Source organism: Isoalcanivorax pacificus W11-5, assembly GCF_000299335.2.
Taxonomy (GTDB): domain Bacteria; phylum Pseudomonadota; class Gammaproteobacteria; order Pseudomonadales; family Alcanivoracaceae; genus Isoalcanivorax; species Isoalcanivorax pacificus.
The window spans coordinates 3,547,295-3,603,158 of record NZ_CP004387.1 but is presented as its reverse complement, the minus strand read 5'-3'; the positions used below and the strand labels follow the sequence as shown (position 1 = coordinate 3,603,158).

The 55,864-nt window shown below is 64.3% G+C and carries 55 protein-coding genes (2 of these 55 cut by a window edge); 26 read left to right on the top strand and 29 right to left on the bottom strand.

Going from position 1 to position 55,864, the window contains the following annotated elements; all coding sequences use genetic code 11:
- A protein-coding gene (locus tag S7S_RS16165) for a tellurite resistance TerB family protein (protein ID WP_008733302.1) crosses the window boundary here: on the bottom strand, positions 1-571 show its 5' portion. 137 nt of this gene lie to the left of the window's left edge; the window shows 571 of its 708 coding nt (coding positions 1-571); its start codon is at positions 569-571; its stop codon lies beyond the left edge, outside the window.
- A 156-nt stretch (positions 572-727) separates the two neighbouring features.
- Here S7S_RS16165 and S7S_RS16160 point away from each other — a divergent pair, with 156 nt between their 5' ends.
- The 5 genes from S7S_RS16160 to S7S_RS16140 all read left to right on the top strand — a co-directional run bounded on the left by S7S_RS16160 (position 728) and on the right by S7S_RS16140 (position 3,749).
- The gene (locus tag S7S_RS16160; RefSeq protein ID WP_008733303.1) at positions 728-1,153 is read left to right on the top strand and encodes an MAPEG family protein; all 426 of its coding nucleotides are present in this window, start codon (positions 728-730) and stop codon (positions 1,151-1,153) included.
- A 15-nt stretch (positions 1,154-1,168) separates the two neighbouring features.
- The gene (locus tag S7S_RS16155) at positions 1,169-2,074 is read left to right on the top strand and encodes a LysR family transcriptional regulator (protein ID WP_008733304.1); all 906 of its coding nucleotides are present in this window, start codon (positions 1,169-1,171) and stop codon (positions 2,072-2,074) included.
- A gap of 68 nt (positions 2,075-2,142) precedes the next feature.
- Positions 2,143-3,012 carry an alpha/beta hydrolase family protein gene (locus S7S_RS16150; RefSeq protein ID WP_008733305.1) on the top strand — a complete coding sequence of 290 codons (870 nt, stop codon included), beginning with the start codon at positions 2,143-2,145 and terminating at the stop codon, positions 3,010-3,012.
- Between the two features lie 78 nt (positions 3,013-3,090).
- Positions 3,091-3,423, top strand: a complete 333-nt coding sequence (locus tag S7S_RS20210; protein WP_008733307.1) for a type II toxin-antitoxin system RelE/ParE family toxin — start codon at positions 3,091-3,093, stop codon at positions 3,421-3,423.
- Positions 3,424-3,464: 41 nt separating this feature from the next.
- Positions 3,465-3,749, top strand: a complete 285-nt coding sequence (locus tag S7S_RS16140; RefSeq protein WP_008733309.1) for a helix-turn-helix domain-containing protein — start codon at positions 3,465-3,467, stop codon at positions 3,747-3,749.
- A gap of 74 nt (positions 3,750-3,823) precedes the next feature.
- On the opposite strand, the gene S7S_RS16135 is transcribed toward S7S_RS16140, so the two are convergent.
- From S7S_RS16135 to map, 4 genes are all read right to left on the bottom strand, one after another.
- Positions 3,824-4,606: a hypothetical protein gene (locus tag S7S_RS16135; RefSeq protein ID WP_008733310.1), complete on the bottom strand. Its 783-nt coding sequence runs from the start codon at positions 4,604-4,606 to the stop codon at positions 3,824-3,826.
- 11 nt (positions 4,607-4,617) lie between these two features.
- Complete coding sequence (locus S7S_RS16130) at positions 4,618-9,141, bottom strand: phosphodiester glycosidase family protein (RefSeq protein WP_238582906.1); 4,524 nt, start codon at positions 9,139-9,141, stop codon at positions 4,618-4,620.
- Positions 9,142-9,407: 266 nt separating this feature from the next.
- Complete coding sequence (locus S7S_RS16125; RefSeq protein WP_008733312.1) at positions 9,408-10,724, bottom strand: bifunctional DedA family/phosphatase PAP2 family protein; 1,317 nt, start codon at positions 10,722-10,724, stop codon at positions 9,408-9,410.
- A 25-nt stretch (positions 10,725-10,749) separates the two neighbouring features.
- Positions 10,750-11,538: a type I methionyl aminopeptidase gene (map, locus tag S7S_RS16120; RefSeq protein WP_008733314.1), complete on the bottom strand. Its 789-nt coding sequence runs from the start codon at positions 11,536-11,538 to the stop codon at positions 10,750-10,752.
- 120 nt (positions 11,539-11,658) lie between these two features.
- Here map and S7S_RS16115 point away from each other — a divergent pair, with 120 nt between their 5' ends.
- The 9 genes from S7S_RS16115 (at position 11,659) to S7S_RS16075 (ending at position 16,672) form a co-directional block, all read left to right on the top strand.
- A complete protein-coding gene (locus tag S7S_RS16115; protein WP_008733316.1) occupies positions 11,659-12,081 on the top strand; it encodes a VOC family protein in 423 nt (140 codons plus the stop codon).
- Complete coding sequence (locus S7S_RS16110) at positions 12,078-13,442, top strand: DHA2 family efflux MFS transporter permease subunit (protein ID WP_008733319.1); 1,365 nt, start codon at positions 12,078-12,080, stop codon at positions 13,440-13,442. Before S7S_RS16115 ends, S7S_RS16110 begins: the two co-directional genes overlap by 4 nt.
- A 67-nt stretch (positions 13,443-13,509) precedes the next feature.
- The gene (locus S7S_RS16105) at positions 13,510-13,980 is read left to right on the top strand and encodes a GyrI-like domain-containing protein (protein ID WP_008733320.1); all 471 of its coding nucleotides are present in this window, start codon (positions 13,510-13,512) and stop codon (positions 13,978-13,980) included.
- A gap of 15 nt (positions 13,981-13,995) precedes the next feature.
- Positions 13,996-14,343 carry a GFA family protein gene (locus S7S_RS16100; protein ID WP_008733321.1) on the top strand — a complete coding sequence of 116 codons (348 nt, stop codon included), beginning with the start codon at positions 13,996-13,998 and terminating at the stop codon, positions 14,341-14,343.
- Positions 14,343-14,930: a transglutaminase-like domain-containing protein gene (locus tag S7S_RS16095; protein WP_008733322.1), complete on the top strand. Its 588-nt coding sequence runs from the start codon at positions 14,343-14,345 to the stop codon at positions 14,928-14,930. The genes S7S_RS16100 and S7S_RS16095 overlap by 1 nt, the downstream gene beginning before the upstream one ends.
- A complete protein-coding gene (locus S7S_RS16090; RefSeq protein WP_008733323.1) occupies positions 14,923-15,339 on the top strand; it encodes a GFA family protein in 417 nt (138 codons plus the stop codon). Before S7S_RS16095 ends, S7S_RS16090 begins: the two co-directional genes overlap by 8 nt.
- A gap of 14 nt (positions 15,340-15,353) precedes the next feature.
- Complete coding sequence (locus S7S_RS16085) at positions 15,354-15,752, top strand: OsmC family protein (RefSeq protein ID WP_008733324.1); 399 nt, start codon at positions 15,354-15,356, stop codon at positions 15,750-15,752.
- Between the two features lie 80 nt (positions 15,753-15,832).
- Positions 15,833-16,135 (top strand): hypothetical protein, encoded by a 303-nt coding sequence (locus S7S_RS16080; RefSeq protein WP_008733326.1) that lies wholly within the window; start codon positions 15,833-15,835, stop codon positions 16,133-16,135.
- A gap of 141 nt (positions 16,136-16,276) precedes the next feature.
- Positions 16,277-16,672 carry a VOC family protein gene (locus S7S_RS16075; RefSeq protein WP_008733328.1) on the top strand — a complete coding sequence of 132 codons (396 nt, stop codon included), beginning with the start codon at positions 16,277-16,279 and terminating at the stop codon, positions 16,670-16,672.
- A gap of 36 nt (positions 16,673-16,708) precedes the next feature.
- On the opposite strand, the gene S7S_RS16070 is transcribed toward S7S_RS16075, so the two are convergent.
- From S7S_RS16070 to S7S_RS16060, 3 genes are all read right to left on the bottom strand, one after another.
- Entirely contained in the window at positions 16,709-17,902 is a 1,194-nt protein-coding gene (locus S7S_RS16070) for an MFS transporter (protein WP_008733329.1), read from the bottom strand.
- Between the two features lie 143 nt (positions 17,903-18,045).
- Positions 18,046-18,885 (bottom strand): LuxR family transcriptional regulator, encoded by an 840-nt coding sequence (locus tag S7S_RS18940; RefSeq protein WP_008733331.1) that lies wholly within the window; start codon positions 18,883-18,885, stop codon positions 18,046-18,048.
- A gap of 306 nt (positions 18,886-19,191) precedes the next feature.
- Positions 19,192-20,351, bottom strand: a protein-coding gene (locus S7S_RS16060; protein WP_420795638.1) for an IS3 family transposase whose coding sequence is annotated in 2 segments (ribosomal slippage) — positions 19,192-20,096 and positions 20,096-20,351 — 1,161 coding nt in all. Because the reading frame shifts where the segments join, the coding sequence is not laid out codon by codon here.
- Between the two features lie 81 nt (positions 20,352-20,432).
- On the opposite strand from S7S_RS16060, the gene S7S_RS16050 reads away from it, so the two are divergent.
- Entirely contained in the window at positions 20,433-20,993 is a 561-nt protein-coding gene (locus tag S7S_RS16050; protein WP_008733337.1) for a hypothetical protein, read from the top strand.
- Between the two features lie 85 nt (positions 20,994-21,078).
- Here the strand turns inward: S7S_RS16050 and acs are convergent, their stop codons facing one another.
- The 12 genes from acs to dksA form a co-directional block, all read right to left on the bottom strand.
- A complete protein-coding gene (acs, locus tag S7S_RS16045; protein WP_008733341.1) occupies positions 21,079-23,016 on the bottom strand; it encodes an acetate--CoA ligase in 1,938 nt (645 codons plus the stop codon).
- A 296-nt stretch (positions 23,017-23,312) separates the two neighbouring features.
- On the bottom strand, positions 23,313-23,693 hold the full coding sequence (gene panD / locus S7S_RS16040) for an aspartate 1-decarboxylase (RefSeq protein WP_008733343.1): 381 nt from the start codon (positions 23,691-23,693) through the stop codon (positions 23,313-23,315).
- Positions 23,694-23,845: 152 nt separating this feature from the next.
- The gene (gene panC / locus S7S_RS16035) at positions 23,846-24,697 is read right to left on the bottom strand and encodes a pantoate--beta-alanine ligase (protein ID WP_008733345.1); all 852 of its coding nucleotides are present in this window, start codon (positions 24,695-24,697) and stop codon (positions 23,846-23,848) included.
- Between the two features lie 19 nt (positions 24,698-24,716).
- Positions 24,717-25,508, bottom strand: coding sequence for a 3-methyl-2-oxobutanoate hydroxymethyltransferase (panB, locus tag S7S_RS16030; RefSeq protein ID WP_008733346.1), 792 nt, complete (start codon positions 25,506-25,508; stop codon positions 24,717-24,719).
- A gap of 34 nt (positions 25,509-25,542) precedes the next feature.
- Complete coding sequence (locus tag S7S_RS16025) at positions 25,543-26,223, bottom strand: deoxynucleoside kinase (protein ID WP_008733347.1); 681 nt, start codon at positions 26,221-26,223, stop codon at positions 25,543-25,545.
- On the bottom strand, positions 26,217-26,738 hold the full coding sequence (folK, locus tag S7S_RS16020; RefSeq protein ID WP_008733348.1) for a 2-amino-4-hydroxy-6-hydroxymethyldihydropteridine diphosphokinase: 522 nt from the start codon (positions 26,736-26,738) through the stop codon (positions 26,217-26,219). The genes S7S_RS16025 and folK overlap by 7 nt, the downstream gene beginning before the upstream one ends.
- A complete protein-coding gene (gene pcnB, locus S7S_RS16015) occupies positions 26,735-28,159 on the bottom strand; it encodes a polynucleotide adenylyltransferase PcnB (RefSeq protein WP_008733349.1) in 1,425 nt (474 codons plus the stop codon). Before pcnB ends, folK begins: the two co-directional genes overlap by 4 nt.
- A gap of 508 nt (positions 28,160-28,667) precedes the next feature.
- The gene (locus tag S7S_RS16010) at positions 28,668-30,047 is read right to left on the bottom strand and encodes a sigma-54-dependent transcriptional regulator (protein WP_008733350.1); all 1,380 of its coding nucleotides are present in this window, start codon (positions 30,045-30,047) and stop codon (positions 28,668-28,670) included.
- Between the two features lie 20 nt (positions 30,048-30,067).
- Complete coding sequence (locus tag S7S_RS16005; protein ID WP_008733352.1) at positions 30,068-33,004, bottom strand: sensor histidine kinase; 2,937 nt, start codon at positions 33,002-33,004, stop codon at positions 30,068-30,070.
- Positions 32,994-33,170 carry a hypothetical protein gene (locus tag S7S_RS19895; RefSeq protein WP_008733354.1) on the bottom strand — a complete coding sequence of 59 codons (177 nt, stop codon included), beginning with the start codon at positions 33,168-33,170 and terminating at the stop codon, positions 32,994-32,996. Before S7S_RS19895 ends, S7S_RS16005 begins: the two co-directional genes overlap by 11 nt.
- 89 nt (positions 33,171-33,259) lie before the next feature.
- The gene (gene gluQRS, locus S7S_RS15995) at positions 33,260-34,129 is read right to left on the bottom strand and encodes a tRNA glutamyl-Q(34) synthetase GluQRS (RefSeq protein ID WP_082027745.1); all 870 of its coding nucleotides are present in this window, start codon (positions 34,127-34,129) and stop codon (positions 33,260-33,262) included.
- Between the two features lie 70 nt (positions 34,130-34,199).
- Entirely contained in the window at positions 34,200-34,640 is a 441-nt protein-coding gene (dksA, locus tag S7S_RS19945; protein ID WP_008733356.1) for an RNA polymerase-binding protein DksA, read from the bottom strand.
- Between the two features lie 1,009 nt (positions 34,641-35,649).
- On the opposite strand from dksA, the gene S7S_RS15980 reads away from it, so the two are divergent.
- From S7S_RS15980 to S7S_RS15965, 4 genes are read left to right on the top strand one after another with little or no spacing between them, the layout of a single operon-like run.
- Positions 35,650-36,828, top strand: coding sequence for an aminotransferase class I/II-fold pyridoxal phosphate-dependent enzyme (locus S7S_RS15980; protein ID WP_008733358.1), 1,179 nt, complete (start codon positions 35,650-35,652; stop codon positions 36,826-36,828).
- Positions 36,825-37,541, top strand: a complete 717-nt coding sequence (gene sfsA, locus S7S_RS15975) for a DNA/RNA nuclease SfsA (RefSeq protein WP_008733359.1) — start codon at positions 36,825-36,827, stop codon at positions 37,539-37,541. The genes S7S_RS15980 and sfsA overlap by 4 nt, the downstream gene beginning before the upstream one ends.
- A 27-nt stretch (positions 37,542-37,568) precedes the next feature.
- Positions 37,569-37,856 (top strand): BrnT family toxin, encoded by a 288-nt coding sequence (locus S7S_RS15970; protein WP_008733360.1) that lies wholly within the window; start codon positions 37,569-37,571, stop codon positions 37,854-37,856.
- The gene (locus tag S7S_RS15965) at positions 37,853-38,071 is read left to right on the top strand and encodes a BrnA antitoxin family protein (RefSeq protein WP_008733361.1); all 219 of its coding nucleotides are present in this window, start codon (positions 37,853-37,855) and stop codon (positions 38,069-38,071) included. Before S7S_RS15970 ends, S7S_RS15965 begins: the two co-directional genes overlap by 4 nt.
- 50 nt (positions 38,072-38,121) lie before the next feature.
- Here the strand turns inward: S7S_RS15965 and S7S_RS15960 are convergent, their stop codons facing one another.
- The 3 genes from S7S_RS15960 to efp all read right to left on the bottom strand — a co-directional run bounded on the left by S7S_RS15960 (position 38,122) and on the right by efp (position 40,993).
- Positions 38,122-39,375 (bottom strand): ABC transporter substrate-binding protein, encoded by a 1,254-nt coding sequence (locus S7S_RS15960; RefSeq protein ID WP_008733363.1) that lies wholly within the window; start codon positions 39,373-39,375, stop codon positions 38,122-38,124.
- Between the two features lie 113 nt (positions 39,376-39,488).
- Positions 39,489-40,424 (bottom strand): EF-P lysine aminoacylase EpmA, encoded by a 936-nt coding sequence (epmA, locus tag S7S_RS15955; RefSeq protein WP_008733365.1) that lies wholly within the window; start codon positions 40,422-40,424, stop codon positions 39,489-39,491.
- Positions 40,424-40,993 (bottom strand): elongation factor P, encoded by a 570-nt coding sequence (efp, locus tag S7S_RS15950; protein WP_008733367.1) that lies wholly within the window; start codon positions 40,991-40,993, stop codon positions 40,424-40,426. The genes epmA and efp overlap by 1 nt, the downstream gene beginning before the upstream one ends.
- A 62-nt stretch (positions 40,994-41,055) precedes the next feature.
- Between efp and epmB the strand changes: the two genes are divergently transcribed.
- From epmB to S7S_RS15935, 3 genes are all read left to right on the top strand, one after another.
- Positions 41,056-42,159 carry an EF-P beta-lysylation protein EpmB gene (epmB, locus tag S7S_RS15945; protein WP_082027744.1) on the top strand — a complete coding sequence of 368 codons (1,104 nt, stop codon included), beginning with the start codon at positions 41,056-41,058 and terminating at the stop codon, positions 42,157-42,159.
- Between the two features lie 83 nt (positions 42,160-42,242).
- A complete protein-coding gene (locus S7S_RS15940; RefSeq protein WP_008733370.1) occupies positions 42,243-44,090 on the top strand; it encodes a hypothetical protein in 1,848 nt (615 codons plus the stop codon).
- A 220-nt stretch (positions 44,091-44,310) separates the two neighbouring features.
- Positions 44,311-46,386 (top strand): EAL domain-containing protein, encoded by a 2,076-nt coding sequence (locus S7S_RS15935; protein WP_008733371.1) that lies wholly within the window; start codon positions 44,311-44,313, stop codon positions 46,384-46,386.
- 44 nt (positions 46,387-46,430) lie between these two features.
- Here S7S_RS15935 and serB read toward each other — a convergent pair whose 3' ends face one another.
- The gene (serB, locus tag S7S_RS15930; RefSeq protein ID WP_008733372.1) at positions 46,431-47,702 is read right to left on the bottom strand and encodes a phosphoserine phosphatase SerB; all 1,272 of its coding nucleotides are present in this window, start codon (positions 47,700-47,702) and stop codon (positions 46,431-46,433) included.
- 144 nt (positions 47,703-47,846) lie between these two features.
- Between serB and S7S_RS15925 the strand changes: the two genes are divergently transcribed.
- The gene (locus S7S_RS15925; RefSeq protein ID WP_008733374.1) at positions 47,847-49,016 is read left to right on the top strand and encodes a hypothetical protein; all 1,170 of its coding nucleotides are present in this window, start codon (positions 47,847-47,849) and stop codon (positions 49,014-49,016) included.
- On the opposite strand, the gene S7S_RS15920 is transcribed toward S7S_RS15925, so the two are convergent.
- The 4 genes from S7S_RS15920 to rsgA all read right to left on the bottom strand — a co-directional run bounded on the left by S7S_RS15920 (position 48,956) and on the right by rsgA (position 52,669).
- Positions 48,956-49,756: an ATP-grasp domain-containing protein gene (locus S7S_RS15920; RefSeq protein ID WP_008733377.1), complete on the bottom strand. Its 801-nt coding sequence runs from the start codon at positions 49,754-49,756 to the stop codon at positions 48,956-48,958. The genes S7S_RS15925 and S7S_RS15920 overlap by 61 nt on opposite strands.
- Positions 49,757-49,844: 88 nt before the next feature.
- Positions 49,845-50,711, bottom strand: coding sequence for an archaetidylserine decarboxylase (asd, locus tag S7S_RS15915; RefSeq protein WP_008733379.1), 867 nt, complete (start codon positions 50,709-50,711; stop codon positions 49,845-49,847).
- Positions 50,711-51,538 (bottom strand): sulfurtransferase, encoded by an 828-nt coding sequence (locus S7S_RS15910; protein WP_008733381.1) that lies wholly within the window; start codon positions 51,536-51,538, stop codon positions 50,711-50,713. Before S7S_RS15910 ends, asd begins: the two co-directional genes overlap by 1 nt.
- 81 nt (positions 51,539-51,619) lie before the next feature.
- Positions 51,620-52,669 carry a small ribosomal subunit biogenesis GTPase RsgA gene (gene rsgA / locus S7S_RS15905; RefSeq protein WP_008733383.1) on the bottom strand — a complete coding sequence of 350 codons (1,050 nt, stop codon included), beginning with the start codon at positions 52,667-52,669 and terminating at the stop codon, positions 51,620-51,622.
- A gap of 90 nt (positions 52,670-52,759) precedes the next feature.
- On the opposite strand from rsgA, the gene S7S_RS15900 reads away from it, so the two are divergent.
- Positions 52,760-53,635, top strand: a complete 876-nt coding sequence (locus S7S_RS15900) for an SDR family oxidoreductase (RefSeq protein ID WP_008733385.1) — start codon at positions 52,760-52,762, stop codon at positions 53,633-53,635.
- Entirely contained in the window at positions 53,632-54,177 is a 546-nt protein-coding gene (gene orn, locus S7S_RS15895; protein ID WP_008733387.1) for an oligoribonuclease, read from the top strand. Before S7S_RS15900 ends, orn begins: the two co-directional genes overlap by 4 nt.
- A gap of 90 nt (positions 54,178-54,267) precedes the next feature.
- Here orn and fabR read toward each other — a convergent pair whose 3' ends face one another.
- A complete protein-coding gene (gene fabR, locus S7S_RS15890; protein WP_008733390.1) occupies positions 54,268-54,930 on the bottom strand; it encodes an HTH-type transcriptional repressor FabR in 663 nt (220 codons plus the stop codon).
- Between the two features lie 135 nt (positions 54,931-55,065).
- Here fabR and S7S_RS15885 point away from each other — a divergent pair, with 135 nt between their 5' ends.
- Positions 55,066-55,864: the 5' portion of a ferredoxin reductase gene (locus tag S7S_RS15885; RefSeq protein WP_035203003.1), read on the top strand. It continues 275 nt past the right edge of the window; the window shows 799 of its 1,074 coding nt (coding positions 1-799); its start codon is at positions 55,066-55,068; its stop codon lies off the right edge, out of view.

Sequence of the window (55,864 nt, the reverse complement as noted above, 5' to 3'; positions counted from 1 at the left end):
ACATCTCGGCGGCCATTTCCGGGGTGCTGGCGGCGGCGGCCACACGTGCCGGGTCCAGCGGCTGGCGCAACTGGTCATCGAACCAGCGCTGGAGGGCGTCGTCCGCGCCAAGCCGGGCGATTTCCTGATCGATCAGTGCGCGCTCGCGGTCGTCGACATGGCCGTCTGCCTTGGCGGCACCGATAATGGCCAGCAGGATGGCGCGGCTGTGCTGCTCGGCCTCCGGGGCGGGCAGCCGGTCCACGGTCTGCGGTGGCGTGGCGTTGGCCACGCCCTGGTTCTTCTGCCAGTTGTCATAGGCTTTGTAGGCGACCACTCCCAATGCGGCCAGGCCGCCGTAGGTGGCTACTTTGGCGCCGATCTTGCGGCCTTTCTTGCTGCCCAGCAGCAGGCCGAGCGCACCGGCGGCCAGGGCCCCGCCACCGGCACCCGCCAGCAGGCCATTCAGAGGGGATTGGCCGCCCTGTGGCGCGTCGGGCTGGCCGGACGTCTGCGGCGACGCAGCGCCGGTGTTGTTGAACATCTCGTTGCCGGCCTTGAGCAGTTGATCCATCAGGTTACGGGTATTCATGCGATATCCTCTGTGTGATGCCAGTCGATGGGACCGTCAGGTGCCGGGAGAATTCCGTGGCCCGGCAGGAAGGCGATGCTATGCTCCGGGAACTGGTGTGGACCGGCCGCCTTTCAAGGCGCTCTGACAATATTTCACAACAACAGGAGTTCATGCATGCACGTGCCCAGTCCGATCCTTGCTCCCATTGTGGCCCTGGTGGCCTGGTCCCTGATCATGTGGCTGTGGATGTACACCACGCGCCTGCCGGCCATGGCGCGCGCGAAAATGAAGCCGGACCCGAACGCGCCGCGTGGCGAACAGATGAACCAGTTGCCGGCGAACGTGCGCTGGAAGGCCGACAACTACAATCACCTGATGGAACAGCCGACCATTTTCTATGCCGTGGCGTTTGCGCTGGCGTTGCTGGGCATCGGCGGCGGTATCAACCTGACCCTGGCCTGGGCGTATGTCGGGCTGCGCGTGGTACACAGTCTGGTGCAGGCGCTGGTGAATAAAATCGAAGTCCGCTTTGTGCTGTTCCTGTTATCGTCGCTGGTGCTGGTGGCGTTGACGGTGAATGCGGCCCGCGCCGTGTTCTGATCGGGAGCGACGCCCTTGCAACCCTCACTGAATCTGTTGCGCACTTTCGATGCGGTCGGCCGGCACCTGAGCTTTCGTGCGGGTGCGGAGGAACTGCACATCACGGCATCGGCGGTGAGCCATCAGATACGTGATCTGGAAGCGCAATTGGGCATGCCATTGTTTGTACGCCGGCACCGCCAGATTGCCTTTACACCGGAAGGCGCGGCATACCATGCGGCGGTCAGCCGGGCGCTGACGGATATCCGGCGGGCGACGCAAGTGTTACAGGGCGCGGAGGACAGCGCGCCGCTGCGCGTGAGTGCCATGCCCTATGTCGCCACCGACGTCCTGGCACCGGCCATCGGGCGTTTTCTGGCGCAGTGGCCGTCGCTGCGCATCGATATCCAGGCCGAGACTCGCTCCATGGATGTGGCCGGCGGCGATACCGACGTGGCGATCCGTTTTGGTTATGTGATGCACGACCAGACCATCCCGCTGGCGCCGGCCGAAGTGACACTGCTGTGTGCGCCGTCGCTGGCGGAGACGGTGCGCGCGGACCCCTATGCCGCCGCGCAACGATACTCGCTCTATAGCATGACCGATTACCGCGAACTCTGGACGCGCTGGTTCGAATATCAGCAATGGCCGGACACCTTTCGTGAAACCATCAGCCTGAACAGCTATCGCGGCCTGCTGATGGCGGCAGCCCACGACGGACTGGCGCTGGGATTGCTGCCGGTGGTGACGCCACTGGTGCAGGCGGGTGTGCTGGCTGCACCATTGCCTCTGCAACGCATGCCGCTGGCGCATTTTTCCCTGGAAGTGCGCGAGGCGGTGCGCTGGCGGCCGGAGGTGGTAGCGCTGGTGTCGTGGCTGCGCGCACTGTTCAGTGAGTGCGCGCGCACTACAGATGAGTATTTCTCATCGCTGGCTGTGTAAAGATCAATTTTTCCGGTGTCTGCGCCGCTCTAGCCTGAGCCTCCCGAAGCCTGTTCAGGAAGGTGCACATGGTTTCCATTGAATCTCTGTCCCTGTCGACCGCTGATGGCGTATGCCTGCCGGCCACGTTGTATCGTGCCGCGTCACCGCAGGCGATGGTGGTGCTGGCGGGTGGCACGGGTATCCCGCACGGCTTTTATCGTCATTTCGCCAACGGGCTGAGTGAGTTCGGGTTGACGGTGCTCAGCTTCGATTATCGAAGCCATGTGCCTGCCGGTGTGCCGCTGCGCATGGCCGACTGGGGCCGGCATGATCTGGATGCCGCGTTACGTCACGGCAGCGAACTGGCCGGCGGGTTGCCGCTGCTGTTTGTCGGTCATTCCGTGGGCGGACAATTGTTCGGGCTGGCGCAAAGTGCCACGCAGGTGCGCGCCGCGCTGCTGATTGCATCGCAGAGTGGTTACTGGCGCTGGTGGCCGGGACGGTGGCGCTGGCGCCGCTGGCTGGACTGGTATCTGCTCATGCCGCTGGCCATTCGTGTCACCGGCACCCTGCCAGGCGCCCTCCTCGGTGGCGCGACATTGCCAGGTGACGTGGCCCGCGAGTGGGTGCGCTGGTGCCGTTCTCCGCATTACCTGTGCGAGGCCGATGGCACGCCGATGCGCGATCACTTTGCGCGGCTGCGCTTGCCGATGCGGTTTTATCAGATCACCGACGATGACGCGGTAGCGCCGCTGGCGGCGGTGCGCGCGCTGATGGGGTTTTACCCGGTGGCGGGGAAAGAACTGCGGCAATGGTCGCCGGCGCAATGGGGTGTGAAAACGCTCGGGCATGTGGGCGTGTTTCGGCCTGCTGCGTCGGCGGCGTGGGGAGAAATCGCCGAGTGGTTGCTGGGATGGGCGCCGGTCACGGCGCCCTGCGCCGGGAAAGCAGTGTAGCCGGTGTCTCATACCGGATTTGATATTAATACCTGATTAGGTATATTCTTCGCTGGACAATCCGGGAAAGGATTCCCAATGGCACAGTGCAAACATATCCAGTTTGAGGGCTCCAGTCTGACAGATCTCAGACGGTGGCCCAAAGAAGCGAGGATGGCTGCCGGCTACCAGCTGGACCTTGTACAGCACGGAAGGTGTCCCGATGACTGGAAGCCGATGAAGACAGTCGGTGCCGGTGTCCGGGAAATCAGAATTGCTGCGGCGGACAGAAGCTGGCGGGTTATTTATGTGGATGTCGTCAGGGACAGGTTGTACATCCTGCACTGTTTTCAGAAGACAGCGCAGAAGACGAGAAAAGCCGATATCGACCTGGCCCGGGCGCGATACCACGCCATCAGGCGGGCTCGATAACGGCTGTCGTTCCGGGCAAAGACCGCGAGAGGAGCCAGGCTATGGCGGGCGAGACGTTCGAGAGCGTGTGGGATGCGGTGTGTGATACACCCGCTGAAGCCGAGAACATGAAACTGCGGGCGAAGTTGATGACCTGCATTCGTGACCACATTGTCAGGAAAAAACTGGATACGCGGGCTATTCAGGTGATGCTCGGGTTGACTCAGCCGCGCGTGAGTTATCTGATGACCGGCAAGATTGACAAATTCAGCCTGGATACGCTGGTGCTGATGGCGAGCCGCGCTGGCCTGCATGTCAGCATTTCCGCAACGGTAGACGCCGCCTGATACCGGGTTCCTGGCCGTTTTTTTTTGAGATATAAACCGCCCGGCGCGTGGCGCGCCGGGCGGTTTTCTTTTTTCTAGTCCACGCAGAACAGATTGGCCTCGGCCTGATAACTGATCCGCAGCACATCCACGTCACCGGTAAAGGCGTCGCTGGCCGTGCTGCCCCAGCGCGCGCCAACCATGGCGCGGGTCGGGGCGGTGCTCAGGATCGGGGAGCCGCTGACGCGATCAAACGCCGCCACTTCCGTGCAACCCACTTGCAGGCTGACACGGTCGCCATCGGAGGCAAGCTGGATCTCCTGCCAGTCGGTGGCATCGTCGAGCGAGACCAGCAGGCGCTTGTCCTGGCGCGGGAATTCCGCCACCAGGCTTTGCCGGGCCAGTTGTACGTTCAGCGCAGTGCCGGACGGCGTGCCCAGCGACAGCACGGTATGCAGCGTGTCGTCGCCGGTGCGCGCCCGCAGGTGGATGGCGAAGCGTTCACCGATCAGCGTATTGCTGAACACCGCACTGTCCCGGGTGCTGGCCTGCCTGTCGCCAGTCAGTGCCAGCACACCGCCTATCTCGCCGTCATCACCGAGTGCCGGTGCTTCGGCCAGTGGTGCATGATTCAGGTCTGCTACGAACAGCGGGCTGCCATAGGCGGAATAATCATTCAGGCAGAAGCTGTCGCAGCCTTCGTCTTCGTCCATTACCCAGAAGCCGAGTACGAAGCCGTCCACCGGCATGTATTCCACCGGGTTTTCGGTGGGCTCGCCAGGGACTTCAATCACACGATCCCGGTAGCGGGTGTCGTCGCCACCACAGGCCACCAGCAACGTGGTGGCCAGGGGCAGCAGCAATGCAAGCTTGTTCATCTGTTATCTCCTCAGCGTGACGCGCGCGGCGTCAGCACGGTGTCGTCCACCACGGTGCCGTTGAGCGTGCGGGTCAGCACATGCATCTGCTCGCCATCAATCTGCAACGTGGTGTAAGTGTTGACGTTGTCGTCGAACAGCACGTCGGCAAACTGCGCGATGCCGCCGCCGTTGTTGTCGTAGTACTTGGCCGAATCGGAACCGGCGATCAGGTACGTGGCGCCATGCGGGTTCGGCTGGCCACCCTGCAGCGGCAGGCTGCGGGAGTACATGTGATCGTGACCGGAAAGCACCAGGTCGATGCCGGAGGCGTCCACGACGGGCGGCAGGTACTGCATCACGCGGCCGTTGCCGGAGGCCGGGTTCCCGTTGTACGGCGGGCGGTGGATCATGACGATCTTCCAGGTCTTGTCGGAGGCGTCCATGTCCGCGCGCAGCCAGTTCATCATTCGTGGCCAGTCGCTTTCCTCCAGCAGCTCGCTGGTGATCACGGCGATGTGCGTGTTGCCGTAATCGAAGCTGTAGATGGCGCGGTCGAACGGGGCGGCCACGCCGCTGTCGCTGTCGGGGAAGCGGAACATGGCGGCAAACTTGTCGGCGCCTTCGTTGTAGACCTCGTGGTTGCCTTCGGCGACGACGAACAGGCGCGAGTCGAGCATGTCGTCACCTTCCATCGCTTCCAGGAACAGACGCAGGTAGCGATAGTCGCTCAGGTCTTCAGTGAAGTCGCCGACATGCATAATCAGGTCGCCCTCCGGCAGTTGCGCCTGCATCTTGCGATACAGTTCGGTCACCAGGCCGCTGCCGTTGAACAGGTTGTCGTTGGACACGGTCTGGGTGTCGCCGAACAGATGGATGTTGACCTGGTCGTCGCCGTTGTCGGTGATGAAACTGCGTTCGCTGCTGACGTTGCCGGCGCCATCGCCGACCTGATAGCGGTAGCGCGTACCCGGCGCCAGATTGTCGAGCGTGGCATGGTGTACGCGCACGACACCGGCTTCGGCGCCATAGAAGAACGGCAACACCAGCGACGTGCCCGAGCGCACCTGATCCAGCGCGCCGGTGCCGAAACGCACCTGCGAAGTGGTCACGTCGCTGGAGGTATACCAGGTGACATTGACGCGGCTGGTGTCGTTCCCGGGTGTCAGGTAGATATGGCGCGGGCTCGGCGTCAGGTTTTCCACCAGTGCCTGCACTTCGGTCATCAGCGACGAACCCTGATCGTCATAGGCGCGGAACTGGAAGCGCGTGCTGCCGGTCACCCCGGGCAACGTGACGTTGAGGAAACCGTCAGCATCGGTGGTGCCGAGCACGTTGACGTCGCTGATGGTGTCGTTGGCCGCGTTGTAGGTGAAGGTTTCCACCGTCACGCCCGGCGCCGGCTGGCCTTGCTGGTCGGTGACCAGCAGGCGCAGCGATTCACCGCTGACACCCCATTGCGTCATCAGCCGGTAGCGGCTGCCGACTTCCTTGCGGACCACCGGGTGACGGAACGTCTCGCCGTCGAGCGTGCCGTTGACCAGCACCGATACGAAGGTGTTCTGGATGTAGTCGCGCACCCGCAGTTGCAGGTAGGCCACAGTGCCGGTGCCGGCATTGAAGCCGGTGAAGCGGCCTTCCCAGCGGCCGGCGCTGGTGGCGACATCGGTGGCGCTGAGATCGGCGTTGACCACGGTCAGGTCGGCCTTGGTGGCGTCAAAGTCCAGTGCCAGTGACAGGTCGCTGAAGGTGGCGCCGCCTTCCACGCGAATCGGCAACAGGAAGGTGCCGCCGGGGTAGAACTGCACATTGGCGCTGTCGATAAACAGGCGCGGTGCGCCGGTTTCGATACTGAACAGGAAGTCGCCGGCGCTGACGTTGCCGTTGATGTCGTTGATACGGTAGTCGACACGGTGCCAGCCATCAGCCAGCTCGCTGGCCTGGTATTCCACACGGTCCTGGTTGTTGCTGACCAGTTGCGTGGATACATCAACGCCATCAAGGGCCAGATAGGCGCTGCCGAAATCCACACCGGAATTGTCGTTCACCTGCAGGGCGATCAGTGGCGAGGCAGTATCGACCACCTCGTCGGCGCCGGGGCTGGCCAGTACACCGGGGCCGGTCAGGTCGGTGTTGTCGCTGTAGATGGCGGTGAAGTTGTCGAGGATCACGCTGGAGTCGATCCGCTCGGCGGTTTTCAGCACCAGGAAGCGGAACGGCTGGTCAAAGCGGAACGGTGCGGTGTAGCCGGCGGGGATTTCCGCTTTCATGAAATTCCAGCCGCGCTCCGGCAAGGCTTCGCCGTCGTTGTTGTAGTTGATGGTCACGGCCTTGTTGTCGGCATCCCGCAATGAACCGCGCACCCACCAGACCTTGCCGGCCAGCTCGTCAGGAATGTAGACATTCACGCCGAGGTATTTCGGGTTGCCGGGCAGCGTAGTGACGCGGTTCGGATCGGTGAGGTAAGCCCCAAAGGTGCCGGGCTGGGCCGGGTTGGCTTCCCAGCTCAGTTTCATCGAGTAATCGCCGGCGAACACCTGATCGGTCACCTTCTCGATGGTGACGTTGTTGTGGCGCGCACCTGCCGCGCGGAACATGCTGGTGTCGCCCTCGAAGTCGACCATGACCACCGGCGCTACACCAATATTCAGTGTCAGTTGTGCGCTCTGGCCGGCGGCCGTGGCCGTCACGACGCAACTGCGGCCCTGGACTTGTGCGGCGGTCACGGTGGCGTTCTGCGCATCCAGAATACAGTCGCTGGTGTTGTCCACGCTGTACTGGATCGTGCCCGGCGAATAGACCACTGCCTGGCCATCGCTCAGCAGTTGCGGTGCCAGGCTCACTGTGGCGCCGCTGTCGATGGCCATCTCCATGGTGCCGAAACGGATCTCGTCGACCTCGCTGGTAACACGCACGCGTGCGACGCCTTTCTGTTCGCCGACCTGCACCACCACATAACCTTCGGCGTTGGCGTCACCGGCCCGGAAGGCACCGGTGCGTGCATCGATCAGGCCGAGCGCGGCGGTGCTGATGCCGTATTCCGGAATCTGGCCGCTGCCTTCCCAGGAACGGCTGTCATAGCCCACGCCACGGAAACGGCGGTAGGTAGAGCCGGCCAGCAGCGTGATGTCGCGCGGATACACCGCGACATCGGTGGCGCTGTAGCGCGCCAGCGACGGATCCAGCACCAGCCCCCATTTGGTGGCGGTGACGCGTTCGCTGCCGTCGGAGGGGACATTCAACAGGTGTGTGTAGCGCTCGCCCGGCAGGCGGCTGGCCAGGGTGGTGGAGCCACCACCGTCGAAGTTGATCGCGCGTACGGCGCCGTAGCCGATCATCAGTTGCGCGAGTTTGGTTTCGGTAATGCCGTCGGTCAGCGAGCCGACCGGCTTGTCCACCACAAGGAAGAAATAGCTGCCGTCGGCGCGGATGCCGAACGCGGTGCGACCGCTGGCCGCGCTTTCACCCTGGTTGGCACCGAGCTGGCCATTTTCTACCAGCAGGCCACGGCCAAAGCCGGCGCCCACGGCGCTGACGACATTGTCCCAGTTCGGGTCGTCGGTTTCGTAGCGGATGTCGATGCGGGCGCCGATGGCCAGCGAGCCGTCATCCACCAGCAGTGCATGGCCGGCCGGAATCACATAATTGGCGCGGTCGTCGACGCGCGCGCTGACGACGCCGGACAGCGGCGGCAGTTGCACGCTGATCTGCCCGTCACCACGTTCGATCACGCTGACGCCGTTGGCTTCGGCGCGAATCAGTGCTCCGGTACGGCCGCGCATATCGACCGTGCCGCGATAGCTTTCTGCGGCATACAGTTCCATCGCGGAACTGCCACGGCTGAAGCTGCGGTTTACCTGCGTGGCATTGTTGAAGTAATGCACATTGCCCAGCTCGCCCAGCGGCTGGTCGTTGGCGTACACGTTCAGGGTGAAGTCGGGCACGTCTTCCTGAATATCGACGCTGCCGTCCTGGTAGACCACCACGGCTTCTTCGCTGCGGTCGGAGAAACCGGTGTAGGTGACGCCGTCGGCCTTGATCAGGCCCATGTTCCAGCCCTGGGTCATGTCATACGGGTCGGCATTGACGGCCAGGATCACGTTCTGGCCCTGGTCGATGGCATGGTTGGCGCTGGCGGTGGTGCGCTCGAACGAAAACTGCCCCTGCGAGCGGTTCAGTGGCACCAGCGACAGACTGCCGCCAAGGCTGAATTCGGCGCTGATGATGGCCTCGTCCAGGACATGGTTGAGCTTGCCCCGGGTGATCACCAGGTCGTCGTTGACCGGGAAACGGGCAAAGTCGCTGATCACCGTCGGTTCGGTTTCGCGCGCAGTGGTGCCGTTGATCACTGGCGCCGGGACCGGCGCGAACAGTTCATCGGCGTTGTCAGGTGGGGTGATGATATGGGCGCTGAACTGCTCCGCCCCGGATTGATCATCCACATAAGGCACATCCGTGCTGCCGCCGGGAACCTCCACAACCTTGTCCCGGTAAACTGTCTTGGTGTCACCGTCGCACCCGGTCAGGTACGACGTGGCCAGAAGCGAAAACGCCAAAAGCGTTCCCCGGCCGACGCGGCGTGTCATGTGCGTCACCTTGGTGTCTCCGTTGGTATTTTGGGGTGTTGAAAAAATGCGTGATGTCCGTCTGGACGGGCGTACGTTAGGTGATGGCAATGACAGTGAAATGGCGTGAAGAAGTCGTCAGGAAGGCAGTTTGATGAAACCGTGTGCGCTTTTGCGCAGGGAGGGCGCAGGGAGGGCCGGGCAATATCTGAATGCGATTCGCGGCCTGTCAGGGTGTGGCAAAAACGCCACCGTTATCAGTAGGCGTAGCGTTGCAGTGCTGGCGCCAGATCCCATAGCGCGGCGGCAGCCAGCACACCCAGGCAGGGCGGCAGGATGATGCGCCAGACGTGCGCTGGCAGCGCCGTCAGGGACGTGCGCCATTGCACCAGCGCCAGGCTGGCGGCACACAGCGTGCCGGCCAGCAGCGCGCCGGCGAGGATATCGGTGGGCCAGTGCACGCCGAGGTACACGCGCGAAAAGGCAATCGCCATGGCCGGCAGGCTGGCCAGCAGCAACCAGGTCAGCCGCCAGCGCGCTGGCTGGCCGCGCCCGGCCAGTATTCCCAGCGTCAGGAAAAAAGCGAACGCGGCCGAGCTGTGCCCGCTCGGCAGGCTGAAGGTGGACAGGGGTTCCAGCAGGATATCCGGGCGCGCCCGGGCCAGCAGCCATTTCAGTGCCACATTGCTCAGTGCGGTGCCAAGCAGCACGCCGGTGGCAAACAGGCCGGCGCGCCATTGCCGGGTGAGCGCCAGCAGGCCGACCAGCAGGACGCCGGCGGCCAGTTGCGTGCGGAAATCGCCGAGCCGGGTCACCAGCACCATGAAGTGGTCCATCGTGCCGTGGCGATGCGCCTGGATCACCGTCATCAGCCCTTGATCCAGATTGTTCAGTGCCTGCCAGCCCAGCAGCAACGCGACCAGTGGCAGCAGGCAGGCACCGGCGGCCAGCAGCGTGGTCTGCCGTCGGCCGCGCAGGCTGCTGTGGATGATCACGCCGAGGACGAGCACCAGGCCACCGAGGATCAGCAGGACGTCGTGCCAGAAGCCCGGCGGCAATGGCAGGCGCATGGCCGTGCCGGTGGCCCAGCCGGGCAGCAGGTAGGCGACGGCCCAGCCGGAGGCGGCAAGCAGGCTGATCAGCATGAAGCGACCGAGCGGCATCTCGAACATGCCGGCGACCATGGGCAGCATCGGTCGCAACGGCCCGATATAGCGGCCGACCAGCAGGCTGATGACGCCGTAGCGGCGAAAGTACATCTCGGCGGTCGTGAGCCACTGCGGATGCTGGCGCAGGCCCGGCAGCGCACGGATGTGCCCGTGATAACGGCGGCCCAGGCCGTAGGAGATGGCATCCCCGAGCAAGCCACCGGTGTAGCCCAGCAGCAGCGTCTGCCACAGGGGCATGCCGCTGTGGCCGGCCAGCATGGCGATGCTGAACAGCACCACGGTGCCCGGTATCAGCAGGCCGAGGATGGCCAGGCATTCAATGCAGGCGGCGGCGAACAGCGCCAGGCCCAGCCAGTGCGGGTGGGCGGCAAGCCAGTCGGTCAGGTGGGTGAACCAGGCACTCATCAGGCGGTATCCCGGGTGGTCGCGGTCAGGCCAGCCAGTGCCGGTCGTCTTCGTGCCGTGTCAGCACCTCCACGCCCTGGTCGGTCACCGCGACGGTGTGTTCCCACTGGGCGGAGAGCTGGCGGTCGTGGGTGAGGGCGATGTCCCAGTTGCCGGCACGACGATGGCGCAGCCGCGCGCTGCCCTGGTTGATCATTGGTTCGATGGTGAACACCATGCCCGGCTTCAGCAGCAGGCCGGTGCCCGGCTGGCCGAAATGCAGCACCTCGGGCGCCTCGTGCATCTGTCGGCCGATACCGTGGCCGCAGTACTCGCGCACCACGCTGTAGCCGCAGGTGCGGGCATGCTGTTCGATGGCGTGGCCGATATCGCCCAGCCGTGCACCGGGGCGCACGGCGTGAATGCCGGCCCACATGGCGTTGCGGGTTTCTTCCACCAGCCGTTTCGCGTCCGGGCTGACCTCGCCGACCAGATACATGCGGCTGGCATCCGCGATAAAGCCGTCTTTCTCCAGCGTGATGTCCAGATTCAGGATGTCGCCGTCGTGCACCACGCGGTCCGCTGCCGGCATGCCGTGGCATACCTCGTCGTTCAGCGAGGCGTTCAGGGCAAACGGATAACCGTACTGGCCAATGCTGGCTGGGCGTGCGTGCAGCGTATCGCGGATGTAATCGGTGACGCGATCGTTCAGCGCCAGGGTGGTCACGCCGGCGCGCACCTCACCCTCCAGCATGCGGAACACGTCGGCAAGCAGTTGGCCGGCGTGGCGCATGCGCGCCAGATCCTCGGCGTTTTTCAGTCGGATAGCGGTCATCGTGCGTCTGGCTGTGATCGGAACGGATCGCCGGATCATAGCAGATGTCACCGGCGCGGGTGGCGAGCCGGCAAACGGACCGGCTAGCATGCCTGACACGCTGTGAAAGGAGGGCTGCTGATGTTTCGCTACGTTTGTCTGGGCACGCAGGACCCGGCCCGCGCGCGGGTCTTTTATGACCGCGTGCTGGCGACACTGGATATTCATCGTGTGGACACCGGCGATGAAGGTTTTGAGCTCGGCTGGAGTGGCTGGGGCACCTACAACGACGAAGGGCGCGAAGAGCTGGCTTTGTGGTTGTGCCCGCCATTCGATGGTGCACCGGCCTCGCCGGGCAACGGGGTCATGGTGGCCTTCAATGCGGCGACCCGCGCCCAGGTGGATGCCTTCCATGCGGCGGCAATGGCTGCCGGGGGCACCAGTGAGGGCGAGCCCGGGTTGCGGCCGCAATACAACACCGATTTTTATGCCGCCTACGTGCGTGACCCGGATGGCAACAAACTCGCGGCGGTCCACCGCGACGCACCACGCGCGCAGCCATGACCCCCACTCCGGCGCCGATTCCCGGCCGCCTCTGGCTGATCGCCGCGTTGGTCGGGGCGGGCGCGTTCATGGCCATGCTCGATGCCACGCTGGTCAACCTGGCGGTGGCCTCGGTCGGCACCGAACTGACGGCGCCCCTGGCCAGCGTGCAATGGATCATCACCGGCTACCTGATTGCCATGGCCATGTCGCTGCCGCTCACTGGCTGGCTGGGCAGGCGCTGCGGGTATGGCCGCCTGTGGTGCCTGGCGCTGCTGGTGTTTGTGCTGGCATCGGCCGCCTGTGCGCTGGCCGGGGAACTGGCCACACTGATTGCGTTTCGAGTGGTGCAGGGGCTGGCCGCCGGCCTGATGGTCCCGGCCGGGCAGGCGGTGCTCGGCGCGGCCGCCGGGCCGGCGCAACTGGGCCGCCTGATGGGCGCGCTCGGCGTGGTGGTCAGCCTCGGGCCGGCACTGGGGCCGGCCTTTGGTGGCTTGTTACTGGAGCAGATGTCCTGGCGCTGGTTATTCGGCATTAACGTGCCGCTGGGCGCGCTGGCACTCTGGCTTGCCCGGCGCCACGTGCCGGCAGGCGAGCGCGACAGCAGCCGCGCCCCGGACTGGCCGGGGCTGGTGCTGCTGGGCCTGGGCCTGCCGCTGTTGCTCGGTGGTGCCACCGCCCTGGGCGAGCCGGGGCGCGGAGCCTGGGCCGCCGCCGGGGCCGGCCTGTTGCTGTGTGGCCTGTTCGCGTGCGTGGCGTTGCGCCGCCGCCATCCTCTGATCGACCTGTCCCTGCTGGCCGCGCCGCGCTTTGCGCTGGCGACACTGACAACGGCGTTCACCGGCGCCAGCCTGTATGGCGCGCTGTTCTTGTTGCCGCTGTATTTGCAGGAGGGATATGGCTATGCCGCCTCATCGATTGGCCTGTGGTTGCTCGTGATGGGTCTGGGCAGCGCAGCGGCATTGTATGTGGGGGGCGCGCTGACGGACCGCCTGGGTGCCGCGCCGGTCATCGTTAGCGGGGCGGTGTTGCTGCTGCTCAGTACTCTGCCGTTTCTGGGGGAGGCGCCGCTGCCGCCATGGCTGCTGGCGGTATGCCTGGTGACGCGCGGTATCGGCGTGGCGCTGGCACAGATGCCGGCGATGACCGCCGCGGTGGTGACGCGCGAGCAGGTTGGCGATGCCGCCACGCTGGTGAATATCGTGCAGCGCATTGGTGGCGCGCTGGGTGCGGCGGCGCTGGTGGTGGTGCTGGTTGATGTGATGACACCGGCACGCCCGGCGGATTATCGCGTGGCGTTCGCGGTGTTGCTGGTGGCGGCGCTGGTGGCCATGGTGGCCGGCCTGCTGTTGTGGCGGTACCGCTCCACTGCGCAGGCATAGCCGGGGTGGTCGAAATTGCATCCGCCGGTTCGACCAGAGGGAAATTACCTCACAGGGAGCACTGAGCATGATTGAGACCCCCCGAATTCTGCAGACCCGGGTGCAGCACACGGCGGTCATTCGTCTGGCTGTGCCGTGTGCGCAGATGCAGCAGGTGATGGGGCCGGGTATTGAGGAACTGTTCGCCACCGTCGCCTCCCAGGGCATCGAGACGACCGGCGCCTGGTTTACCCGCCATTTCCGCCTTCCCGACGACACCTTCGATTTCGAGATCGGTGTGCCGGTGGCCACGCCAGTGCAGCGGGCCGGCCGTGTCGCCCCGTCCAGGCTGCCGGCGCAGACCGTGGCGCGCACCCTGTACGCCGGCAACTACGATGGCCTGTCGCAAGCCTGGGGTGCCTTCCAGGCGTGGCTGGAAAAAGAAGGGCATGCAACCCGTTTGCCGGTGTGGGAAAGTTACGTGCTGGATCCCTCCACCAATGCCGACCCGGCCAGTTGGCGCACCGAACTGAACTGGCCGCTGGCGGAACAGGATTAACAGGAGATAGTGCTCATGCGTTATCAGGGGAGCTGCCATTGCGGCGGTATCGCATTCGAAGTGGAAGGCGAGGTGGACAGTGGCCTGGCCTGTAACTGTTCCATCTGCCATCGCAAAGGCTCACTGCTGTGGTTCGTGCCGCGCAACGCCCTGACGCTGAAAACACCGGCGGAGAACATGAGCACCTACACCTTCAACCAGCACGTGGTGAAACACCGCTTCTGTCCCACCTGCGGCATTCATCCGTTCGGTGAAGGCGTCGACCCGCAAGGCAACGCGATGGCCGCGATCAATTTGCGCTGCCTGCAGGACTTTGATCTGGACAGCGTACCGGTACACACCTTCGACGGGCGCGCAGTGTAGTGCAGGCTTATCTTGCAGCCAGCGAATGGATTGACCGCGACCACCCGGCGATTCGCGCCTGCGCCGCACGGCTGGCCGACGCCGGCGATACGCCGCTCGACATTGCCCGGCGCTGTTTTGAGTTCGTGCGCGATGAGATTCGCCACAGCTGGGATTACCAGGACACGCGCGTGACCTGCCGTGCCTCCGATGTGCTGGAAGCCGGCACGGGCTATTGCTATGCCAAGAGCCACCTGCTGGCGGCGCTGTTGCGTGCCAACGGATTGCCGGCCGGCTTGTGCTACCAGCGCCTGTCGGTGAATGACACCGGCGCGCCGTTCTGCCTGCATGGGTTGAACGCCGTCTATCTGCCGGAACACGGCTGGTACCGTATTGATGCGCGCGGTAACCGCGCCGGCGTGGATGCCCGGTTTGTGCCACCACACGAACAACTGGCATTCCCGTTGCAGGATCGGCGCGAACGGGATTTTCCCGATATCCTGGCCGAGCCGTTGCCGGTCGTCGTGCAGGCGCTGACCCGGTATGACACAGTGCAGGCTGTGCATGATCATTTACCCGATGCCGAGGAGATTGCTGCCAATGAGTGATATCCAGTACCCGGTGCAGGGTGCCTGCCAGTGTGGCGGCGTCACCTATGAATTGCTGGCGCCGCCGATGAAAGTGATGGCCTGCCACTGCCGCGAATGCCAGAAACTCTCCACCAGCCCGTTCAGCGTCACCGCCGTGGTGCGGCGCGAGGACATCGTCTTTCACGGCGAGATGAAATACTGGGAACGGCTGTCCGACAGCGGCAACACCAACGGCGCCTGGTTCTGCCCCACCTGCGGCAACCGCCTGTACCACATCAATCCCGCACAACCGGAGATCATCAAACTCAAGCCCGGCACCCTGTCGGATACGCGCATGCTCGCACCCCAGGCCCATGTCTGGGTCAGCGAAAAGCAGGACTGGTTTGTGATCCCCGACGGCGTGCCGCAATTCGACAGGCAACCCTGAACAGGAGCGTTGTAATGAAAGCCATTTCGTCTGCCACCGTGACCTCTGCCGGTGCCGCCTGCCGCCATGACATCCAGACCGGCCGCCATACCCTGGTGGCAGATGAGCCGCCACATGCCGGCGGACAGGATGCGGGGCCGGCGCCTTACGATTTGCTGCTGGCCGGGCTGGGCGCCTGTACGGCGATCACCTTGCGCATGTATGCGGAGAAAAAGGGCTGGGATATTGGTGCCCTGCGGGTGGAGCTGTCGTTTCTGAAGAACCGTGAGGGGGAATCCCGCATTGAGCGCACACTGCATACTGATGCGGTGCTGGAAGATGCGCAGTGGGAAAAGTTGCTGGAGATTGCCGGCAAGACGCCGGTGACGAAAACGTTACTGGAAGGGGTGGGGATCACTACCGTCAGAGGGTGACTGTGCTGGAACAGTGAGCGTCAGCAGAACCCGCTGCCGGGGACACTTCGAGGGGCGAATATTTATGTGTCGGGTGAACAATGGATAAAGTGTACAGCCTGAGGCACCTGTTCTTCTTTTCAAAGCCTCTCCTCACCATCACCGAGCAAGGTTTTTATTATAAGAACACGCTTTATACCCCGGATGACGTACGCAGGGTTTATGTCTCAAACGGCGGAGGCGGCCCTAAAAGAATGGGGGTGCATTTGGCGGACGGGAGAAAGATCCTGATCAACGCCGTGGCACTGGAACTGAATGGCGTTAAACCAAAAACCGGGTTCCTGTCGGGGACCAATGACGTCTTCGAGTCGCTTCGGGCTTATTTCGAAGGGGCCGGCCCATGACCGGCATGGGTATGGCTGCCGTCTGAACAGGCGCTTTGCAGCCGGGCCGGGGGCACGCAGCCTGGCCCGGGTGGCTGTCGAAAACGTCCTGCCCCGGACGACTAACGGCTATCAACCCACTTCATCAGGCGCTGCCCACCCATGGCCACCCAGATCTTCATCAACCTGCCCGTCGCCGACTTGCCTCGCAGCATGGCCTTCTTCAAGGCGCTCGGCTTTCACTTCAACGAACAGTTCACCGACGACACCGCGGCCTGCCTGGTGATCGATGAGGGCATCCACGCGATGCTGATCACTGAAAAGCGCTTTATGGATTTTATCCCCGGCAAGCGCATCAGCAATGCGCATGAACAGGCCGAAGTGCTGGTTGCGCTGTCCCGCGACAGCCGTGAGGCGGTGGACCAGATGGTGGACGCGGCGCTGGCGCATGGCGGCAGCGTCTGCCGGCCGCCGCAGGATCATGGCTTTATGTACGAGCGCAGCTTCCAGGACCCGGACGGGCACATCTGGGAACTGATGCATATGCCGCAGGCCTGAGTCTCAATTTCTGAGGGGCGTTGGGACAGCGGGTCTCTACGCCTCGCTCGGAATATTGCGGGCAGGGCGTCGCTCCAGCAACCGGCCAAGCCAGAAAATCAGCAAACCACCAAGCGCCATCACCGCGCCGACCAGCCCGGTGGAAGACCAGTCGTACCCCATGCGGATCACCTCGCCGGCAAAATAGGCGCCCAGGGCATTGGCCATGTTGAAGGCAGCGTGGTTCATCGAGGCGGCCATGGTCTGGGCGTCGCCGGCCACGTCCATCAGCCGTGTCTGGATCGCCGGGCCGAGGGCCATGGCGGTGCCGACGATGCCGACAAACAGGATGCCCGGCACCACATAATTGGCAGCCCAGTAAAACGCGGTCTGTGTGACGACACACCAGAGCAGGATGGCCGGAATCGCGCGCAGCAGGTCCCGGTCGGCCAACCGCGCGCCGGCGAACATGCCGAGGATGGTGCCGACGCCGAATACCGCCAGCACCAGCGGCCCATAGTGGTCTGACATGCCGGCCTGCTCGGTCAGGGTCGGCATCACGTAGCTGAATACCGAAAACATGCCGCCGAAGCCGATGCAGGCGATGCCGAGGGTGAACAGCACACGCTGTTGCACCAGTGCGGACAGTTCGCGCAGCGGCGAGGCGTGCGTTTGTACCGGTTGTATCGGCACCCACAGCCGCACCATCAGTGCGGTCAGCAAGGCGATGCCGCCGACGGCCATGAAGGCCACCATCCAGCCGAACTGGTTACCGGCCCAGGTGCCCAGCGGGGCGCCGATCAGGATCGCCACGGTCAGGCCGGTCATCACCCGTGCCACGGCGCGGGCGCGTTCGTTGGGTTTTACCGCTGCGGCCGCGACCAGGGCGGCCACGCCGAAGTAGGCGCCGTGGGGCAGGCCGGCCACAAAGCGCAGGCCGACGAAGGTCCAGAAATCCGTGGCCAGGGCGCTGGCAATGTTGCCGCAGGCGAAGATCAGCATCAGTGCGATCAGCAGGGCGCGTCGTGGCACGCGGGCGGCCAGGGCGGAAATCAGCGGCGCGCCGACGACCACGCCGAGGGCGTAGCTGCTGATGGCGTAGCCCACGTCTTCGACCGGCACGCCCAGGTCGGTGGCGATGCGTGGCATCAGCCCCATGATCACGAATTCGGTAGTGCCGATGCTGAAGCCACCCAGCGCCAGGGCCAGCTCGGCCAGGCGGCGCCGGGAGGAGGAAAGCGGTGCGGTCATAGAGCAGGCTCGCAGGACAACGTGCGGCGCCGGTCGGCGGGCAGCAGGCGCGGCATGGCGCGCAGGGTGTGTGCCGTTGTCTGGCACAGCGGGAAGCGCGCGATTATGACGCAGGCTGATGCAGGAAAAAACTGCACCGTGGCCTATGGCGAGGATTGTGCTGCGCTATCACCCGTCCGGAACAAGGGCGAGGTCACGCTGCGGGCCGGTTCGCGCTTTTTGTCGTGGTTGGCCCGCGCCATTGAAGCGCTGCCACCGAACTGGCCGGAGAGCATGGCCCGGGTCACCGCGTGCTGACGGTTGCGCGCGCCGAGTTTCCGGCAGGCGCTGGCGATATGGTAGATGGCGGTGCGGTCGCTGATACCGAGCACGGCGCCGATTTCGGCATTGGTCATGCCTTCGCTGGCCCAGGCCAGGCAGTCGCGCTCGCGGGTGTTGAGGTTCACGGTTTCCGGGTGTGCCGCAGGGCGCGTCAGGCGCAGGCAGCAGTCCAGCACGGTGCTGGCCAGCAGCAGCGCGAACGGCATGAAGTCTTGCAGCCGCGCGTGGCTGTCGTCATCGTCGCTGTCGCAACCCAGTGTCAGCCAGCAGGGGGCGCCGCCCGGTGCCTTCAAGGGCAGGGTGCAGGCCGCACCCAGGCCGGCATCGCGGTATCCCTGCAGTACCTGCGCGGCGAGGTGGTCCGTGGCGATATCGTCCGCGTCGTGCCAGACCAGGGGCAGGGCGTGTTCGCGGGTGTAGCGCACGGTAGGGTCGCTGTGCACCTGCTGTTCGGCAATGTAGCGGTGGAACCATTCTGCGGGCAGGTTGTGCAGGCTGGTGATTTCGGGGCGGACCAGTGACAGGGACTGGTCCAGCCCGAAGAAATAGAACGCGAAGCCATACTCGCGCAACAGGGCATCGAGGCCGATATTCAGTCGTTCAAGCGTGCTCAGCCGATTGAGCAGCTCGATACGCTCGATCACGGGGGCGTGAGGGAACATCAGTGTGGGGCTCCGGTGCCGCGGCGATTTATCTTCGCTGACAGAATGTGGATTCTGGTGTGCTTTAGCGTGAGAGTGAAATGAATTATTTGTGGAGTTTTGGCGGCAGGTTCGTGTCATGCCATGGGAAAGCGTGGCGCTGATGGGTGATATCATTATGCAAGTACATGACATTCCAGCCCGAAATAACGGCAAAAAGCGCGTTGCCATTTTACTTCAGATGGTCATAATCGGGCGCGTTTTAAGGGGAACTCAAGGGAATAAATAATGACATTTTGATCTTCCCCGTCACTTTCGGACAGTGGGTTAAGCGACCTTCAATGCCTCATACGCCTCTGGGTTCAGATATCCAATAGCGCTATGACGACGGTTCCGATTGTAGTCGATCTCGATGTATTCAAATATCGCTTCACGCATTTGTTGCCGTGTTCTGAAACGCTCACCATGAACGAGCTCAACCTTCAATGTGTGGAAAAAGCTCTCAGCGCAGGCATTGTCGTAGCAGTTGCCCTTGGCGCTCATGCTGCACAACAGGCGATGTTGGCTTATCAGCTTCTGGTAGGCAGCGGAGCAGTACTGGCTGCCACGATCCGTATGGACGATCACTCCCCGCGGCATGCGGCGTTTCCAAAGCGCCATCCTGAGCGCGTCGCAGGCCAAGTCGGCGGTCATGCGTTCCGACAAGGCCCAGCCGATCACGCGCCTGCTGAAGAGATCAATGACGGTGGCCAAGTACAGCCAGCCCTCGTCGGTCCACAGGTACGTGATATCCCCAACCCACTTGACATTCGGCCTGTCTGCCGAGAAGTCCTGATCGAGCAAATTCGGCGCCACAGGCAAGGTGTGGTTGGAATTGGTCGTGGCCTTGAACTTCTTCCTGGCCTTGGCGCGAAGCCCCTGCCGCCTCATGCTCTCGGCCACTGTTTTCGGGTCATATCGAAGCCCTTGCCCTACGAGTTCGACCGTCACTCTTGGCGACCCATAGCGCTCCTTTGCGCCGTCGAAGGCTGCCTTTACCACTCGATCCAGGCTGGTTCGCCATTCACTGCGCAGCGAAGGCTGGGTGTCCCTTTGCTGCCAGCGATAAAACCCGCTGCGCGAGACGCCGAGCACCGAAGCCATACGGAAAACACTGAAAATACCGAGGTTCTCTTTCATGAAGGCGTACTTCACTTCTGGTTTTTCGCGAAGTACGCTGCCGCCTTTTTTAGGATGGCCAGCTCCTCTTCCTTCTCAGCCAGTTGCCGCTTGAGGCGCGCGTTTTCCTCGGTGTACCGCTGCTCGGCTTCGCTCTTGTTGGCTTGCTGCTCCGCCTTCTTCCGCCATGTGTACAACTGCGATTCATGGAGGCCGAGCTGCTGGGCCGCGGACTTAATGCCAACTCGCTCAGCCAGGCCAAGGGCCTCAGCACGGTACTGCGCGGTATGACGGACTCGGGTTCGAGTTGTGGCTTTCTGCTTGGTCATGGTTCACCTCTGATGGGAATGTTACTCGCTTATGCGAGTGTCCATCAGTGGCGGGGAACATCATTTCGTACTAAGGCGCCCGTGGCCCTGCTGGCTGCGACGGTGCTCTCTGGCTGTGCCTCCATTGTGTCTGACAGTGTTTACCCGGTGCTGATTTCCAGTACGCCGACTGGCGTGCGTTATGAAGTGATCGAGCAGGACAGTGGCCGTCTGGTTTCCGCCGGTGTAACGCCGCAGACGGTGATGCTGGGGGCTTCGGATGGTTTTTTCTCGCGCGCGGAATACACGGTCAATTTTGAGCAGGACGGTTATTACAGCCGATCCTATCCATTGCGTGCCGATCTGGATGGCTGGTATTTCGGTAATATCCTGTTTGGCGGTTTTCTCGGCATTCTGATTATTGACCCGGCATCCGGTGCCATGTGGAAGCTGAATCCGAATGTGGCGACCAGCCTGGCAGAAGACCCGGCGGCGCTGCCTGTCGCGCCAGTGGTGCCGGATATCGCGCCACAGGTTGCGCCAGAGGTTCAGCCGCCGATGGAAGAAGCGGAAGCTGTATTGCCGGAGGGCGACACGGTGACGCTGATGACACTGGAACAGGTGCCGCCGGCCTGGCGGGCTTACCTGGTGCCGGTGATCTGAGCCCGAGCGGAACGAACGAAAAACAAAAAAGGCTGCGTGGAAACGCAGCCTTTTTGTTATGCGGCGATCCGCCCTGAATGAAGCGTTAGCGATTCAGGCGATTGTCGATCAGTTGATCGACCACCGACGGATCGGCCAGCGTTGACGTGTCGCCCAGCGTGTCCAGTTCGTTGGTGGCAATCTTGCGCAGAATGCGGCGCATGATCTTGCCGGAACGGGTCTTCGGCAGGCCCGGTGCAAACTGGATCAGGTCGGGCTTGGCAATGGCGCCGATTTCCGTGGCGACAAAATTGCGCAGCTCGGTGGCCAGTGCCTCGTCGCCGCTGTGCCCGGCCATCAGGTTCACATAGGCGTACACGCCCTGGCCCTTGATGTCGTGCGGGTAGCCGACCACGGCGGCTTCGGCCACGGCCGGATGCAGCACCAGTGCGGACTCGATTTCGGCCGTGCCCAGACGGTGCCCGGAAATATTCAGCACGTCGTCGACGCGGCCGGTGATCCAGTAGTAACCGTCTTCATCGCGCCGTGCGCCGTCACCCGTGAAGTAGGTGCCTTTATAGGTGGAGAAGTAGGTGTCGATCATGCGCTGGTGATCGCCGTACACGGTACGGATCTGGCTGGGCCAGGATGCCTTGATGACCAGGTTGCCGGAGGCGGCGCCTTCGAGTGCCTTGCCGTCGGCATCGACCAGCGCCGGCTGTACGCCGAAGAACGGCAGGGTGGCGGAGCCGGGCTTGGTATCGGTGGCGCCGGGGATCGGCGCGATCATGATGCTGCCGGTTTCGGTCTGCCACCAGGTGTCGACGATCGGGCAACGGTCTTCACCGACCACGCGGTGGTACCACTCCCAGGCTTCTGGGTTGATCGGCTCACCCACGGTGCCGAGCAGGCGCAGGGAACCTCGATCGGTTTTTGTCACCGGCGCGTCGCCCAGGCCCATCAGGGCGCGGATGGCGGTCGGTGCAGTGTAGAAGATGTTGACCTTGTGCTTGTCGACCACCTGCCAGCACCGTGAGGCATCCGGATAGGTCGGCACGCCTTCGAACATCAGTGTGGTGGCGCCGTTGGCCAGCGGGCCGTAGACGATGTAGCTGTGGCCGGTGACCCAGCCGACGTCGGCGGTGCACCAGTAGATGTCACCGTCCTGATAGTCGAACACGTATTTGTGCGTCATGGCGCTGCAAAGCAGATAGCCGCCAGTGGTGTGCAGCACGCCCTTCGGTTTGCCGGTGGAGCCGGAGGTGTAAAGAATAAACAGCGGGTCTTCCGCACCCATCGGTTCTGGTGGGCAGTCAGCGCTCGCGGCGTCCACGGCCTCGTGGTACCAGACGTCACGTTTTTCATCCCAGTTCACCTTGCCACCGGTGCGGCGCACGGTGACGCATGTGTGTACGCTCGGGCAATGGGCCAGCGCCTTGTCGGCGTTGGCTTTCAGTGACACGGTGCGGCCGCCGCGCACGCCTTCATCGGCAGTGATCACGGCGCTGGCCTCGGCGTCCTGGATGCGGTCTTTCAGCGCTTCCGGCGAGAAACCACCGAACACTACCGAATGCACGGCACCGATGCGCGCGCAGGCGAGCATGGCGTAGGCGGCTTCGGGAATCATCGGCATGTAGAGGCAGACACGGTCGCCTTTTTTGACGCCGCGCTGTTTCAGCACATTGGCCAGTTTCGAGACTTGCTCGTGCAGTTCGCGGTAGCTGATATGGCGGCTCTGATCCGGCTCGTCACCTTCCCAGATGATCGCGGTCTGATCGGCGCGGGTGGGCAGGTGACGGTCGATGCAGTTGTAGCTGGCGTTGAGTTCACCGCCGATAAACCAGGCGGCGTCGCCGGTGCGGAAATCCCATTCGCTGACCTTGTCCCACGGCCGGGACCAGTCGAGAAATTCAGTGGCGCGGGCGGCCCAGAAGGTGTCCGGCTCCTCGATGGATGCGCGATACCACTCTTCATACCGGGTCTTGTCCATCAGTGCGCGCTGACGGAACGAATCAGGCACCGGATAGCGTTTCACTTCCGACATCAATGGCCTCCTGGAGCATGTTCTTTTCAATGGGCCAATGCTGCAGCGGTGGCCCGTTTTTTTGTCAGGGCATCACTATCGGGGATCAGGCGCGGAGGGTAAAGGCCACTTTGGTAGTAGGCAGTGCGAAAGGGTCATGGCGCCGGGGGCTGGCGAATGGTTGTGCGGGAGCGTGCGGGTGTGTGAGCGCTAACGGAACAGGCAGGGCGGCGGCGTGGCCAGGCGGTTATCCGGGGCAATAAAAAACCCCGCCGTAGGGCGGGGTTTCAGAAGCAGTATGCGACCGGTGTGGTGGATCAGGCCACCTGCACCGGAATGGCATTGCTGGTGCCTTTTACCGCGTTACCTTCGGCCAGGTAGACCAGGCGCGGTTTGAAGTTGATCAGCTCTGCGCTGCTGTAATCGGCGTACGCGCAGATGATGACCCGGTCACCCGGTTGCGCCTTGTGGGCGGCCGCACCGTTGACGGAGATCATTTTCGAGCCTTCCTCGGCACGAATGGCGTAAGTCGTGAAACGCTCGCCATTGTCCACGTTGTAGATCTGGATCTGCTCATACTCAAGAATGCCCGCCAGATCGAGCAGTTCGCCGTCAATGGCGCAGGATCCTTCGTACTCGAGTTCCGCGTGGGTAACCCGTGCCTGATGCAGCTTGGCTTTCAGCATAGTGCACTGCATAACTCTCACCTCTCTGCGCTGCCCCGGAGGGCCGTTGCAACTGTATGACAGGCCCGGGCAGGCGCCCTGTCAGCAGGTCAACCGGCATTGTTTCAGACTGTCATTCAGCCGGGCGCCAGTGCCGAAAATGGCGCGCCAGTATGCCGGAATGATCAGTCACGTACAATTGCCACCGCGATATTGTCTATCAATCGGGTTTTGCCCAGCCTGGCGGCCACCGCGACGCGTATTTCGCGGCTTTCCAGGGTGGCCGGGATCAGTTGTGCAGCGTCCATGATCTGCAGGTAATCGACCTGGAACCCGTGGGTCTCCAGCGATCCGGACAAGCGTGCCACCAGGCCATCGAAGTCCGTTTCCCCGGATGTGAGGGCGTCGCGGGCCTGAAGCAAGTGAGCATGAACTTGCGGCGCCACGGCGCGCTGTGCGGGCGTCAGGTAACCATTGCGCGAACTCATCGCCAGGCCGTCGCTTTCGCGCTCGGTGGGGACGCCGACGACCTCCACCGCGAAGCACAGGTCCTTGACCATGCGGCGGATGATCGCCAATTGCTGGTAATCCTTTTCGCCGAAGCAGGCGACATCCGGTTCCATGATGTGGAACAGCTTGCTGACCACGGTGGAGACTCCCCGGAAATGGCCGGGCCGGCTGGCGCCGCACAGGTGATCGCCAAGTTGCTCGACATCCACCCAGGTCAGCGACGGGCCGGGATACATTTCTTCCACCGGCGGTGCGAACAGCAAATGAGTCCCGGCGGTGGCGAGCTTTTCCCGGTCGGTCTCCAGCGTGCGCGGGTAGCTGTCGAAATCTTCATTCGGGCCGAACTGGGTCGGGTTCACGAACACGCTGGCCACCACTTTGTCGGCGTGCTGGCGTGCCACGCTGACCAGCCGCAGATGGCCGGCGTGCAGGTTGCCCATGGTCGGGACACAGGCCACGCGCAGGCCGGCAGCTTTCCAGGCACGCACCTGGGCGCGCACTTCGTCGATGGTGTGCAGAGTCAGCATGGAAGGGCTCCGGCGCCGTTCAGAAACAATGCTCGGCGGCAGGGAAGCTGCCGTCCTTGACCGCTGTGTCGTAGGCCTTGATGGCGGCCGCGATATCGCCGCCGGCCTCGGCCATGAAGTTTTTCACGAAGCGGGCGGTCTTGCCCTGGGTGATGCCCAGTACATCCTGGATCACCAGCACCTGGCCGTCGCATTCCGGCGCAGCGCCGATGCCGATGACCGGAATCCCCACGGACTCGGTGATGCGCCGGCTCAGTGCGCGCGGCACGCATTCCAGCAACAGCATGTCGGCGCCGGCGGCTTCCAGGGCGCGCGCATCTTCGACCATCTGTTCGGCCTGGGACTGTTCCCGGCCCTGCACGCGATAGCCGCCGAAGGCGTTGACCGATTGCGGGGTCAGGCCCATGTGGATGCAGGTCGGCACACCGTTGCGTTTCAGCACGCGCACGGTGTCGGCCAGCCAGCCGGCGCCTTCGATCTTGACCACGTTGGCGCCGGCCTGCATCAGCTTCAGTGAGGTGTCCAGCGCGCGCTCCAGGGTCGCGGCGGCGAGAAACGGCACGTCGGCGATCAGCAGCGCACCATGGTTGCCGCGTGCCACGCAGGCGGTGTGGTAGGCGATCTCGTCCACGCTGACCGGCACGGTGGAGTCGTGGCCCTGCATCACCATGCCGAGGGAATCGCCGATCAGGATGGCGTCGACACCGGCGCTACTGATCTGGTGCGCGAAGGTGGCGTCGTAGGCGGTCAGCATGGAAATCTTGCGGCCGTCGTTCTTGCATTGCTGCAGGGTGCGGACAGTGACGCTCATAAGCGGATACCCGATGTGAAGGTGGGGATATGGCTCAGCCTGCCAGAGGGCGGGGGTTAAAGTAGTGGCGGCCCCGGCGGATGTCCAGCAGATAGCCGAGCAGTTGCGCGTAGTCGTCGTCATTGCCGGCGAAGTCGATGTCGGCGGCGTTGACGATCAGCAGCGGCGCATCGTCGTAGAAATGAAAGAAGCGTGCGTAGGCGTTGTTGAGGCGGTCAAGATAATCGGCGTCGATGCTGCGCTCGTGGGCCAGGCCGCGTTTGCCGATGCGTTGCAGCAGCACGCTCGTGGGCGCCTGCAGGTAGATCACCAGGTCCGGGCGCGGGGCATCGAAGGTCAGGTGCTTGTGCACGTTCTGGTACAGCCGGAATTCGTCATCGTCGAGGGTGACTTCGGCGAACAGGGCGTTCTTGTCGATCAGAAAGTCGCTGACGCGCACGGGCTCGAACAAGCTGTTCTGCTTCAGTTCGCGCAGTTGCTCTGCGCGCTGGAACAGGAAGAACAGTTCGGTCTGCAGGGCGAAGTGGCGCGGCTCGCGGTAGAAGCGTTCCAGAAACGGATTGGCCTCGGCCTGTTCCAGCAGCACTTCGTAATTGAAGGTGTCGCCCAGGCGGCGGGCCAGGGTGGTCTTGCCGACGCCGATCGGGCCTTCCACGGCAATGAAGCGGGGCAATTCACCGCTTTCGCGCAGGGCCTGCAATCGCTCATTCAGCATGGCTGATCCCCCGATAGTGAGACATCCGACTGGCCGGCTTCATGGTACCAGACCCCGTCCTGATTGCACTGCCGCAGCAACTCGGTGACGGCGCGGCCGTCGGGCAGTTGCAGGTCCGGGGCCAGCGCGGCCAGCGGCACCAGCACGAAGGCGCGCTCGGTCATGTGCGGGTGCGGGACGGTCAGGCGCGGGTGCCGGATCTGCGCATCGCCGTACAGCAGCAGGTCCAGGTCCAGGGTGCGTTCGCCCCAGTGGCGCAGGCGCTCGCGGCCGGCGACCTGTTCCACGGCCTGGAGCGCATCCAGCAGGTCCAGCGGGGCGAGGGCGGTATCGAGGGCGGCCACCGCGTTGATGAAATCAGGCTGGTCCTGCGGCCCCACCGGCGCGGTGCGATAGAGCGGAGAGCTCCCCGCCAGGGTGGTCTGTGGCAGGGCGGCCAGGGCGGCGATGGCCTGCCGGACCTGCGCGGCCGGCTCGGCCAGGTTGCTGCCCAGGCCGACATAGGCGCGGATCATTCGTCCTGGCCGCCGCCGGAGTAGTTGTCGCTGGCGCCCCCGCCACTGCGGCGCCGTCTGCGGCGACGCTTGCGCGGGGCGTTCTGCGGGCCGCTGTCCTGGCGGCCGAGGCCGGCCAGCATGTCGTCGCGGGCCTCGTCGCCGGCTTCCTGGAAGCGGGTCCACCATTCACCCAGGCCGGGCTTGATCTCGCCGGCTTCTTCGCGCAGCAGCAGGAAGTCATAGGCGGCACGGAAGCGCGGGTGTTCCATCAGCGCGGCGGCACGGTTGCCGGCGCGGCGCGGCAGGCGGCTTTGCAGGTCCCAGATTTCGCGCACCACGGCGGAATAGCGGCGCGGGATGGCGACGATGCCGACCTGGTCGGCGATCACCTGGCCGGCGGCCTTGTTCATGGCCTGCAGCGGCGGCATGCCGTGGCCAAGGTAGAACGACACACGGCGGCGCAGCGCCGGCCACAGCAGCACCGCGAACAGGAACGCGGGGGTGACCGGCTTTTCCTGCGCCAGGCGGCGGTCGGTGTTGCGCATGGCGGCGTGGATCAGTTTCAGGTCGCTGGCGCCGTCGTCATCGTCCAGTGCCTCTGCGGTGGCCGGGAACAGGGCGTCGAACAGGTGATGTTTCTGCAGCAGGGCAAAGGTGCGCTGCCCCTGGCCGCTGAGGAACAACTTGAGCACTTCCTCGAACAGCCGCGCCGACGGCACTTGCTGCAGCAGCGGGGCGAGCCGTGCCAGGGGTTCTTCGGTGGCCGGGTCGATACTGAAGTCGAGTTTGGCGGCGAAGCGCACCGCACGGATCATGCGCACCGGGTCTTCGCGGTAGCGCTGCTCCGGGTCGCCGATCAGACGCAGGGTGCGGTGCTCGATGTCGCGCAGGCTGTCGGCGAAGTCATGCAGGCTGAAATCACGGATGTCGTAGTACAGCGCATTGCAGGTGAAGTCGCGCCGCAGGGCGTCTTCCTCAATGGTGCCGTAGACATTGTCGCGCAGGATCTGGCCGCCGGCGCTGCGGCGGCTGTGGCGGTCATCCTCGTCCTCTTCCTGGCCGGTGACGGCGCGGAAAGTGGCCACTTCGATCACTTCGCCCTTGAAGCGTACGTGCACCAGCCGGAAGCGACGACCGATGATGCGGGCGCCGCGGAAGACACGTTCGATCTCCTCCGGGTGGGCGTTGGTGACCACATCGAAGTCTTTGGGCTTGATGCCGGTGAGGATGTCGCGCAGGCAGCCCCCCACCAGATAGGCTTCAAAGCCGGCATCCTTCAGCCCGTACAGCACATGCAGTGCGGCGCGGCTGAAGTCCTGGCGTGAGATATCGTGCTCGTCGCGGGGGATGATGCGGCGCTGGGGGGCGGAACCCTGGCGGAATGGCCGTGTCAGAAAACGGCAGAAGCGTCGCAAAGGGTCCGGGTACTGGCGCGGCATTGGCAATAGAGGCTCGGCTGGGTCATGAACAGAAGCTCGGCATGTTAGCGCAGCCAGCGTCCCCTGCCCACTCTGTGGACAGGGGACGCGCTTCGGGCGACGAGCTTGAAGCCCTTTGGCCCGCCGCCGCCGGGCGGTGCAGCCGCCCCAAATGAAAAAGGGACCCCAGCATGGCTGAGGTCCCTTATGATTGCGCTGATTCTGTTATTGTTATTGTTTGTTTTGTTTTCTGCCTTGTGGTCATGACAATCCGGTCATGACAAGCACTGCATTGACTCATGAAATTGTTATTCTTTTTTTGAGCCTCGCCGCTGTTTTTGTTGTTCGCTGGCGTGTGTTCATCCTGCATTCACCCCCCTTCCAATGCAACAATTTGAAAAACTCTTATGTATCAACAAGTTAACAAATTTTGTGTGAAGGGTGTTCGCTGCTTTTGCGTGACTGTTCCGTCATGTTGTTACTGCGTGTGTAGGACGGTAACAGGTGTTCCACACACGCCTGCCGCTCGTCAGGTGACGCTGTTGCTGCGACGCCGGGGAATGCCCAGCCTCTGGCGGCGTTCCCACAGGCATTTACGGCTGATGCCGAGTTTCTGGGCCAGCTCGGTTTCGGTCATGGCGTCCTGGTTCTCCAGCACGAAGCGGGTGAAGTAGTCCTCCAGCGACAGGTCTTCCTGCGGGTCCTGGAACAGCCGGCGTGGGCTGGCGGCCACCGGTTGCGCCGGCTGGGCGGCCGGTGCCTCGGCGGAAATGGCCAGCAGGTCGGGGGTGATGGATGGCCCGTCGGCCAGGATCACGGCGCGCTCGATGGCATTTTCCAGCTCGCGCACGTTGCCTGGCCAGCTATAGCGGTTCATGGCTTCCAGGGCGCTTTCATCAAAATGTAATTCGGGGCTGTTATGGCGCTCGCACAGGCGGGACAGCAGGGCGTGGGCCAGCAGGCCGATGTCCTCGCCGCGTTCGCGCAGCGGCGGCAGGCTCAGTTGCAGTACGTTCAGGCGGTAGTAGAGATCCTTGCGGAACTGCCCGGCCGCCACACGGGCGTCGAGCAGGCGCGGCGTGGCGACGACCAGGCGCACGTCCAGCGGCCGGCCATGCAGGGCGCCCAGGCGGGTGCTCTCGCCATCCTGCAACAGATGCAGCAGGCGGACCTGGGCGTCCATCGACAATTCGCCCACCTCGTCCAGAAACAGGGTGCCGCCATCCGCCGCCTCGACCAGGCCACGCTTGGTGTCGTCGGCACCGGGCAGGGCATCTTTCTCGTGGCCGAATAGCTCGGCTTCCAGTTGCGGGCCGGGCATGGCGGCGCAGTTGAGCACCACCAGCGGCCCGCGCCGGCGGCTGCTGCGCTCGTGCAGGGCGCGGGCCACCAGTTCCTTGCCGGTGCCGGCTTCGCCGGTGATCAGCACACTGGTTTCGGTCGGGGCGATCTTCTCGATGCGGCGGAACAGCTCCTGCATTGCCGGGCATTCGCCGAGCATTTCCTGTACCGGGTAGTTGCGTGCCACATCGTTGCGCAGCGCTTCGTTCTTACGCTTGAGCGTGCCTTCCTTGAGGATGCGGTCCACCGCCAGCACCATTTCGTCGTGATCGAATGGCTTGGCGATGTAGTCCACCGCGCCCTGGCGCATGGCGTCCACCGCCGAGCGCAGGCTGGCGTAGCTGGTCATGATCAGTACCGGCGTGGGCCGTGCCAGGCTGATCAGCTCGGTGCCGCTGGCGCCCGGCAGGCGCAGGTCGCTGATGATCAGGTCGAAGTTGGCCAGATCGTATTCACGGGCCGCCTCGGCCGAGGCCGCTTCCACGACGGTGTGTTCATGCCGCTCCAGCAGCTTGCGCAGTGCGCCCCGGATAACCGGCTCGTCCTCGACAATCAGAATATGGCTCATGACTTGACCTCGCCTGCCTGTCAGGCCTCTTCAGAGAAGCCCGGCAGTGTGATGATGAAGCGTGTGCCACGTTGGCCAGCCACCGGGCTTTCCGCGCGGATGCTGCCAAAATGGTCCTCAATGATACTGTAAACCAGTGCCAGACCAAGGCCCGTGCCCCGGCCTGCGGGTTTGCTGGTGACAAAGGGCTCGAACAGGGTGTCGCGCAGCTCCGGCGGTATGCCGTGCCCACGGTCTTCGATTTCCACCTCCACCGTCTGTTCCAGCATGCGGCTGCGTACCGTGATCGGCGCGTCGTCCGGGGAGGCGTCAGCGGCGTTGGCGAGCAGGTTGACGAACACCTGCAGCAGCCGCTGGTTGTCGCCCCGGACGCGATGCTCCGGGTTGCAGTGGTTGGCAAATACCTGGCCGCGCCGGTCCGGGTCCAGCCGCAGCAGGTTGATCGCCTCGGTCACGGTATCGTCCAGGGACACTGGCCCCTGCACCGCAAACTGGGTGCCGCCACTGTGGCTGAAAGTCACCAGGGATTCGACGATACGGCTGATGCGCCGGGTCTGCTCGACGATCTGGGTGGCGGCCTGCCGGATTTCGCCGCTCTCCACTTCATGATCCAGGTTCTGCGCCAGGCAGGCGATGGCGGTGACCGGGTTGCCGATCTCGTGCGCCACGCCAGCGGCCAGCCGGCCGATGGAGGCGAGCCGTTCGTTGTGGGTCAGCCGTGCTTCCATGGCATGCAGGTCCGTGACCTCCTCGATCACGATCACCTGCCCGCCGGCGCGCTCGCCGGGCATGGCGCCCTGCACCTGCGATTTGTGCAGGCTGAGGATGCGCTGCTGGCCGTGCTGTGTGAACTCGGCCTGCGGCTCGCGCGGCGAGTCGCCCTGGGCGAAGCTGTACAGCAGCGCATTCCAGGGGGGAGGCAGTGAGCTCAGGCGTGAGCCGATGGTGCGCCGGGCACTGATGCCGGTGAGCTGTTCCATGGCCAGGTTCCAGCCGATGATCTCGCCGTCGGCGCCGAGCGAGATCACGCCCATCGGCAATTCCAGCAGCGTCTGCCGGTGGAAGCGGCGCAGGCTGTCGAGCTCGGCGGCGAGGCCGGACAGCCGGTCGCGATACTGTTCCAGGCGCGATTCGATGAACTGGATATCCTCGCTGGACTCACTTTCTGCCTGTGGCTTGTAGGGCAGGTGATCGTCGACGATCTGGTGCGCCACCGACGGCCCGAGCAGGCCGGAGAGGTTGGTTTCCACCTGGTCGCGCAGGCGGCGCAGCGCATAGGGCCGGGTTTCGGCACGGGTCAGGTTCAGGTCGCGCAGCGCCAGGTTTACTTCGCGTTCGGCGGTCACCGGGCCCAGGGGGTCGGTCAGGGACTGCACGAAATCGTCCACGCTGTCGGCTTCCAGTTCCCAGCGGAAGGGCCGCCGCAGGCTGTCCACGGCGCAGGTGTCGGCGGCATTGCGCTCGGCACTGGATGTGCGGGTAAACAGCGACACCAGGGCGAACACCACGCTGTTGGCGATGATCGAGGCCATCGCCACGTGGTGCCATTGTGCGGCCGGCGAGCGGCGGCTGATCTCCAGCAGCTCAAACAGTTCGGTCGGCTGCCAGGACGGGAACAGCATCGGCAGCAGCAGAGCCAGCGCCCACACCACGAAGCCCGCCACCAGGCCGCAGAACAGCCCGTTGCGGTTGGCGCCGGGCCAGAACAGGGCGCCGATCAGCCCCGGTACGAACTGCAGCGTGGCGACGAAGGACAGCACCGCCAGTTCGGTCAGCGTGTGGCGGTCGCCGGCGGCGACGTAGAACAGATAGGCCAGTGCCAGGATGCCGCAGATCAGCAGCCGCCGCGCCCACAGCAGCCAGCGGTACAGGCTCTCGTCCAGCGGCCGGGTGCGTGCCGGCAGCACCAGGTGATTGAGGGTCATGGAGGACAGTGCCAGCGTGGCCACGATCAGCATGCCGCTGGCGCCGGCCAGCCCGGCCACGTAGGCAAGCAGGGCGCCGTGGCGACCGCTGAGGCTGCCCACGGCGATGGCGTAGTAGTCCGGCGTGGCGACCACGTTGGCGGCGGCGGCGGCCCACAGGATGATCGGAATGCACAGTGCCATGACCAGCAGCAGCAGCGGCAGGCCCCAGCTCGCCGTCATCAGCGCGCGCGGGTTCAGGTTCTCGGTAAAGGCCATGTAGAACATGTGCGGCATCACTACCGCGGAGACGAAGAACGCCAGGATCATCGAATGCCAGGTGCCGTCCTGCAGCGGGTGGTACAGGTTGGTCAGCGCTTCCGGGTGCTGTTGCAGCCACTCGCTCAGGCCGCCCGGCCCGCCGAATACACCGAACAGGCCGAGCAGCGTCAGCGTCACCAGCGCCACCACCTTGATCAGCGATTCGGTGGCGATGGCGACGACCAGCCCTTCGTGTTTTTCCCGCGCGGTGGCGTGGCGCGCACCGAACAGGATCGCGAACAGGGTGATCAGCAGGCAGAACCAGAACGCCAGCCCGCCGGGATCGTCTTCGCCGGTGAGCAACTGGATCGATTCGGCCACGGCTTTGATCTGCAGCGACAGCAGCGGCAGCATGCCGATCAGCATCATCAGTGCGGTCATGCCGCCGACCAGCCGGCTGCGATAGCGGAACGCAAACAGGTCCGCCAGTGAGCCGAGCTGGTGGGTGGTGGTCAGGCGCAGGATCGGCGCCAGCAGGATCGGTGCCAGCATGAACACGCCGGAGATGCCGAGGAAATAGGCCAGGAAGTTGTAGCCGTACTGGTGCGCGTAGCCGATGCTGCCGTAGATGGCCCAGGCGCTGGCATACACGCCGAGCGAGAACACGTACACCGCCGGGTGCCGCACCAGCCGTGCCGGCAGCCAGCCGCGATCGGTGATCCAGGCCACCATGAACAAAAACAGCAGGTAGCCCAGCGCAATCAGGAACACCTGCGAGAAACTATAGGCCATCGAAATCCCGGCTCTTGCCAATCCAGTAACACAACCCGATCAGCAGCAGCCACATCAGGTACGGGCGATACCAGGCCTGGCCGCCTTCGCTCCACCATTCGATGATGGCCGGCGACAGCAGGTAGGTGCCGAGAATGAAGATGATCAATAGCCGGTCGGTGTACATGAATAATCCGGTTGCCAGCGTAATGCGCCCTGCGGCGCGTGATGAGCGTAGCGCAGTCTTCGGCGCGGTGCGAACGGATCAGACGCTGTTCAGGGCGGCAGTGGGCACGCCTGTTGTCCGGTCAATCGGTTGAGCGTCCAGTGTGGCAGGGCCCAGGCCAGTTGCGCCGGGCAGGGCGCCCCGGTGAGTTCCGCCGGGAGCGCGAGGCCCAACCGGCGCAGGATCAGCGCCATGTTGGCGGTGGCATCGTCACCCAGTGCCGCCGCGCCGGTGGATTTTGACAGCTTCTGGCCGTCGGTGCCGACCAGCACGGGCAGGTGCCCGTAGCGCGGCCGTGGGCGAGCGAGGCAATCCAGTACATGCAACTGGCGCGGGGTGGAGTCGATCAGGTCCACACCGCGCAGCACATCGGTGATGCCATCGTCGGCATCGTCCACCGCGCAGGCCAGCTGGTAGGCGTACAGGCCATCGCGGCGGCGAATCACGAAGGCGCCTTCGGTGTCGCGCAGCGCAAACGACTGCGGGCCTTGCAGCCGGTCGGTGAAGGCCACGGGTGTATCGGGCACCGCCAGCCGGACAGCGCTGTCGTGTGCGGTGGCCACCGCCACCGACGGGCCGGGATGCACCCCGCCGAGTTCGGCCAGCGCACGCCGGGACAGCGTGCAATAAAAAGCCTGGCCACGGCCCAGCAGGGTGTCGACCGCCGCCTGATAGGCCTCATGTCGCCGGCTCTGATAGCGCACCGGCTCATCCCAGTGCAGGCCATGCTGTGCCAGCTGCCGCAGAATCGTGTCGGCCGCGCCGGGCACTTCGCGGGGCGGATCGATATCGTCCACGCGCACCAGCCAGGTGCCCTGCTGCGCACGCGCTTCCAGATAGCTGGCCACGGCGGTCATCAGCGAACCGAGGTGCAACGGTCCCGACGGGGTGGGCGCAAAGCGGCCGCGATACGTCGTCACACCGGGACCCCGACGCAAAACGCCGGGCGAGCCCGGCGTTTGCGGTATGGCGAGTGCTGCGCGGTTGGCATCAGCCTGCCAGTTGCTTTTCCTTGATTTCCGCCAGCTCCTTGCAGTCGATGCACAGCTCGGCGGTGGGGCGTGCCTCCAGGCGACGCACACCGATTTCCACACCGCAGGCTTCGCAGTAGCCGTAGTCGCCGGTGTCGATCTTGTCGAGCGCCTTCTCGATCTTCTTCAGCAGTTTGCGCTCGCGGTCGCGGGTGCGCAGTTCCAGGGCAAATTCTTCTTCCTGGGTGGCGCGGTCTGCCGGATCGGGCAGGTTGGCCGCTTCATCCTGCAGGTGATGCATGGTGCGGTCTGCTTCCTCCATCAGTTCCTGGCGCCAGGCGATCAGGATGCGGCGGAAGTGCGTGTACTGCTCCTCGCTCATGTACTCCTCGCCTTTGGCGGGGATGTAGGGCGTAAAACCGTGAATCAGCATGCCCGGCTTCGGGGCCGGAATGTCCATGGGATCTTTCACTTTCGTCGATACCTGAGAAGTGGTGGATGGGGCGGCACTTCCCTGCGCTGACTTGCCGAGATCCGTTCTGGCATGGGCACCCGGGCCGCCCGACGGAACGGGCGGCCTGGGTGCGGCTTTCGGTGGCAGGGGGCGCTTGGCGCCGGGTGCCGTGGCGGTGGCCTTCTTCGGGGCCGCCGGCTGAGTTGTCTTGGCCGATCGGGCAGCGGCTTTTACCGCCTTGGTTTTCGGCGTTGCCGCCGGTTTGGCGGCGGGCTTGCTGGTTTGGGTCGCGGCTGCCTTGGCCGGAGCTTTCTTCGCGGCCGGCTTTGCCGCGGGCTTTGCTGTGGGTTTGGCAACGGGAGTTGCAGCCGTTTTTTTCGCCGGGGCTTTTTTCGCTGGGGCTTTTTTTGCTGCGGTCGCCTTGGGTTTCACTGCGGTAGCCTTGGGCTTGGGGGCCGGTTTGGTGGAGGCCTTGCTGGCGGCTTTCGCTTTCGGTGCGGCAGCTTTGCTTGCTGGCTTGGTGGCTGTCTTCGCTTTTGCGGGCACGGCGGCTTTCGCCGGTGCTTTTTTTGCAGCGGCTTTGGCAGCGGGCTTCGCGGCGGATTTCACAGCGGCTTTCTTGGGAGCTGTCTTGGTGGCCGTCCTGGAAGAAGTGGCCTTGGCCGGGGTCTTCTTGGCCGGCTTGGCGGCGGCGGGCTTGGCCTTGGCTTTCGCTGCAGGCTTGGCGGCTTTGGCGGCGGCGGCCTTTTTCGGGGCGGCCTTCGCGGGTACTTTTTTCTTGCGGGTAGCCATCCTGATCAACTCCCTTAACATACTCGCTGCTCACTGTTAGTTTGAGCGCCGCATCCACCGGCGCCGCAGGCAAGTCTTCGACGATACCCTCACCGCAGGGTTTTTGTCACCCCTGGGGCGCCCCCGGGCCGGGAAGCCGGAGAGCCTTCTCATCCCTGTGCCGGCCATGCCCACGGCGCGCAGATTATAGTCATCCTTTGTGAAACTGAAAGAGAGGTCGAGCGTGATCACCGAACGATTTCCCCGCGCTGCACGCTGTGACCGGATTGCGCCCTTTCATGTCATGGCGCTGGTGGAGCGTGCCCAGGCCCTGGCCGCCGCCGGCCATGATGTGATCCACCTGGGCGTCGGCGAGCCGGATTTCGCGACGCCGCCGGCCATTGTCGAGGCCGGCCGCGCGGCGCTCTCGGCGGGCCAGACCCGCTATACCCCGGCGATCGGCATCCCGGCGTTGCGCGAGGCGATCGCCGGCTTTTATCAGACGCGCTTCGGGGTGACCGTCTCGCCGGAGCGGATCGTCGTCACGCCCGGTGCCTCCGGGGGGCTGCAACTGCTGATGGCGGCTATGGTCGGGCCGGGCGACGGCGTGCTGCTCAGCGACCCCGGCTATCCCTGCAACCGCCATTTCGTCGAACTGGTCAGCGCCACCCCGCAACCGCTGGTGCTGTCGGCGGCCGCAGGCTGGCGCATCGATCCTGCCGCCGTGGCGGCGGCCTGGCAGCCGCATACCCGCGTGGCCATGTTTGCCTCGCCGGACAATCCCACCGGCAATGTGCTCAGCCGTGAGCAGATCCGGGGGCTGGCGGCGGTGGCGCGGGAGCGCAATGGCGCTCTGATCATCGACGAGATCTATCAGGGGCTGGTGTATGAACAGCCGGCAGAGACCGCGCTGGCGGTGGCGCCGGAGGCGCTGGTGCTGAACAGCTTCAGCAAATACTTCGGCATGACCGGCTGGCGGCTGGGCTGGGTGGTGGCGCCGCCGGCGCTGGTGCCGGACCTGGACCGCATGGCACAGAACTTTTTCCTGTCGCCCTCGGCCCCGGCGCAGTACGCCGCGCTGGCCGCCTTCCAGCCGGACACACTGGCGGAGCTTGAGCGCCGTCGCCAGGTGCTGGCGGAGCGCCGTGCCTGCCTGCTGGAAAAGCTTCCGGCGATGGGCCTGAAGGTGGTCGGCAACCCGGCCGGGGCCTTTTACCTGTATCTGGATGTCTCGGCCGTCACCGACGACAGCTATGCGTTCAGCCGCGCGTTGCTGGAGCAGGCGCATGTGGCCCTCACGCCGGGGGTGGATTTTGGCCCTGGGCATCAGCCGTCGCGTTACCTGCGGGTGGCCTATACCTGTGACCTGCCACGCCTGGAAGAAGCGCTGGCACGGCTGAGCCGATTCATGGAGACGCTGTGAAATTCGACCCCCCTCTGGCACGTGGCCGCCTGCTGCGTCGCTATAAACGGTTCATGGCCGACATCATCGCCGACGACGGACGCGAGTTGACGCTGCATTGTCCTAACACCGGCTCAATGAAATTCTGTACACCGGAACAGGGTGCCGTGCTGTTTTCCGACAGCGGCAACCCGAAGCGAAAGTATCGCCATACCTGGGAAGCGGTACAGGTGGCGCACGGTCATTGGGCCGGCATCAATACCAGCCGCACCAATGCGCTGGTAGCGGAGGCGATTCTGGCGGGGCGTTTGCCCAGTTTGCCGAATGATCATGTGCGCCGTGAAGTGACCTGGGGGGATAGCCGTTTTGATCTGGCACTGGGTGAGGGCGAGACGCCGCACACGCTGATCGAAGTGAAAAACGTGACGCTGGGGCCGGGCCCGGATGATGACGACCACGGTGTGATCTGCTTTCCCGACGCGGTGACCGAACGCGGGCAAAAGCACCTGCGAACACTGATGCAGGTGGTGGCCGCCGGCCAGCGTGCCGTGCTGGTGTTCTGCGTGCAGCACACCGGGGCGCGCGAGGTACGTCCGGCGGACGATATTGATCCCCGTTACGGCGCACTGCTGCGCGAGGCACATGCGGCAGGTGTTGAGGTGCTGGCTTGGCGTACGCGAATTTCACCGGAAGAAATGGTGCTGGATGAGGCGGTGCCGGTGAGGCTTGTGTAGATCGATGCTTGTACATACAATGTATGCATGCTTAGGTTTAGCTGGGATGCAGCCAAGGCGCACTCAAATCTGAAGAAGCACGGCGTTTCCTTTGAGGAGGCGCGATCGGTGTTTTACGATGAGTTTGCCATACAGTTTGAGGATGACAGCCATTCAGGCGAGCAGCGTTTTTTGCTGCTGGGCATGAGTCGCGCTGGTCGTGTGCTTGTTGTGGTGCACTGCGAGCGAGGACCAGATGGTGAGGAACTCAGGATTATTTCGGCACGGAGAGCCACCGGGCGAGAGCGCCAGCACTACCAGGGTGAGCCGTTATGAAAGATGAATACGATTTCTCCAGACTGAAGGGCCGCAAGAATCCTTATGCGGCCAAACTGAAGAAGCCGGTCACGATCCGGCTCAGTGAGGATGTGATTGATTACTTCAAGCACATGGCAGAAGAGTCTGGCGTGCCCTATCAGAGCCTGATCAATCTCTATCTGCGCGATTGCGCCATCCATCACCGCAAGGTCGATATCCAGTGGCACTCCTGAGCAGGCTGTCAAAAAGCAGTCTCTGACAGGAGCGCCGTCACCGCGCTGGCTTACTCCAGCGTCTCCGGCTTGCCATGCGCGCGTCTTTCCGCCAGCCATTCGGCATGGCTCTGCGCGGCCTGTTCGCCCGCCATGGATTCCAGTATCTGGAAATAATCCTGCTTCATCGGATCGTCCAGCACGTCAACGCGGGGTTTGATGCGCACGGCATAGACGGATTGCACATTCTGGTGATCAAAGGCGCGCCATTGCTGTTCATCTTTCAGCAGCGTGTAGCGGTGGCCTTCCAGCGCACGGATCAGGGCCTCGCTGTCAAAACTGCGGGCGCGCTGCACGGCGTCGGCCCATTGGTAGACGATGCTGTAGGCCGAGGCGGCGGAGGTGGTCGGGTAGGTGTTGTAGTGCCGGACAAATTCGTTGACGAAGGTCTGCCCGCGCGTGTGACCAAAATGAAACGGCACGTTCCAGGTCCAGGGGGTGGCGCCGACCACACCCTCCATGATCGCCGGGCCGACCTGGTCGACCATGCTCAGGGTCAGGTTCGGCACGGTGATCTGCATGCGTTCGGTCAGGCCCAGTTCATAGGCGAGCCGCATGGCTTTCACCATCTGGTCACCGAACAGCACCAGCACCAGGACGTCAGCGTCGCTGGCGGCGGCAGCGTCCATGGCGGCTTTCAGCTCGCGATAGTGAAAGCGCGGGAACGGCACCATGACCTGCGGGTGCGCCGTGACGTCGGTGGTGTCGGTGAATTGCCGCATGGAAGCTTCGGTGGTGGTGCCCCAGGTGTAGTCGGCGGTGACGTAGAAATATTTTTTGTCGGCGAAGTTCTGCTCCAGGTAATTACTCAGCACGCGCGCGGCCATGTGGCCGTTGTAGCACTCGCGGAACATGTAGCGGTGGCCGTCCTTGCCGGTGGTGTCGTTAGAGTAGGTCAGCGTGCCGAAGTAGAGCAGGCCGCGTTCGCGGGCGCGGCGGCCGGCGGCGATGGCGACAGCGCTGGAGGAACCACCGAACAGCATGCGCACGCCCTGGTCGGCGAGCTGGTCGACATTGGCCACGGCGCGATCCGGTTGCGAGGCAGTGTCGGCATCGAGCATTTCAATGGGCCGGCCGAGCACGCCGCCAGCGGCGTTGATTTCATCAATGGCCATCAGCGCGCCGCGACGCTGCATCAGGCCCTCCTGCCGGTATTCGCCGCTGGACGGATAGTTCAGGCCGATGCGCACTGGCGTTGCGGCTGTCGAGAGCGTGCTGGCGGCAAGCAGCAACAGGGTCAGCAGACCCGTGACAGAGGTGTTCATCCTGGTCCCCCTTCCGGCGTGATCCGTGCCGGGATTTTTGTGTTATGCCAGCAGGAATAACACGGGCGTGCCGGGGGCAATATTAGTCATTGGTCGAAAAGCGATCAGGCCGGTCAGGCGTTGTCGGCGGGGAAACTCAGCAGCCGGCGGATATCCGGCTCGTCGAGGCGGCACATCAGGACCCGGTCCAGGCCGACGGCCACACCGGCGCAGTCGGGCAGGCCGTGGGTCAGGGCTGCGATCAGGTGCGGGTCGGCAGCCATGTCCGGTAGGGCCTGCTCGGCGCGTTGCGCCCGGTCCTGCGCAAAACGGCTGGCCTGTTCAGCGGGGTCGGTCAGTTCGAAGTAACCGTTGGCCAGTTCCAGCCCACCGGCATAGATCTCGAAGCGCTGGGCGACGACGGTACCGTCGGGATCGGCGGTGGTGCGCGCCAGGGCAGCAGCCCAGCCGGGGAACCGCTCGACGACAGTCAGCTGGTCCGGGGGCAGGGCGGCTTCCACTTCGGTGGCCATCAGATAGTCCACCAGTGCGGTGTGGTCCAGGTCAGGCAGTTCTGCCTGGCGGCTGGCGTGGGCGCGCAGGGTGGCGGTGTCGGTGGTCAGCGGGTCCAGCCCGGTGACGTCACGGAACAGATCGCGGAAGGCATGGCGGCGGATGCGCGGCAGCGAGAGCAGTTCGCTCAGCAGCGTGGTGCATTCGTGGATCAGGGCATCCAGATCAAAGCCGGGGCGATACCACTCCAGCAGGGTAAATTCCGGGTTGTGCCGCCGGCCTGCTTCGCCTTGGCGGAAGGCGTGGCTGATCTGCCAGATGGGTCCGCTGCCAGCGGCCAGCAGGCGCTTCATGTGGTATTCGGGGGAGGATTGCAGATAGCCGTAACCCGGCACCGGGATGCATTGAATGTGCAGGTCGGTCACACCGTGGCTGGCCAGTTGCGGGGTGTCCACTTCCAGCACGCCACGGGCGTCGAAAAAAGCCCTGACCTGCCGGTAAAGCGCGGCCCGTGCCGCGAGGGCACGGGCCGTTGCGCCGGGGCGCCAGTCGGTCATCAGGCCTTGACGCGGTTGACGTACTCGCCGGTGCGGGTATCGACCTTGACGATCTCGCCGGTCTGCACGAACAGTGGCACGCGCACGGTGGCGCCGGTGGACAGCCGGGCCGGCTTGCCGCCGGTGCCGGCGGTGTCACCCTTGACGCCCGGGTCGGTCTCGACGATTTCCAGTTCGACGAAATTCGGCGGGGCCACAGCCAGCGGGGCGCCGTTCCACAGGGTCACGGTGCAGACATCTTCTTCTTTCAGCCATTGAATGGCGTCGCGCACGGCCGCTTCATCCGCCGGCAGCTGCTCGAAGCTCTCCGGGTTCATGAAGTGCCAGAATTCACCGTCGGCGTAGAGATACTGCATTTCCACGTCCATCACATCGGCGCCTTCCAGGGATTCGCCGGACTTGAAGGTCCGCTCCCAGATCTTGCCGCTCCGCAGGTTGCGCAGGCGCACCCGGTTGAAAGCCTGTCCCTTGCCGGGTTTGACGAATTCGTTCTCGACGATGGCGCACGGGTCGCCGTCCAGCATCACCTTCAGGCCGGACTTGAATTCGCTGGTAGAATAGGTCGCCATGTACACACACCCACAGTCAAACATGAATTAAGGGCGGCAATGATAACGCAGCAGAGGCAGAGTTGGCAGACCGTCCCGGCGGGGTGGCGCGCATGATCCGTGACGAGGCCCTGATCCCCCTGGCGACGCCCTCCGATGAGGCCTGGCTGCGCGAGCAGGCGAGCGTGATCACTGACCCCGGCGAGCTGCTGGCCGGGCTGGGCCTCAGCCGTGCGGAGCTACCGGAAGCGCTGCGCGCGGCGGCTGATTTCCCGTTGCGGGTGCCGCGCGGCTATGCGGCGCGCATGCGTGCCGGCGACCCGTGCGATCCGCTGTTGCGGCAGGTGCTTGCCAGTGGCGAGGAACTGCGCGAGGTGCCGGGCTACCGGGCCGATCCACTGGCCGAGGCAGACCACACGCCCGTGCCGGGCATCCTGCACAAGTACCATGGCCGCGTGCTGCTGGTCGTCACCGGCGCCTGCGCGGTGCATTGCCGTTACTGCTTCCGCCGGCATTTTCCCTATCAGTCACATCTGCCCACGGCAGCCCGGCTGGATGAGGCGCTGGCCTGGCTGGCCGCGCGGGACGATATCGAGGAAGTGATCCTCAGCGGCGGTGATCCACTGAGCCTGACAGATCGCAAGCTGGGGCAGTTGCTGGCGCGCCTGGCCGCGCTGCCGCACCTGAAACGGCTGCGGGTACACAGCCGCCTGCCGGTGGTGATCGACAGCCGCATCACGCCGGCGCTGGTGGATTTGCTCGGCGACCCGCGCTGGCAGAGCGTGCTGGTGCTGCATGCCAATCATGCCCAGGAACTGACACCGGCCCTGCGCGACGGTGTGCGGGCATTGCAGGCGGCCGGTGTCATGGTGCTGAACCAGGCGGTGCTGCTACGGGGCGTGAACGACACGCTGGCGGCGCAGGAAGCACTGAGCCTGGCATTGTTTGCGCACGGCGTACTGCCGTACTACCTGCACCAGCTTGATCAGGTGGCCGGTGCAGCCCATTTTGCCGTGCCGGACGCGGAAGCACTGGCATTACACGCTGCCTTGCGCGCCCGCCTGCCGGGGTATCTGTTGCCGGCGCTGGTACGTGAATTGCCGGGGGATTGCAGCAAGACACCGCTGGCGGCACTGCATCACGAAACGCCCGGCACCCTGTCGCATTTACAAGCCTCGCCGGACTGACTTAAAGTCGGAAGCCACTGCACAAAATAACAACAATGATATACACCTGCGCGGCGCGCGCAGGCCAGCGATTGAGGTAGTGCATGTCCGGGGACAATTCACTGATTCGCCTGAAGCTGCCGGAGCAGGATCTGCGCGCGCTCACCATCGGCAGCGACCAGCCACGCAAGCTCCAGACCTGGGTAGACCAGCTCCCCCTGATGAACATGGGGGAAACCTCCCGCCAGCTTTATCAGTACCTGCAGGAGCTCAACCGCCTGCAACTGGACACCCGTACCCGTCTGCAACTGCTGGAGATTGTGCGGCCGGCGGTGCTGCATGTGTGCGACAGCCTCGGCAAGCATTACCTGAAACAGTCACTGGTGCTGCCGGAAAAGGCGCGGCGCGTTGCCAGCCTGGCGCAGGCATTGCAGGGGCATCTGGCCAGTGGCTACAAGCTGGTGGTGGCGCGTGGCGTCGCGCGCATCCAGCGCATGCAGCAGGACGGCGAGCGCGAGCGCCCGCAGGATCGTGAGATACGACTGGCCATCGCCACCGCGCTGGAGCGGGCGGTGGCGGCACTGGGTGATACCCTGCTGCGCTGCTATCAGCTTTATTTCCCCACACCTCGGCATCTGTGGCTTGAGCTACACCAGCTTTACCTGCTGGCGTCCACCTGCCAGCTGGCGCTGTTGCCGGTGCCTGACCCGATGCTCCGGCACTTGCCCGCGATCACGGTGGCCCAGGCTTACTGCCGCACTTTGCTGCTGGCCACGGCCAAACCGAACCAGCTGCGGCAACAGGAACTGGCCTGGATCTATGACGCCACGGAAGCCTGGTCGGTGCTGATGGCAGTGCGGCCCGCCGCCAGCCGGGATGATCTGTTCGTGTTCGACCTGCTGCTGGACCGGCCGCCGACCTATCGCACGCACGTATCCGCCGCCCGCGACAGCAGCCGCTACATCGATTCCCAGGCACTGGTGGCGCAGCTCACGCAGTGCGTGAACGGTTCCCCGCCGGAGGACTTTCTATTGCCGCGTGGCGCCAGCGATGGTCTGCTGGCGCATCTGCAGCAGGCCTGGGGGGCGCTGACGGAACGCTCTTTTCAGCGGCAGGATCAGCAGATCAGGCTGGAAATCTGTTTCGGCATCGGCGCGGTGCACCACTTTTCCTCCCATGGCGTCGACTTCGCCACCCAGATTGGCGCGGCGCAGCTGCGTGTGCTGGCTGGCGAAGACAACAACCCGTTCAGCGGGCAGGTGCGCCGCAATGCCGGTGCCGGCATGCGCCCGGCACTGCCGGAAGAGGGCTGGGACCAGTCCTTTGATGGTGGCAGCCGGCGCATGGCGCACGAATTGCAGGGCAATCAGGTGGAAAGTATCGACCTGTCGCGCATCACCGCCGCAGTGCAGGCCTATGGTACCGAGGTCAAGGCGGTGCAGTTTGATCGCCACAGCTGCCAGACCGTGAACGTCAGCCCCGGCGGCTACTGCCTGGCCTGGCAGGGCGAGACGCCGGCGCAGTTGCGCACGGGCGAGCTGGTCGGTGTGCATGAGGAAGAGCACCATGACTGGACCGTGGGGGTGATTCGCTGGGTGCGGCAACTGACCCACCAGGGCGCCCAGTTCGGCATTGAGCTGCTGGCCCCGCGCGCGTTGCCGGCTGCCGCCCGGGTGCTGAAGAAGACCGGCGACAGTGGTGAATTTCTGCGCGTGCTGTTGCTGCCGGAACTGCACGCGATCGCGCAGCCTGCTACCTTGCTGGTGCCGGCGGTGGGGTTCAGCTCCGGCTCCAGGGTGGAACTGCTGCGCCAGGGGGCGGCCGAGCGGGTACAGTTGCTGCGCCGGGTCAGCAGCACGGGCAGTTTCGGCCAGTTCGAGTTCCGTTCACTGGATGCCCCGGTGGCAGCACCCGCCGACGATGAGTTTCAGTCGATCTGGTCTTCATTGTGATGTGTGTCACGTTTTGTTGGTGGTCCAGGGCGCAAGCTGCCCGCCGGCTTGATTACCACACCGGAGCGGGCAAAATGTGCGCGTCCAGACGTGGCCACACTATCCTGGGGGGGATGTGGATCGCGTGCCAGAGGTTGGCGCATCCGCCACATCGTGCAGGTCAGTCATGAATGCTCCTCATTCCATAGAGCCCGTCAGGCTTTCTGATAACAGGCCCCAGATGACCTATAAACTCGACACCATCCGACTGTTGATCGCCCACGATTCCCAGGATGAGGCGGAGCAGTTGATGAACGCCCTGCGCAATGCCGGCCGCGCCACCCGCGCGGAGCTGGTGCTGGGCGAGGACGAGCTGCTGCGCGCGCTCAAGTCCGGCAGTTGGGAAATGTTGCTGTGCCGTCCGTCTTTCGGTGGCTGCACGCTGGAAACGGTGATGGCGCACTTGCAGCGGTTGGGCAAGGCGGTGCCGGTGATCCTGCTGGCGGACGATTTCGATGCCGGGCAACTGCGTTCGGCGATGGCGGTGGGCGCCCGCGCGGTGGCGCCGGTGGATGACCGTGAACTGATCATGCTGCTGGTGGACCAGCAACTGGATTATGTACGCATGCGCAAGGAACGCCAGCAGACCGAACTGGCCCTGCGTGAAGCGGAAAAGCGCCTGTCCGTGCTGATGGACCAGAGCCGCGACGCGATTGCCTACGTGGTCGACGGCATGCATATCCATGCCAACGACACCTATCTGGAGATGTTCGGCTACCCCAGCGCCGAGGACCTGGCCGGCGTGCCGATCATGGACATGGTGTCCGCCGCCGATCACGAAAAACTGAAAAAACTGCTGCGCAGCCGCGCACAGGATGAAAGCAAGACACACGAGCTCGAATGCCGGGGCGTGAACACCTCTGGCGACGAATTCGATGCCACGTTCGTATTCGCCCCTTCTACCTATGATGGTGAAACCTGCACCCAGATCGTGATCCGCAGCGCGCAGGTGGATGAATCCGTGTTCCAGGAACGGCTGCAGGAAATGAGCCAGGTGGATCAGGTCACCGGCCTGTACAACCGGCTCTGGTTCATGGAGCAACTGGACCAGGCCGTGGGCGAGGTGCTCAAGACCGGCCAGATGAGTGCCCTGCTGTATCTGCGCCTGGATGAATTCGAACAGGTGCAGGGCAGTGTCGGCATTGAAGGGGCAGACGAAGCGCTGACGCTGATCGGGGCCTGCCTGCGCAAGCGGCTTGGCGAAAACGTGCCGATGGCGCGCGTTGGCGACGAAGATTTCGCCATGCTGGTGCCCGTCAGCGAGCGCGAGGACGCAGCCGGCATCGCCGAGCAACTGCGTGCCGACATCGAGGCGCTGATGCCACCGGTGCAGGGCCGCACCCTGCAGATGACGGCCAGTGTCGGCGTCGCCTTCGTGCAGGAAGACAGCCGCAACGGCCAGGGTGTGATTACGCGCGCGCTGGACTGCTGTAACAAGGCGCAGAAAATGCGCGACGGCAAGGGCAACAGCGTGCATGTGCACGACCCGATGGACGATGTGGCTGCCGGTTCATCCGAGGCCATCGTGCTGGCGATTCGTCAGGCGCTGGAACAGGGCACCTTCAAGCTGCTGTACCAGCCGGTGATGAACCTTGAGGATGAAAGCGATCACTTCTTCGAGGTGTTCGTGCACTTGCCGCAAAAAGGCGGGGATGACCTCAAGCCGGAAGCCTTCATGCCGATTGCCGCCGAACATGGCCTGGCCGGCAAAATCGATCGCTGGGTGGCATTGCACGCCATGCGCGCCGCGATGGCGGAAAAAGCGCCGGTGCGGTTGCTGGTGAACCTCAGCGGCTACTCATTGCAGGATGCCGAGCTGGCGCCGTGGATCGGCAAGGCGATCAAGGCTGCCAAGTTCGATCCGCGCCGTCTGTTGTTCCAGATTTCCGAAGGCGACGCCAACACCTTCCTGAAACAGGCACAGGCGTTTGCCGAACAGGTCGCGGTGCTGGGCTGTGGTTTCTCCATCAGCCGTTTCGCAGGCGGCATCAATCCGTTCAAACTGTTCGAGCATGTCCCGGTATCGATGGTCAAATTCGACGGCAGCTTCACCCAGGAACTGGGCAAGCCGGAGAGCCGGGCCAAGTTCGCCGAACTGATCACCCAGGCCAGCAGCCGGGGCAAACAGGTGCTGGTGGGCTTTGTCGAGTCGGCGCAGCAGATGCAGGTGTTGTGGACGCTGGGCGGGATCAATTATCTGCAGGGCTTCTACCTGCAGGCGCCGGGACCCAAATTGCAGCTCAATCCTGAAGAATAAACAACGCCGGGCAAAGGTACTAACCCGGCCGCCGTCGAGGGGTGTCAGGCCTCGGGCGTTTCTTTCGCCTCAAGCCCTGCGGATAACAGCTCTGCCTGATCCTTGTCGCGCACCCCGATCAGATACAGGATGCCGTCCAGCCCCAGTGTGGAGATCGACTGCTTGGCGCTTTCCTTCACCAGCGGCTTGGCGCGGAAGGCAATGCCCAGGCCGGCGATACCGAGCATCGGCAGGTCGTTGGCACCGTCGCCCACGGCGATTACCTGTTCCAGGCTGATGCCTTCCTGCTCGGCGATGGCTTTCAGCAATTCCGCCTTGCGCTGGCCATTGACGATCTGGCCGACAACGCGGCCGGTGACCCTGCCGTCCTCGATTTCCAGGTCGTTGGCGTAGACGTGGTTGATGCCCAGCCGCTGCTTGAGATATTCCCCGAACCAGGTGAAGCCGCCGCTGAGAATCGCGGTGCGATAACCCAGTGCTTTCAGTGTGCCGATCAGACGTTCGGCGCCTTCGGTCAGGCGGATGCGTTGCTGCACACGGTGCAGCGCATCGGCATCCAGCCCCTTCAGCAGGGCCACGCGGGCGCGGAAGCTTTCGTTGAAGTCCAGTTCGCCGCGCATGGCGCGCTCGGTGATGGCCGCCACCTGTTCGCCGACGCCGGCCTCGGCGGCCAGCTCGTCGATCACTTCCGACTGGATCAGGGTGGAATCCATATCGAACACCACCAGCCGGCGATTGCGGCGGAAGGCGCTGTCTTTCTGAAAGCCGATGTCCACGTTGCGCTCGTTGGCGATATCCAGGAACGCGGCGCGCATGGCTTCCGGGTCTTTCGGCTCGCCGCGCACGGAAATCTCGATGCAGGCACGCTGATCGGTGTCGGCGTCCTCGCCGGCTTCATTTTCCAGGTGTACGCGGCCGGAAAGCCGGTTGATGCTGTCGATGTTCAGTTCGTTGGCTGCCACCACGGCGGTGACGTCACTGAGCTGCTCGGCGGTGATCTTGCGTGCCAGCAGCGTGATGATATAGCGGTCCTTGCCCTGGCCGGCGACCCACTCTTCATAGCGCTCGTGATCAATGGGACGAAAGCGCACCGACACATTCAGCTTGTGCGCCTCGAACAGCAGGTCCTTGAGCATCGGGGCAGCTTCGGCGGTGGGCGGCACTTCCACCAGAATGCCCAGTGACAGGGTGTCGTGGATCACCGCCTGCCCCATGTCGAGAATGTTGAGACGAAACTGCGCCAGGATACGGGTAAAGGCTGCGGTGAGACCGGGTCGGTCGCCGCCGGAAACCTGGATCAGGATAATGTCGCGCACTCAAAGGGTCCTCATTGCAGGAGCAGGCAAAGGCGCGCATAGGTTAGCAGCAAAGTGCCGTGACGGCATGCGCTGCGGCGAGGTGCTTTACCGGGCGCGTACGATATACTCCGCCGCATCTGCCCCTCCCATCAGGAATGGATCATGCCCCAGGCGGACATGGCGCGCTGGCGCCAGTGGATCATCGGAGAACGCCCCCTGCTGCGTGAACTGGCCGTGCTGTTGCTGGCGAGCCTGTTGATCGGTCTGTATTTCCTCGAGCACCTGGACAGCCGGCTGGCCGAGGCCCGCCGCGACTATCTCGGCGCGCTGGCGATCCAGGTGGCCGAGAACGCGGTGGAATACACGGCCACCAATAATCTGGTCAGCCTGAACGTGATTGCCCGCCGCACCGGCGAACTGGGGCCGGTGGCGCGCGTGACGCTGGAAGACGCCGGTGGCCGCGTGCTGGCCAGTAGCGGTACGCCGGTGGAGGCGGCGCCGGTGCAGCAGCCGATGCGCCTGGCCGATGGCGGTATCGTCGGCGTGGTGAAGCTCTGGCCGGCGGCGGAGACGGCGACGCGCAAGAAAGTCGAAGCCGGTTTTGTGCTGCTGGTGCTGTGTCTGCTCGGCCTGCGCGTGCTGGTGCTGATGCTGGAGCGGCGCCTGCGCGGCGAACCCTTGTGGCACCTGCCGCCGGCCGCGCCGGCACCGGTCGAAGAACAGGCACCGGAGGCCGCTGCGCCGGTCCCGGTGACCGCCGTGCTGCGCCTGGCGCTGGTAAACGAGGCACACCTGCGTGGCCGCTACACCGACAGCCTGTTCGCATCATTGCTGGCACCTTATGAACAGGCGCTGGCGGAGGTCACGCTGCTGTATGGTGGTGCGCTGCAGACGCGGCTGGACGAGGGGGCACTGATCGGCTTCCAGGGCGAGCCGGCGGATGCTGCGTTCAATGCCGTGTGCGCCGGCATGCTGTTTCTGAAAGTCAGCCGCCAGCTTGCCGAGCAACGCAAACAGGCCGGGCAGATGGCGCTGGAATTCAAACTGCTGGTGACCGGCGACAGGGACCCGGTGCGCAGCCTGGCCTGTTGCGAGGCCGGTGTGCCGGGCCGGCTGCATGTGCCGGAAAACGAACTGCTCGCGCTGTCGCTGGACACCCGCTCACTGTATCGCCCCGAACAGGCCCTGACCGTGCATTGTGCCGACGGTGACGACCTGCGACTGCAACCGCTGGAGCAACTGGCCCAGCGGTATCAGGCGCAGATCAATGATCAGGCGGTGCGGCTGGCCGTGGGTGCACCGGAATCCGGTGTCGGCTCACCGCAGAGATAACGCCGTATCGCATCGTTGACGCGCTGTTGCAAACCGGGCACGCCCTGGTGCCCGAACAGGCGGTTGAATTCCAGCAGCATCGGTTGCCCGTTCACCATCGCCACGTCGAAGCCGGCGTGGTCGATGTTCAGATACCCCGTCAGTGTCAGCACGAAATCCGTCGCGGTTTCCGGTATGGGCAGGTCATGCCGCACGCGGCCGCCGCGTGCCACGTTGTTGTGAAAATCAGTGCCTTCGCGCCAGTAGGCAGCCACCAGTTCCCGTCCCACCACCACGATGCGCAGGTCGCGTTCGATGGGCAGTTTTTCCTGCACATAGAGCACGGCGTTGTCGGTGGCGTAACGCTCGAACTGCTCTGCGCTTTCGATCAGGAACACGCCCAGCCCCTCACTGGCGCGAATCTGTTTGGCCACAAACGGCAGCGGCCAGCGGTGCAGCACGTCGCGCACATTCTCCGGTGTGCTGGCGAGAATGTCGGTGCGCGGCACGTGCGTCGGGCAGGCGGCCTGGAAGGCGCGGGTCATTTCCACTTTGTCGTGGCCCAGGTGATAGCTCACCGGGCTGGGGAAGATTTTTTTCTTCAGGGCGTAATGCAGGGTGTTCAGCTGCCAGTAGCCGGGAAACAGCAGCCAGTCAGCGTCGCGCAGGGCGTCCAGGTGCTGGTGCATGAGTTCCGGTTTGATATAACGCACACCCGGCAGGCCGAGGGTGCGGAAAGGGTCGAAGGTGATCAGCCGCATACAGGTCCGGAACGGGGGCGATGCGGCGGATTCTTGGGCAGGAGAGGGAGGGCCGTCAATAGGCGCTGGCGCCCTCCCGAAGAGCGATTCAGATGCGGACCTTGCCGAGCGGCTGGCCCATGCGTACCGGGCTTTCTGCGCCGAGGCCGGCTTCCCAGTCGCAGGCGCCTTCCGGAAACAGCATCACCACGGTCGAGCCCAGCATGAAGCGGCCCAGTTCAGCGCCCTTTTCAATCACGACCGGTTCGACACGGTCATAGCGGGTGCGGGTGATCTCGGTCGGCTGCGGTGTGACCTGGCCGGCGAAGACGGTCTCGATACCCGCGACGATCATGGCGCCGACCAGGATCACGGCCACCGGCCCCTGTTCGGTGTCGAAGATGCACACGGCGCGTTCGTTGCGGGCAAACAGGCGCGGCACCTGGCGAGTCGTCACAGCGTTGACCGAAAACAGCTTGCCCGGCACATAGATCATTTCGCGCAGGGTGCCGGTGACCGGCATGTGCACGCGGTGATAATCGCGCGGTGACAGGTACACGGTGGCGAAGTGGCCGTTGCTGAATTCGCTGGCCAGGGCGCTGTCGCCGCCGAGCAGTTCATAAACGGAATAATACTGGCCCTTGGCCTGCAAGACGTCACTGCCACGCAGTTTGCCGAGCTGGCTGATGGTGCCGTCGGCAGGGCAGGCGATGTCGTCCGCTTCTGGCGCAATCGGGCGTGCGCCGTCTTTCAGGGCGCGGGTGAAAAACGCATTGAAGCTCGCGAACTGGTCCGGGTCTTCGATCACCGCTTCGCTGAGGTCAATGTCAAAACGGTTGCTGAACTGATTGATGAAGGTGGTCTTGATCCACGGGATTTCGCTGCGGGCACACCAGCCCACCAGGCGCGACAGCAGGTGTTGTGGCACCAGATACTGCAACAGGACAAACAACCGGTCGACAAACGAGCTCTGCATTATTTCAGGTCCTTTTCCACGGGGGTGTCCGGGTGATTGCCCCACTCCGACCAGGAGCCGGCATAACCGCGGATATTGTCAAAGCCGAGTATCTTGCCGACCAGCCAGCTGAAGCTGGAACGGTGATGCGTCTGGCAGTGGGTGATGATTTCCTTGTCCGGTGTGATGCCGCGCGCGGCCAGTTCGTCGCGCAGGGTATCCAGGTCGCGCAGGCGCAGGTTGCGCGTTTTGTCCATCGGCTCGGTCCACTCGTAGTGGACGGCGCCGGGCATATGGCCGGCTTTCTGGGCGAAGGCGCGCACGCCATCGAATTCCTCGCGCGAGCGGGCGTCCCAGATCACCACGTTGTCGGCGTTGTAACGGGCCAGCATTTCCTCGAACGGCACATCGGTACGCGGGTTCTTCTCGCCCAGCTGATAGTCGCTCGGGCGTGCGGTCGCCGGGGTGTCTTCGGTGGGCAGGCCATCGGCCAGCCAGGCGTGGATACCGCCGTCGAGGTAGCTGTAGCGCGTGTGGCCGACCGCATCGAGCAGCCACAGCAGGCGTCCGGCCCAGCCGCCGCCTTCGTCGTCATAGGCGACCACGTGGGTGTCGGGGGTCAGGCCAATGTCCGACAGCAGGGCGGCCAGGCCGTCGTCTTCCGGCAACAGGCCCGGTGCGGGCAGGGTGTTGCGCTGCAGCCGCTTGAAATCCAGGTGGATGGCACCGGGCACGTGGGCCTGCTGGTACACCACGGGTTTGCCCAGGTCCACGATCAGCAGACCGTCGTCACCCAGGTGCGGCAACAACTGTTGCGGCGAAACAAGCAGTGGCAGATCGCTGGCCATCGGGGGCTTCCTTGAGGCGTCCGTCAAAGCCGGACGGGGCGTTCGATTCTACCGGAGCGCGTGCGGAAATGCAGGCGGCGGTCAGTCGTTGTCGCTGCGGTCGTAGCGCTGGCGGGCCGTCTCGTCCAGCGTTTCGCGGATGCGGTAATAGTTTTCCAGCCGTTCGGCGCTGATGTCGCCCGCCTCGACGGCGCCGGTCAGGGCGCAGCCGGGTTCGTGCAGGTGCGAGCAGTTGCGGAAGCGGCAATGGCCGGCCAGCGGCGCCAGTTCCCGGTAGCCGCGCAGCAACTCGTCCTCGTCGATATGCCACAGGCCGAATTCACGGATGCCGGGGGAGTCGATCAGATTGCCGCCGTCGGGCAGGTGGAACAGCCGGGCGGTGGTGGTGGTGTGCTGGCCCAGGCCGGACACATCGGACAGCACATTGGTGGCCAGTTCGGCGTCCGGCAGCAGCACGTTGACCAGCGATGATTTGCCGACCCCGGACTGGCCGACAAACACGCAGGTGTGGCCCACCAGGGCGTCACGCAGGGCGCTCAGGCCGTGTGCGTCGGCGGCGGAGGCTTCCAGCAGCGGGTAGCCGAGGTCGTGATAGATGGCGCTGAGTTCGTCGAAGTGCGGACGCAGCACGTCGTCGATCAGGTCGGCCTTGTTCAGTACCAGCACCGGCGTGATGCCGGACAGCTCGGCGGCCACCAGATAGCGATCCAGCAGCTGGCTGGACGGCACGGGGGCCGGTGCGAACACAATCAGCATGCGGTCGACGTTGGCGGCCACCGGCTTGAGCTTGCCGTAGTTGTCAGGACGGCACAGCACGCTGGTGCGCTCGTCGGTGGCCACCACCACGCCATCGCCGCTGCTTTGCGCCGGCTGCCACAGCACCCGGTCGCCGACCACCAGTTGCGCCAGATTGGCACGGAAATGGCAGCGCTGACGGCTGCCATCGAGCAGGCTTTCCACCTCGACCTTGCTGCCATAATGCGCGGTGATCAGCCCGGCCTGTTCATCGCCGAGCTGGTCGGCCACGTCGTCGTCCTGCTGCGCCTGCTTGCGCTGCGCGCGCGCCAGGCGCTCGTTCTGGACTTTCTCGATCCGCCAGCGCTGGCGGCGGTTGAGTTGGCGTTTGCTCATCAGGTATCCGGGTGGGGGCGCAGGGCTGCTACTATAGCCGCCATGTCCGTGGCCTGACAGCCGCGATCCATTCAAGGCAGGGAGCAACGCATGAGTGCAGCGTCCATGGCGGGAAAGACGGTTCTGATCACAGGTGGCAACAGCGGTATCGGCCTGGTGGCCGCCACCGCGCTGGCCGGCATGGGCGCCCGCGTGGTGCTGGCCTGCCGGCGGTCGCAGGCGGCCGAGGCGGCGGCGCAGCAGATTCGCGCCGCGCATCCGGGCGCAGGTGTTGAAACGGTGGCGCTGGACCTGGCGTCGCTGGAGAGCGTGCGACGTGCCGCCAGGGAGGTGCGCGAACGCTTCCCGGTGATCGACGTGCTGCTGAACAACGCCGGCCTGGCCAATGTCAGCCGGGAAACCAGCCAGGACGGTTTCGAACTGACCTTCGCCACCAATCACCTTGGCCCGTTCCTGTTCACCCGCCTGCTGCTGCCGGCCATGGCGCCCGAGGGCCGCATCATCAACGTTGCCTCGGAAGCGCACCGCATGGGCCGCATGCACTGGGACGACCTGCAACTGACCGACAACTACTGGGTGATGCGCGCCTACGCCCAGTCGAAGTTGGCCAATATCCTGTTCACCCGTGAACTGGCCGACCAGCTTGCCGGCACCGGCATCGCCGTCAGCGCGCTGCATCCGGGGGCGGTCTCCACCAGTATCTGGCCGGAAAACCGCTGGTATGAGCGCGCCTTTACCCGGGTGTTGAAGCTGTTCCTGATCAGCCCGGAAAAAGGCGCGCGCACCAGCATCTGGCTGGCCTCCGGTGTCGAGGGCGGCAAGAGCCGGGGCGGTTACTTCGAGCGCTGCAAACCGCGCCAGCCATCCGCCCGTGCCCGCGACAAGGCCGACCAGACCCGGCTATGGACCCTTTCCGAGCAGCTCACCGGGCTGCCTGCTTTCTCCGACAAGGAACTGAGCGCATGACCGACCGCAAACAGAACCTGATCTGGATCGACTTGGAAATGACCGGGCTGAACCCGGACGAAGACCGCATCATCGAGATCGCCACCATCGTCACCGACAAGGAGCTCAATGTGCTGGCCGAAGGGCCGGTGCTGGCGGTGCATCAGCCGCCGGAAGTCCTGGCGCTGATGGACGAATGGAACACCACCACGCACGGCAACTCCGGCCTGATCGACCGCGTCGGTGAAAGTGAACTGGATGAACGCGCGGCCGAAGCGGCGACCCTGGCCTTTCTGGAAGAATGGGTAGAGCGAGGCGTATCGCCCATGTGTGGCAACAGCATCTGCCAGGACCGGCGCTTTTTGTGGCGCGCAATGCCGCAGCTGGAAGCCTATTTCCACTACCGCAATCTGGATGTATCCACCATCAAGGAACTGACACGCTGCTGGGCGCCGTCGCTGCTGGCGGGTGTGAAGAAAGACAGCAAGCACCAGGCGCTGGATGATATTCGCGATTCGATTGAAGAGCTGCGGTATTACCGCAAGACGGTGTTTTCGATCTGATCAGACGAGGCCGGCGGACAATCAGCGCCGCCGGCTTTTCGGTTGGAGCGACGGTTTAAGATTGGGCAAAGAAATACTGATGCTGCCTCGTCAGTGAGATGACCCCGCGTCCCGCGCCATACTCTGCGTCCCCAGAATAATCATCCGCACCATCGTCTCCACCTGATCCACCAGCGCCGGGTGGTCTTCCTCCGGTATGTCCATCGCCATTGCGCCCATGGTGAACACCAGCCGGGTGATGGCGCGCGCCACCAGTTGTGGCTGGTAGATGCCGGTGTGTTTGAGCGCCGCCAGCCGGATCAGGTCCTGGCACAGTTCTTCCTCGAAAAAGCCGAGCTGGGTTTCCACCGCGCCCTTGAAGGCGTCGGAGCCGACGGTGCCTTCGCGCAGCAGCAGATGGAGGTATTTCTGGTCGGCGCGGAGCTGCTCCATAAAGGCCTCCACGGAACTGCGCACCACGCTGCGCTCGGAGGTGGCGCGGGTGCGCGCCTCGCCGATGATCTGCCGCAGGGCGCTGCCGGCCTGGTTGATCAGTGTCACGGCCAGTTCATCCACGTCGCGGAAATGGCGATAGAAGCTGTTCGGCGCGATGCCGGCCTCGCGGGCCACCTCGCGCAGGCTCAGGGTGGAGACGCTGCGGTGCGGGCCGACCAGCTTCAGGGCGGCGGCCATCAGGTCTTCCCGGGAGATCACCGCGCGGCGGCCCTGGTGCGGGCGCGGGGTGGGGGTGTCGTTGGTGGTGCTACTGCTCATGTCTTCTGCTCTATGTGCCCTGGAACGGAGGTGCGGCAAGGGCGGAATAATAACCCAGAATGACCGGTGGCATGTCTGGACAGATATATATACACATGTATATTATCGCGCCGTCATTCAATTGGAAGCCCCCACATGCTCGTTGCCGGTCCCTTGAAAAGGATGCTCTCGCCGCTGGTCAACCCGCAGGTGTTCGACTTCTGGGCGTCGCATCTGTCGCCCACGCTGAGCTGGGAGCGGCCGCTGGCGAAGGTGCTGGCGCGCCGTGTCGAGGCCCGCGACACCGTCACGCTGGTGCTGCGGCCGAACCGCCATGTGGGTGGTTTTGCGCCGGGGCAGCACGTCAGCGTCACCGTGTCGGTAAACGGCGTGCGGCTGACCCGCAGCTACAGCCCGAGCTGGCTGGGGCGGCGGCGCATGGCCATCACAGTGAAGAAAATGCCCGGCGGCAAGGTGAGCGAATGGCTGACGGAGTGCTGTGACGAAGGCGATGTGCTGGAGATTGGCCCGGCCTTCGGTGACATGACGCAGCCGTCGCTGGAGCGCCCCTGGCTGCTGGTGGCCGCAGGCTCCGGCATTACGCCGATGATGAGCCTGCTGCGCGCCGCCGCGACACTGGAGCGTCCGCTGCCGCCGATCGCGCTGCTGTACTGGGCGCGCACCCGCGCCGACCTGTGTTTTGGCCGCGAACTGGACCAGCTTGCCGCCCGGTTGCCGTCATTGACGGTTCAGCGGCTGCTGACCCGCGAAAGTGTGTTGCTGCCGGAAGAACACAGTGGCCGGCCGGACGAAACGCTGCTGCGCGCGCTGGTGCCTGATCTTGCTGCGCAACAGGCGTACGTCTGCGGCCCGGCGGGCTTTGTCGCCACCGTGCGGACGCTGCTGGAGGGCGCCGTGGCGACATGCCAGGCAGAGGCGTTTTCGTTGCCGGATG

Excerpts from the sequence above, each read along its gene's own strand:
- S7S_RS16160 (WP_008733303.1), top strand. The coding sequence starts at position 728 with ATGCACGTGCCCAGTCCGATCCTTGCTCCCATTGTGGCCCTGGTGGCC.
- S7S_RS16150 (WP_008733305.1), top strand. The coding sequence starts at position 2,143 with ATGGTTTCCATTGAATCTCTGTCCCTGTCGACCGCTGATGGCGTATGC.
- S7S_RS20210 (WP_008733307.1), top strand. The coding sequence starts at position 3,091 with ATGGCACAGTGCAAACATATCCAGTTTGAGGGCTCCAGTCTGACAGAT.
- S7S_RS16140 (WP_008733309.1), top strand. The coding sequence starts at position 3,465 with ATGGCGGGCGAGACGTTCGAGAGCGTGTGGGATGCGGTGTGTGATACA.
- S7S_RS16135 (WP_008733310.1), bottom strand. The coding sequence starts at position 4,606 with ATGAACAAGCTTGCATTGCTGCTGCCCCTGGCCACCACGTTGCTGGTG.
- S7S_RS16125 (WP_008733312.1), bottom strand. The coding sequence starts at position 10,724 with ATGAGTGCCTGGTTCACCCACCTGACCGACTGGCTTGCCGCCCACCCG.
- map (WP_008733314.1), bottom strand. The coding sequence starts at position 11,538 with ATGACCGCTATCCGACTGAAAAACGCCGAGGATCTGGCGCGCATGCGC.
- S7S_RS16115 (WP_008733316.1), top strand. The coding sequence starts at position 11,659 with ATGTTTCGCTACGTTTGTCTGGGCACGCAGGACCCGGCCCGCGCGCGG.
- S7S_RS16110 (WP_008733319.1), top strand. The coding sequence starts at position 12,078 with ATGACCCCCACTCCGGCGCCGATTCCCGGCCGCCTCTGGCTGATCGCC.
- S7S_RS16105 (WP_008733320.1), top strand. The coding sequence starts at position 13,510 with ATGATTGAGACCCCCCGAATTCTGCAGACCCGGGTGCAGCACACGGCG.
- S7S_RS16100 (WP_008733321.1), top strand. The coding sequence starts at position 13,996 with ATGCGTTATCAGGGGAGCTGCCATTGCGGCGGTATCGCATTCGAAGTG.
- S7S_RS16090 (WP_008733323.1), top strand. The coding sequence starts at position 14,923 with ATGAGTGATATCCAGTACCCGGTGCAGGGTGCCTGCCAGTGTGGCGGC.
- S7S_RS16085 (WP_008733324.1), top strand. The coding sequence starts at position 15,354 with ATGAAAGCCATTTCGTCTGCCACCGTGACCTCTGCCGGTGCCGCCTGC.
- S7S_RS16080 (WP_008733326.1), top strand. The coding sequence starts at position 15,833 with ATGGATAAAGTGTACAGCCTGAGGCACCTGTTCTTCTTTTCAAAGCCT.
- S7S_RS16075 (WP_008733328.1), top strand. The coding sequence starts at position 16,277 with ATGGCCACCCAGATCTTCATCAACCTGCCCGTCGCCGACTTGCCTCGC.
- S7S_RS16070 (WP_008733329.1), bottom strand. The coding sequence starts at position 17,902 with ATGACCGCACCGCTTTCCTCCTCCCGGCGCCGCCTGGCCGAGCTGGCC.
- S7S_RS18940 (WP_008733331.1), bottom strand. The coding sequence starts at position 18,885 with ATGTTCCCTCACGCCCCCGTGATCGAGCGTATCGAGCTGCTCAATCGG.
- acs (WP_008733341.1), bottom strand. The coding sequence starts at position 23,016 with ATGTCGGAAGTGAAACGCTATCCGGTGCCTGATTCGTTCCGTCAGCGC.
- panD (WP_008733343.1), bottom strand. The coding sequence starts at position 23,693 with ATGCAGTGCACTATGCTGAAAGCCAAGCTGCATCAGGCACGGGTTACC.
- panC (WP_008733345.1), bottom strand. The coding sequence starts at position 24,697 with ATGCTGACTCTGCACACCATCGACGAAGTGCGCGCCCAGGTGCGTGCC.
- panB (WP_008733346.1), bottom strand. The coding sequence starts at position 25,508 with ATGAGCGTCACTGTCCGCACCCTGCAGCAATGCAAGAACGACGGCCGC.
- S7S_RS16025 (WP_008733347.1), bottom strand. The coding sequence starts at position 26,223 with ATGCTGAATGAGCGATTGCAGGCCCTGCGCGAAAGCGGTGAATTGCCC.
- folK (WP_008733348.1), bottom strand. The coding sequence starts at position 26,738 with ATGATCCGCGCCTATGTCGGCCTGGGCAGCAACCTGGCCGAGCCGGCC.
- pcnB (WP_008733349.1), bottom strand. The coding sequence starts at position 28,159 with ATGCCGCGCCAGTACCCGGACCCTTTGCGACGCTTCTGCCGTTTTCTG.
- S7S_RS16010 (WP_008733350.1), bottom strand. The coding sequence starts at position 30,047 with ATGAGCCATATTCTGATTGTCGAGGACGAGCCGGTTATCCGGGGCGCA.
- S7S_RS16005 (WP_008733352.1), bottom strand. The coding sequence starts at position 33,004 with ATGGCCTATAGTTTCTCGCAGGTGTTCCTGATTGCGCTGGGCTACCTG.
- S7S_RS19895 (WP_008733354.1), bottom strand. The coding sequence starts at position 33,170 with ATGTACACCGACCGGCTATTGATCATCTTCATTCTCGGCACCTACCTG.
- dksA (WP_008733356.1), bottom strand. The coding sequence starts at position 34,640 with ATGGACATTCCGGCCCCGAAGCCGGGCATGCTGATTCACGGTTTTACG.
- S7S_RS15970 (WP_008733360.1), top strand. The coding sequence starts at position 37,569 with ATGCTTAGGTTTAGCTGGGATGCAGCCAAGGCGCACTCAAATCTGAAG.
- S7S_RS15965 (WP_008733361.1), top strand. The coding sequence starts at position 37,853 with ATGAAAGATGAATACGATTTCTCCAGACTGAAGGGCCGCAAGAATCCT.
- S7S_RS15960 (WP_008733363.1), bottom strand. The coding sequence starts at position 39,375 with ATGAACACCTCTGTCACGGGTCTGCTGACCCTGTTGCTGCTTGCCGCC.
- epmA (WP_008733365.1), bottom strand. The coding sequence starts at position 40,424 with ATGACCGACTGGCGCCCCGGCGCAACGGCCCGTGCCCTCGCGGCACGG.
- efp (WP_008733367.1), bottom strand. The coding sequence starts at position 40,993 with ATGGCGACCTATTCTACCAGCGAATTCAAGTCCGGCCTGAAGGTGATG.
- S7S_RS15940 (WP_008733370.1), top strand. The coding sequence starts at position 42,243 with ATGTCCGGGGACAATTCACTGATTCGCCTGAAGCTGCCGGAGCAGGAT.
- S7S_RS15935 (WP_008733371.1), top strand. The coding sequence starts at position 44,311 with ATGACCTATAAACTCGACACCATCCGACTGTTGATCGCCCACGATTCC.
- S7S_RS15925 (WP_008733374.1), top strand. The coding sequence starts at position 47,847 with ATGCCCCAGGCGGACATGGCGCGCTGGCGCCAGTGGATCATCGGAGAA.
- S7S_RS15920 (WP_008733377.1), bottom strand. The coding sequence starts at position 49,756 with ATGCGGCTGATCACCTTCGACCCTTTCCGCACCCTCGGCCTGCCGGGT.
- asd (WP_008733379.1), bottom strand. The coding sequence starts at position 50,711 with ATGCAGAGCTCGTTTGTCGACCGGTTGTTTGTCCTGTTGCAGTATCTG.
- S7S_RS15910 (WP_008733381.1), bottom strand. The coding sequence starts at position 51,538 with ATGGCCAGCGATCTGCCACTGCTTGTTTCGCCGCAACAGTTGTTGCCG.
- rsgA (WP_008733383.1), bottom strand. The coding sequence starts at position 52,669 with ATGAGCAAACGCCAACTCAACCGCCGCCAGCGCTGGCGGATCGAGAAA.
- S7S_RS15900 (WP_008733385.1), top strand. The coding sequence starts at position 52,760 with ATGAGTGCAGCGTCCATGGCGGGAAAGACGGTTCTGATCACAGGTGGC.
- orn (WP_008733387.1), top strand. The coding sequence starts at position 53,632 with ATGACCGACCGCAAACAGAACCTGATCTGGATCGACTTGGAAATGACC.
- fabR (WP_008733390.1), bottom strand. The coding sequence starts at position 54,930 with ATGAGCAGTAGCACCACCAACGACACCCCCACCCCGCGCCCGCACCAG.